The organism is Streptomyces sp. NPDC001717 (genome assembly GCF_042892775.1).
GTDB lineage: Bacteria > Actinomycetota > Actinomycetes > Streptomycetales > Streptomycetaceae > Streptomyces.
The window spans coordinates 1-51,378 of record NZ_JBIAUK010000042.1 but is presented as its reverse complement, the minus strand read 5'-3'; the positions used below and the strand labels follow the sequence as shown (position 1 = coordinate 51,378).

Sequence of the window (51,378 nt, the reverse complement as noted above, 5' to 3'; positions counted from 1 at the left end):
GGATGTGCTGCGCACATCCAGCCCCGCCGGGCGGGATCTCCAGCCCCTCCGGCGTTTGAGGAGCGGGGCCCGGGGCGGAGCCCCGGTTTCGGGAAGGGGCGGGGTGGGGGACAAGCCGCCCGCAGGGCCCGCCCCGCGCCCCCGCCCCGGCCGGGCCGTATGGTGGACCCGCAGCAAGAACCCGCACGTCAGCACCCGCGCACCGCACACACCCCCGCCGCTCCAAAGCCGCAGCGGCAAGACAGAACACCGCCGCATCAGGAGCCGCATCCGCCATGGCCGACACCCCTGCCTACCCCGTAGGACTCCGACTCGCCGGCCGCCGCGTCGTCGTCATCGGCGGCGGCCAGGTCGCCCAGCGCCGCCTCCCCGCGCTCGTCGCGGCCGGCGCCGACGTCCTCCTGATCTCCCCCTCCGCCACCCCCTCCGTGGACGCCATGGCCGAGACCGGCGAGATCCGCTGGGAGCGCCGCCGCTACGAGGACGGCGACCTCGCCGGTGCCTGGTACGCCCTCATCGCGACCCGCGACCGCGCCGCCAACGACGCCGCCTCCGCCGAGGCCGAGCGCGAGCGGGTCTGGTGCGTCCGCGCCGACGACGCCGACGCCGCCACTGCCTGGACCCCGGCCACCGGCCGCGTCGAGGGCGTCACCGTCGCCGTCCTGAGCGGCAACGACCCCCGCCGTTCCGCCGCGGTCCGCGACGCCGTCGTGGAAGGCCTGCGCGACGGCTCCCTGACCGCCGCCCGCCCGCACACCCCCGGCGTCGCGCTCGTCGGCGGCGGCCCCGGCGACCCCGACCTCATCACCGTGCGCGGCCGCCGCCTCCTCGCCGAGGCCGACGTGGTCATCGCCGACCGGCTCGGCCCCCGCGACCTCCTCGACGAGCTCCCCCCGCACGTCGAGGTCATCGACGCGGCGAAGATCCCGTACGGCCGCTACATGGCCCAGGAGGCCATCAACAACGCCCTGATCGAGCATGCCAAGGCCGGCAAGGCCGTGGTGCGCCTCAAGGGCGGTGACCCGTACGTCTTCGGCCGCGGCATGGAGGAGCTCCAGGCCCTCGCCGAGCACGGCATCCCCTGCACGGTCGTGCCGGGCATCTCCAGCTCCATCTCCGTCCCGAGCGCCGTCGGCATCCCGGTCACCCACCGGGGCGTCGCACACGAGTTCACGGTGGTCAGCGGCCACGTCGGTCCCGACGACCCGCGCTCGCTCGTGGACTGGGCCTCCCTCGCCAAGCTCACCGGCACGCTCGTCATCCTCATGGGCGTCGACAAGATCGGCCTGATCGCCGAGGCGCTGGTCCGCCACGGCCGTTCGCCGCAGACCCCGGTCGCGGTCGTCCAGGAGGGCACCACCGCCGCCCAGCGACGGGTGGACGCCACCCTGGCCACCGTCGGCGAGCGGGTCCGCGCGGAGGAGGTCCGTCCGCCGGCCGTCATCGTGATCGGTGACGTCGTCCGGGTCAACGCTCCCGGTGACCCGCTTCCCGCCACCAACGCCTGACAGGCCGTTGGCACCGCACCCAGGACAAGGCAGTATCACCCTGTGGCTGATCTCATCACCGTCGAAGACCCCGACGACCCGCGCCTGCGCGACTACACGGGCCTGACCGACGTCGAACTCCGGCGCCGGCGCGAGCCCGCGGAAGGCCTCTTCATCGCCGAGGGCGAGAAGGTCATCAGACGTGCCAAGGACGCCGGGTACGAGATGCGGTCGATGCTGCTCTCCTCCAAGTGGGTCGACGTCATGCGCGACGTGATCGACGAGCTCCCGGCCCCGGTCTACGCGGTCACCCCGGAGCTCGCCGAACGCGTCACCGGCTACCACGTGCACCGCGGCGCCCTCGCCTCCATGCAGCGCAAGCCGCTGCCGACGGCCGACGAGCTGCTGGCCACGACCCGGCGCGTGGTCATCATGGAAGCGGTCAACGACCACACCAACATCGGTGCCATCTTCCGTAGCGCCGCCGCCCTCGGCATGGACGCGGTGCTGCTGTCGCCGGACTGCGCGGACCCGCTCTACCGGCGCTCGGTGAAGGTCTCCATGGGCGCGGTCTTCTCCGTCCCCTACGCCCGTCTCGACACCTGGCCCAAGGGCCTGGACTCGGTGCGCGAGGCCGGTTTCAAGCTGCTCGCGCTCACCCCGCACCAGAAGGCCTCGCCGATCGACGTGGCCGCTCCGCACTCCCTGGAGCGGGTCGCGCTGATGCTCGGCGCGGAGGGCGACGGCCTGTCCACACAGGCGCTGGTCGCGGCCGACGAGTGGGTACGGATCCCCATGGCGCACGGCGTGGACTCGCTGAACGTCGGCGCCGCTGCCGCCGTCGCCTTCTACGCGGTGGCCGGCGGCCGCTCCTAGGCGGGCGGCTCCGCTACAGCTTCTGGGCGGCGGCGATGCCCAGCGCGACGATCAGCGTCACCACGACGAACACGATCAGCCGCTGCCGCATCAACCGCGGGTCCGGCCGCGAAGGGCGCCGCCCCGTCCCGGTGGTCCGGGGCGCCGGGCGGCCCCCCGTGCGTCCCGAGGTCGGCCGCGAGGACGGGCCGCCGGAGCCCTGCGGGTGGCGGGAGGACGAGGGCCGCGAGTGCGGTCCGCTCGGGACCCCGCCCTTGCCCCGGGGCATGGTGCCGCCCCCCGTGCGGCGTTCCGCGCGCTGGTCGGCGTACGGTTCGGCGGGCTCGGGGAGCAGTCCCGTCGGTCGGTCGGTCCGGTCGGTCCGGGCGCGCTGGGCCGGCGGTCGGGTCTCGGAGAGCCCCTGGGCCTCGCGGGCCGCGATCTCCTTGAGCCGCATCGACAGCTGGAGCGTGCTGGGCCGGTCCTCGGGATCCTTGGCCAGGCAGGCCTGTACGAGCGGCGCGAGCGCGTCCGGGACCCCGTGCAGGTGGGGCTCCTCGTGCACCACCCGGTACAGCATGACCTCGGAACTGCCGTGCCCGAAGGGCGAGTCGGCGGTCGCCGCGTAGGCCAGGGTGGCGCCGAGGGCGAAGACGTCGGTCGCGGGGGTCACGGCGGCTCCGCGCACCTGCTCGGGCGCGAGGAAGCCGGGGGAGCCGACGGCGGTGCCCACATGGGTGAGCGTGCTCGCCCCGGTGGCCCACGCGATCCCGAAGTCGATGATCCGCGGGCCCTTGGGGGAGAGAAGGATGTTCGAGGGCTTGAGGTCGCGGTGGACGACCCCCGCCTCGTGCACGGCGACCAGGCCCTCGGACAGGGCGGCGCCGATCGCCGCGATCTGCGAGGCCGTGAGGGGGCCTTCCTCGGCCACCTTGTCGTGCAGCGAGGGCCCGGGGACGTACTGCGTGGCGAACCAGGGCCGCTCGGCCTCCAGGTCCGCCGCCACCAGCCGTGCCGTGCACCCGCCGCGGATCCGCCGGGCGGCGGACACCTCGCGGGCGAACCGGGAGCGGAACTCCTGGTCCTCGGCCAGATCGGGCCGGATCACCTTGAGCGCGACGCGCTGCCCCCGCCGGTCCGATCCCAGGTAGACCACACCCATGCCGCCGGCGCCGAGCCGTCGGTGCAGCCTGAACGAGCCGACGACACGCGGGTCCTCGCGCCGGAGCCGCATCATCGCCATGTCCACCCCGCTGGCCGGTCGTCCTGTTGACGTGGCACAGCTTACGGACCATCCGGCATGCGTGCTCAGAGGCCGCGCCCTCGCCGGGAGATTCGATCGTCAGTACGGCACAACACACTTGAGGGATCCTCAGGGAGTCCGCCCCGACCCGGCCGCCCGGTCCGGCGCGTTTCCAAACGGCTTGTGGACCAAGGGGATTGGGGGCGCGGACCGGCCGCCCGGGTGCATCCCGCTCCGCCGGGGCGCACCCGCGCGACCCCCGCACCGAGTCGATCTTGCCGAGGGTCGATGGGCGGACATCCGTGTGCAGGGAGTGACGGAAGTGAGCGAAGTCACTACGCTCCGGTCATCCCCTCCGGGAAGTCCCCCACTTACGGGGGACGGTCTCCACCCAGGGGAGTACACCGGGCACGGCCCGTCATCCTCCTGGAGGCCCGCCAAAGGGTACGAGGGCATGAGGCCACGGGACCCCCGCGCGCCTAGTGTTGAGGTCAAGCGGCGGGCAAGTGCTCTCGTCCCCCGAGGTCGAAGCCCGCCGCTGCCGAATCGACAGGGAGAGGATCATGGCGGACATCGCACGGCAGGGACGCAAGGCCTTCGCGTTCAACAGCCACGAGTCCGGTAGGCGCCATCCTCTGGTGGCCGCGGCCATGGTCCTCCCCCTGGCCGCCCTCCTGCTCTTCCTCTTCGGAGGCTTCGACCAGGTGGCGGCACAGGCGTCGTCCGTTGGCGTGATGCTGGGGCGCTGAGCGGCGCCCCGGGTCCGGGAGAGCGGCCCGGACCGGGACATCGGTCTGTCGAACCCCGTGGGGACGGGGGAGCGACGACGGACGGCAGGTGAAGGGTGCTGCCCGTACGACTGGGGAGTCGGACGGGCAGCACCCTTTTTCATGCCCTTCGTCCGGCCCCGATCCGGCCGGCCCGGCGTACGATCCCCAGGAGGCCGCTGTTGCACCAGCCACCCCGGGGTTCCCATGACCGACTCGCTGCCCGAGGCACTCGCCGCCTGTACCGCCCAGCCGCTCCCGTACGCCCTCCTCGCGGACCGGGACGACGGCACCGTGGTGCGCTGCGGGGAGGTCGTGGCCAAGGCCCATGCCGGGGACGCCGACCACGAGGCCCTCGCCGTACGCCTGCGGATCGCCGGTCACCAGGCACTGGGCGGCGTACTGCTGCCCCCGCTGCTCCCCGTGCCCGGCAGGGTGCAGGACCGGCCCGTCTCCCTGTGGCCGTACGGTGCCCCCGTCGACCCGCAGCGCCCCGAGGAGGCCCCCTGGGAGGCGACCGCCGCGCTCCTCGCGGCCCTCCACCGGACACCGCTCGCCGCCCTCCCCGGCCCGCTGCCGCCGATGCGCGGCCCCACCAAGCTCGCCCGCGCCCTGGACCGCCTGCGGAGGGCGGAGAAACTGCCCGCGGGCCCGGACCCGGGCGAGGTGCGCTCCGTGCGGGCCGCCGCGGCGACGCTCCCTGCCTGGGCGCGCGGGGAGGCGCAGGCGCCGCCCGGCGGAACGCTGTGCCACGGCGACCTGCACCTGGGGCAGCTGGTCCGGTACCCCGCCCCTCAGGGCCCCTGGTTCCTCATCGACGTGGACGACCTCGGGCTCGGCACCCCGACCTGGGACCTGGGCCGCCCGGCGGCGTGGTTCGCCGCCGGGCTGCTCGACCCGGGGGCCTGGCAGCGCTTCCTCGACGCCTACCGCGCCGCCGGCGGCCCGGCCGCGGGCCCGCCCGGCACCGATCCCTGGCCGGAACTCGACCTCGCCGCCCGTGCGCTCACCGTCCAGACCGCGGCCCTGGCGCTGGCCAAGGCGGCGGAGGGGCGGCGCCGGCTCGACGAGGGGGAGCGGCTGATGGTGGACGCCTGCGGCCGAATAGCGGCGCTCCCGGCCGACTTGGAACGAGAGCTTCCGTCGTAGGGTGAGCTCCGCGCCACCGGGCACGCATCCGGTCATCCGGTGGCCACGTCCACGCCGAGGAGTTGAACCGCCCATGCAGTGTCCGAAGTGTCACGCGATGATGCACACCTACAACCGCAACGGTGTCCAGATAGAGCAGTGCAGCGGCTGTCGCGGCATCTTCCTCGACTACGGCGAGCTGGAGGCGCTGACCCGCCTGGAATCCCAGTACACCGCCCAGCAGTACGGCCAGGTCCCGCCGCCCGCCGCACCGCCCGCCCCGTACCCGCCCCAGCACGTGGCCGCCGCCCCCGCCTGGGGCGCCCCGCACCACGGAGGCCACGGTCACGGTCACGGCCACCACCACCGCGGCGGATTCGGCCGGATGCTCTTCTCCTCCTGACGCGCAACCGGTGAACGCGGAAGCCCCGGCCGTCGAGACGGCCGGGGCTTCCGGATGGTGCGCGATACTGGGATTGAACCAGTGACCTCTTCCGTGTCAGGGAAGCGCTCTCCCGCTGAGCTAATCGCGCGGGCACCACGGCTGGAAAGCCGCAGGTCAAGCAGGTGTTCCATGGTACTGCGTGCGCGATACTGGGATTGAACCAGTGACCTCTTCCGTGTCAGGGAAGCGCTCTCCCGCTGAGCTAATCGCGCGGGGATCCTTGCGGACCAGTGGACGATACTGGGATTGAACCAGTGACCTCTTCCGTGTCAGGGAAGCGCTCTCCCGCTGAGCTAATCGTCCTTGGAGGTGGAGACGGGATTTGAACCCGTGTAGACGGCTTTGCAGGCCGTTGCCTCGCCTCTCGGCCACTCCACCATGGAGCTGCAGGGGTTCTCGGGAAGAAGACCCCCACTTCGAGCGGACGACGAGACTCGAACTCGCGACATCCACCTTGGCAAGGTGGTGCTCTACCAACTGAGCTACGTCCGCAGGTCACCGTGTTCGCTCCGGGGTTTTTCCCCTTCGCTCCCTGGCGACGTGTTGAACTCTAGCGGATTCCCGGGCCAGCTCAAAAACGCGTTTCCGCAGCGTGCTGCCGCTCGATCACCAGCGGTCACGCGACCGTCACCTCCCCGGCGCCGTCGCGTCACCGGTCATAGACTCGCAGCCGTGCACGACCTGCCTCCCATGGCCCGCTTCGGCGGCCTCCTCGCGACCGACCTCCGAGACGTCACCGGCGACCCCGGTGCCCTCGACTCCACCGGCTTCTGGGCGGTGGCCGCCGACTTCGAAGGGCGGCTCGTCTGCGCGCGCTTCGGGGACATACGCCCTGACCCCGTCCCCTCGCCCGTCCCCGGCGCCTGGCGCGGCCCCTCCGCCGACCAGTGGACCTCCTCCCTGGACCGCGCCGCGTACGTGGCGGGCGTCCGCCGCATTCGCGAGCACATCGCGGCCGGCGAGGTCTACCAGGCCAACCTCTGCCGCGTGATGTCCGCACCGCTGCCCGATCCCGAGGGCGCGGACGTCGACGCCCTCACGGCGCTCCTGGCGCGCGGGAACCCGGCTCCCTACGCAGGAACGATTCGGCTGCCCGCGCACGGCGTGGAGATCGCCACCGCCTCCCCGGAGCTGTTCCTGCGCCGGGCCGGCCGCCACGTCGAGTCCGGCCCCATCAAGGGCACCGGCCGCACCGCGGCCGACCTGCTCCCCAAGGACCACGCAGAGAACGTGATGATCGTGGACCTCGTGCGCAACGACCTCGGCCGGGTCTGCGCCACCGGCTCGGTCACCGTCCCCGAGCTGTGCGCCGTCGAGGAGCACCCGGGCCTGGTCCACCTCGTCTCCACCGTCAGCGGGGAACTCGCCGACGGCGCGGGCTGGCCCGAGCTCCTCGCGGCCACCTTCCCGCCCGGCTCCGTCACCGGCGCCCCCAAGTCCTCCGCCCTGCGCATCATCGAGGCCCTGGAGACCGTCCCCAGGGGCCCGTACTGCGGTGGGATCGGCTGGGTCGACGCCGACCGGGGCACCGCCGAGCTCGCCGTCGGCATCCGCACCTTCTGGATCGACCGAGAAGCCCCCGGCGGGCCGCGCCTGCGCTTCGGCACCGGAGCCGGCATCACCTGGGGCTCCGACCCCGACCGCGAATGGGCGGAGACCGAGCTCAAGGCCGCCCGGCTGCTCCGGGTAGCGTCGGGGGCGCATCAGGCGACAGGCCGAACGGGATCGTGAGAGGGGCCGCACGGTGAGCATCTGGCTCGACGGAGCACTTCGGGACGTGGACAGCGCGAAGGTGTCCGTCTTCGACCACGGGCTGACCGTGGGGGACGGCGTCTTCGAGACGCTGAAAGCGGAGCGGGGCCGCGCCTTCGCGCTCACCCGCCACCTCGAGCGGCTGACCCGCTCGGCCCGCGGCCTCGGCCTGCCCGACCCCGACCACGACGAGGTGCGCCGCGCCTGCGCCGCCGTGCTCGAAGCCAACCCGGTGGAACACGGGCGGCTGCGCGTCACCTACACCGGCGGCGTCTCCCCGCTCGGCTCGGACCGCGGAGACGGCGGCCCGACCCTGATCGTGGCCCTCGCCGAGTCCGTGCGCCGCCCCGACACCACGGCCGTCGTCACGGTGCCCTGGGTCCGCAACGAGCGCTCCGCGGTCGCCGGCCTCAAGAGCACCTCGTACGCGGAGAACGTCGTGGCGCTGGCCGCCGCCCACCGCGCCGGCGCCTCCGAGGCCCTCCTCGCCAACACCGTCGGCCGGCTCTGCGAGGGCACCGGCTCCAACGTCTTCGTCGTCCTCGACGGGCAGCTGCACACCCCGCCCCTGGCCTCCGGCTGCCTGGCCGGCATCACCCGCGCCCTCGTCGTGGAATGGTCCGGTGCCAAGGAGACCGACCTGCCCGTCGAGGTCCTGGAGCAGGCCGAGGAGGTCTTCCTGACCTCCTCGCTGCGCGACGTCCAGGCGGTCGTACGGATCGACGCGCGCGAGCTGGGCACGGCCCCCGGCCCGGTCACGACCGAGGCCATGCGGATCTTCGACGCGAAGGCCGGCGCGGATCTCGATCCGTGAATCCCGGTGACGCGGGCCCGCGGGGCAGGTAGAACACCAAGTGATGACCACTACCCTGCGGCCCGCGCAGCCGCTCCAGCGCAACAGTGACGGAACCCGTTCCCGGGTCTACGAAGTGCGGGTGAACAGCCGGCGCGTGGGCAGCGTCGAACTGGCCACCCGTTCGGCCGCTCAGCCCCGCACCGGTGTGATCAGGGCGCTGTGGATCGACGAGCCGGACCGGCGGCGCGGGCGCGCCACCGTCGCGGCCCTCGCCGCCGAGGAAGTGCTGCGTTCCTGGGGTTGCACGGGCATCGCCGTATCGGTGCCCGCCGACGCGGGGCCGGCGCTGCGGATGGCCGAGACCCTCGGCTATCGGGTGACCGGCCGCGTCCAGGTCAAGGAACTGCCGCAACTGCCGCCCGCGCTCCCGCCGGACGTCGCCGGCCGCCCGATGACCGGGCCCGAGTACGAGGCCTGGCAGGAGCGGGCCGTCGTCGAGTACAGCCGCCACCTCGCCGGCCCGGGTGTGACGGCCGAGCAGGCCCTGGACGCCTCCCGCGGGGAGCACGCCGAACTGCTGCCGGCCGGGCGGGACACCCCCGGCGCGGCCTTCCTCGTCCTCCAGGCGCCGGACGGGACCGTCCTCGGCACCCTGTGGGTGGGGGAGCGCGACCTGCCGGCCGTGGGGCCCGTTCCGTACGTCTGGGACGTGGAGGTGGCCACCGAACACCGAGGGCGCGGGCACGGCCGGACCCTCATGCTGCTGGCCGAGCACGCCGCCCTGGCCTCGGGCGCCCGTCTCCTGGCGCTGCACGTCCACGAGGACAACACCCCGGCCCGGCACCTCTACACGTCACTCGGCTACCGGGACAGCACGGTGAACGCGCGGAAAGAGCTGATCTAGGCCGGTTGGGCCTGTCAGGCCGACTCGGCCAGCAGGCGGTCGGCGATCTCCTCGATGCGGGCGCGCAGGCCCTCCTGGCTCTTGCCGCCGTCGAGGCGCTCGCCGTCGATCACGTACGTCGGGGTGCCGGTCACGCCGATCGCCTTGCCCTCGGCCTGGTCGGCGTCGACGATCAGGATGTGCCGGCCGTCGATCAGCGCGGTGTCGAACTCCTCGGCGTCCAGGCCCAGTTCACGCGCCACATCCAGCAGCACCGACTCGCCGCGCTCGGTCAGCTCCGCGGTCCTGGCCAGTACGGCCTCCGCGTACGCCCAGCCTTTCCCCTGCTCCAGGGCCTCCTCGGCGGCCTGCGCCGCGGCGAAGGCGTGCTTGTGCTTCTCCAGCGGGAAGTGGCGCAGCCGGATGTCCAGCCGGTCGCCGTAGCGGGCCCGCAGGGCGCGCACGTCGTCCAGCGCGCTGTGGCAGTCCGGGCACTGGAGTTCGCACCAGACGTCGAGGATCACGGAATCGGTCATGTCCCCCAGTCTCCCAGCCCCCGGGGGCGCCCGTTCCCCCGCACCCACTCCCCAGGGATGAGGAGCGACCCCGAGATGTCCCGGAGATCCGCCCGGCGGCCGCCCCGGGCCTGGCCGCGGGGGTGACGGCCGGTGCAGGATGGATGGGGACAGATCGCCCAGCCGTCGAACAGCCGGAGGACCGCATGCTCGCCGAGACCATTTGTTCCGCGGTGTCCGCGGCGGGGCTGGGCATCGCCGCGGTGACCGCCTACCGCAAGCGGTTCCTGGCCGCCACGAGGATCGCCGCGTACTCGCTGGTGCCGGTCGCCCTCGTGATGACGGGCCTGGTGGAGTGGGTGTCCGGGATCGCCTTCAACCCGACCGTCTGGATCGGTTTCGGGCTGCTCGGGCTGGCCTGGCTGCTCCTGTTCACCACCCGCGCCGTCGAGCGCCGGGGGGTGGGCAAGAAGGCCGGACGCGCCCCCGAGGCCATCGCCCCGGACGCCTCGGCGCCCTCGCTCGGTTCCGGTCGGAGCGCCGGTGCCCAGAAGCCGCAGGCCCCGGCCGCCGCCGGGGACGACTTCTCGGACATCGAGGCGATCCTCAAGAAGCACGGCATCTGAGCCGAGGTCCCGGGATCCCGATCCGATCCACGAGATCGGGCGAACTCCCGCACGAAAATTGGCGTGTTGGACCGGCCTCGACGGTGGGCTGCGCCATCATCGCCCCGACATGCTCGAGACATCGCAGGGTGAGCCGACGGTTCCCGCTCCGGCCCCCGCCTCCGTTGCCGAGGAGCCGAGAGGCTGCCTCTTCGCCCTGTCCCAGCCGCCCCTGATGATCTTCCTAGCCGTGATCGGCGTCCTGCTGCTGCTGGCCGCCGTACACGATCTCTTCCTGCTCTGACGGACCCGCGTCGGCCCCCTTGCGACGAGCCCGGTACGCCGCGACGTGCAGTCGGTTCCCGCAGGTCCGGCTGTCGCAGTAGCGTCGGGAGCGGTTCCGGGAGAGGTCCACGAAGGCGCGCCGGCAGTCCGGGGCCTCGCAGCGGCGCAGGCGCTCCTGCTCGCCGGAGACCACGATGAAGGCCAGGGCCATGCCGCCGTCCGCCGCCAGGTGGTCACCCACCGAGGCGCCCGGTGCGAAGTAGTGCACGTGCCAGTCGTAGCCGTCGTGGTCGGTCAGCTGCGGGGTGGTGCCCGCCGTCGCCACCAGCTCGTTGATCAGCGCGGACGCGGCGCGGGGCTCCGTCGCGGCGAAGACCTGCGCGAACTTGCCGCGCACCGTGCGCACGCCCGCGAGGTCGCCGGAGCCGAGTTCGCCGACGTCGCTGATCGAGTACTCCTGGACGAAGGCGCGCAGCGCGCCGAGGTCCGAGAGCGCGTCGGGCTGGTTCGCCTCGGCCGATGTGTTCACCAGCGCGACGACGACGTCGAGTGCGCGACGGGTGTCGTGGGGGATCTGCACGGTGGTCTCCCTCAAGGGCCGGGCCTGCGGCGGCGACCTGTGCCGCCGCTGGGGGCCGACTCTAGCGGGTTCCTCCAAAAGGGGGCGCCCGGCGGACCGGGCCGGGCTCATGGCCCCGGACGCGCAGCGGCGCCGCCCACGCGGGTGGCTCCCGCGGGGACAGCGCCGGTACGTCGTATGTGGTTGTCCGGCACACACCGTCGCCCCGAGTCGGACGGTGTCGCGCGGTCAGGTGCTCGTCGGAGCTGGCTCAGCTTTCGGCCAGGATGTGGGAGAGCTCCTTGTCGAGGTCGAAGTGCCGGTGTTCGGTCCCGGGCGGGACCGCGGCATCCGTCCGCTTGAGGAATGACTCCAGTGCTCGGGCGGGTGCTTCGAGCAGTGCTTCTCCCTCCGGTGAGCTCAGGGCGATGCAGACGACCCCCTGACCGTGGCTGCGGGACGGCCAGACGCGGACGTCTCCGGTTCCGGTGGGCCGGTGAAGGCCCTCTGCGAGGAGGTCGCGGGCGAACACCCATTCGACCGTCTCCTCGGCGCCGGTGTGGAAGGTGGCGTGCACGGCGTAGGGGTCGGCCGTGTCATACCGCAGGCCCGCGGGTACAGGCAGTGAGGACTCGCTCGACACAACGAGGCGCAGGTGCAGCTCGCAGCTGACCGTGGTGTTCATAAGCGCCAGGGCCTTTCGCTCAGTGTGCGCTCGGGGATTCGCACGTCGGCGAAATCGACATGCCACCTACGGTGCCGTTGTAAACCCCTCTGACCGTTTTGCGGACCTCTGGGTCCCTCGGACGGCGGATCCAAAGCACCGTTCATGTGTGCTCGACACTCGGGTAGATTCAACGCATGAATACGGGGAGTGACCGCGGGACGAGCGAGCCCGCCGAGGCGACCGGAGCCGGCGCAGCCGCCGAAGGCGCAGCCGACGAAGAGACGCCGCACGTGTCGAAGGCGCCCGCCTTCATCAAGGCCAACCGCAGCCTGCACCTGAGCTGGCAGGTCGGCGTCTTCGTCGTCGGCCTGGCCGTCATCGGCGCGGGCATCGCGATGCTCGTGCTGCCCGGCCCCGGCTGGGTGGCGATCTTCGCGGGCCTGGCGATCTGGGCCACCGAGTTCGCCTGGGCCCACCTCGTGCTGCGCTGGACCAAGCGCAAGGTGACCGAGGCCGCACAGAAGGCGCTCGACCCGAAGGTCCGCCGCCGCAACATCATCCTGACCAGCGTCGGCCTCGTCATCGCGGGCGCGCTGATCGGCTTCTACCTGTGGAAGTACGGGCTCGTCCTGCCGTGGAACATCAAGGACCAGTGATGGTCAAGGAGCACCGCTGACATGCGGTAATGTTTGCGGTGCGTCCGGGCGATTAGCTCAGTGGGAGAGCACTTCGTTCACACCGAAGGGGTCACTGGTTCGAACCCAGTATCGCCCACCCGGACCCGAGGCCCGGAGACTTCACAGTCTCCGGGCCTCGGGCGTTTCCCGCCCGCCCGCCGGGGGTCGGGCCCGCCCGGTCAGGCGAGCCGGCCGATCGCGTCCCGCAGCCGGCGCGCGTCGCGCAGCCGCCTCTCGTACGTCGCGCCCACCGCCAGCAGCAGCACTCCCGCCATCGCCGGCGGCACCCAGCGCGGCAGCGCCCCCGCCACCTGCACCACGTACGGGGCCAGCTCGTGCAGCGCCACCACCGCAAGCACCGCGCCGCCCAGCAGCAGCGGCGCCTGGAGCCGCCGCCGGGCCCCCGTGAGGGTCACCGCCAGGGCCGCCGACCCCAGCAGCAGCGGGCGCAGCCACTCCGGGTCCGCCCAGGCCGCCACCAGGCTCGGCAGCAGCGTCGCCGACAGCCCGGGGCCGTACGCCGTCCAGGACGAGCTCGCGGGATCCCTGCGGCGCCGCAGCACGCCCACCGCCAGGGCCGGGATCGTCACCGGCAGGCCGTAGGCCTCGGGCGCCGTGACCCCGACCTCCGCCAGCCGGACCCAGGTCGCCGCCACGAACAGCGCCCCCGCCGCCCAGCCCGGTACGCGCCGCTCCGGCCGCACCGCCGCCCCCGCGCAGACCACCCCGAGCAGTGCCAGGACCAGAGCCAGGTTCCCGGCCCGCCCGGCCGACAGGGCCACCGCCACGGCGCCCGCCACACCCGCCGCGATCTCCACGGGCAGCCGTACGCCGCCCAGCCGGGGGCCGAGCGCGGCCACCGTCGCAGGGACCGCGAGCACCGGCAGCGCCCACCACACCACCGCCAGGTCCGTCAGCGCGGCCGAGGCCACCAGCAGCCCCGTGGCATGGCCGACGACGCAGACCGCCGCCCCGGCGCGGGCCGGGCGGGGGGCGGGCCCGTACGCCGCCCCAGCCGCGCCGAGCACGCCCAGCAGCCCCCACACCGCGAAGGTCGACGTACGGCCGTCCAGCGCGCCCAGGGACACGTTCAGGGCCCCGAGCAGGGCGCAGGCGCCCGCCGCGATCCCGGTCGCCCGGACCGGGGCCCGCAGCGCGATCGTCCCGGCCGCGCCCGTCACCGCCAGCTGGACGGCGAACACCGCCGCCGGCGGCAGGCCGAGCAGGACGGGGACCGTGAACAGACCCGCCCACGCGAGGACCGCCGCCACGGCCGCCGGCTCGGGCCGGGACAGCGCCCGCGACAGCCACCAGGCGGCCCCCGCCGTCAGCAGCAGCGCCACCGCGGGCGCCACGCCCGCCCCGGACGGACCGGCGTCCGGGGTCGTCCCGGCCCACACCTCCGCCAGGACCCGGACCCGGGAGCCCAGGGTCGCGGCGACCGGCGCCGCGGACAGCAGCGCCGCCAGTGCGGCCACACCCGCCCCGGCCCGGGCGAGTCCGTGGCGGACCGCCGCCGGGAGCGCGTGGACCCGTACGGTCGCCGACAGGGCCAGTGCCGCCGGCAGGTACGCCACCACCGCCCAGGCGGGGGAAAGCTCCGGCCGGGCCACACCCCCCAGCGCCGCCACCGCGGCCAGACCGCCGACCAGGGCCGCCGCCCGGGCGCGCGGCTCCCGCCAGGCCGCCGCCACCCCGAGGGCCGCGCCCGCCAGCAGCAGCGCGGCCGGGGCCAGGGCGTCGGACGCCGAAGCCGCCGACCAGGACTCGGAGACCCCCGTCAGCAGCGCACCGGCACCCGGTACGGCCGCCGGCAGCGCCGCCCACCGCAGCCGCAGCGCGAGCGCCGCGTCCAGCGCGGCCGTCACCAGCAGTGCCCAGGCGAGCGCCTGCGGGCCCGCCTGCAGGGCCAGGGCCGCCAGCGGCAGCGGGAGCTGCGCGGCCAGTACCGAGGCGGGCACCGGGATCCGCAGCCCGCGCAGGGCCGCCCCGTACCCGGCCCACGCCGCCGCCAGCACCGCGGCGGCCCCGGCCGCGTAGGCCCGGGGGTCGACGTCCGGCGCGGCGACGACGTACAGCGCGTACGCGTCCAGCACCGTCAGCAGCAGCCCCACCGCGGCGACGGACTCCGCCGTCGACCGCAGCCCGCGGCGCAGCAGCGGCACGGGCGCCGCCAGCGCCACGGCGGTCACCACGCCCAGCACCGCGGAGCGGCCGGCGATCCCGAGCGAGCCCCAGCTCACGAGCGTGAACGCCAGCGCGGCCACGGCCAGCAGGACGGCGCCCAGGGTCAGCAGCACGTTCTGCGCACTCGGCGCCGAGGCGTCCTTCGCGGGGCCGGCCGGCGGAGCGAACCCCGGAGCGAAACCGGGAGCGGCGGCCGGCGAGGGCGTCGGCCCGGCCGCGTGCAGAAGGCGCAACAGCCAGTCCCGGCGGGCCAGCAAGTACTGGCGGTGGGAGTCGAGTCGGGCCAACTCGCGGTCGATGAGCGCCAGCTCCTCGGCCGGCGGCATGGGCGTGTGCATATCCGGAGTGTGGCGCCGGTCACGCGGTCAGGACATGGGCGTACGTACTCAGATGTGCCCTGAGTACGCGAACCGGCCCCGTGCGGAACCGCCGAGCGCCACACTGGATCCATGGACCGCAGCCACTGGGACCGCTGGAACCGCTACCGCTTCCGCAGCGTGTGGGACCTCGACGCCCCGCCCGCGCGGGTCTTCGCCGTACTGGAACTGCCCGGCGAGTACCCGGACTGGTGGCCCCAGATCCGCCGGGTCGAGGAGCTCGACGAGCGCAGCGGCACCGCGACCATCCGGTCGATGCTGCCCTACTCCCTCCACGTCACCGCGACCCGGCTGCGGCGCGACCCCGGGCGGGGAGTCCTGGAGGTGGCCCTGCGCGGCGATCTCGAAGGCTGGGCGCGGTGGACCGTGCGGGCGCGCGGCGCCGCGGCGGGAGGCCCGCGCACCCGGGCGCTGTACGAGCAGGAGGTCGAGGTGCGGCAGCCGCTGATGCGTCGGCTCGCGCTGCCCGGACGGCCGGTGTTCCGGCTCAACCACGCCCTGATGATGCGGGCCGGACGGCGGGGCCTGGCGTCCCTGCTGGCCCGGCGCCCGGAGGCGGTTTGAACCGTCCCCAAGTCTTCTGTATTGTTCAGTGCGTTCCCGGGCGATTAGCTCAGCGGGAGAGCACTTCGTTCACACCGAAGGGGTCACTGGTTCGATCCCAGTATCGCCCACCGGGACAGGCCGGTCCGTGTTACTCACGGACCGGCCTCCCTCATTTTCCGGGCTAGGCCGCCGTCGACAGGTCCGGCCGCAGCGGCCAGTGCGGGTCCACCGGCTCCGGCGTCCCCTGGCGCGCGAACCACGCCTGCAGACCGCGCGCCTGTGCCGCGTGCCACACCGCCTGCAGCGTGTGCAGTTCCGCCGGGGTCAGCCGCTCCAGGCGGGCCGCGAACCGGCGGCCCACCGCCCGCACGAGCTCCAGCGAGGCCTGCGCGTCGGCCGCCGCGTCGTGGGCGCCCTCCAGCTCGATCCCGTAGTGCTCGCACAGGTCCGTCAGGGTGCGGCGGCCCTTGCGGTACCGGTCCAGGTGCTTGTCCAGGACGCGCGGATCCAGCACGGTCAGCGGACGGTTGTCCAGATACCGGGCCAGCGAGGAGGCCCGGTGCCGGCGCAACTCCCGGTCGAGCAGCGTCAGGTCGAACGGCGCGTTCATCACCACCACCGGGCGGCCCGCCACCTGCTGCTCGCCGAGCGCGCGGGCTATCTCCTCCACCACCGGCGCCGGCCAGCGGCCGTTGCGCTGGAGGTGCTCGTCGGTGAGCCCGTGCACTTCCGTGGCGCCCGGGGGCACCGGGATCCCGGGATTGACCAGCCAGCGCGTGGTGCGGACCCGGCCGCCCGCACACTCCTGGACGATGAGCGCGGCGGACACGATCCGGTCCTGCTCGACGTCCACTCCGGTGGTCTCGGTGTCGAATGCGGCCAGCGGCCCCTCGTACCAGCGTGTCATGGCGAACTCCTCGTCCCCGATCGGCAGATGAGGTGCACTCGGCAACGCTGCCTTGAAAACGTGCCACCTTCTCCCGCATCGGTGATACCCGTGCTCTTTGTCGCGTACGCCGTTTGCGGTGGCCCGGCTGCGGAGACAACACCCCTGGGGGACCGCACACATGACCGGTCGTCACCCCGACCACCACAGACGGCAGAGCCCGGAAGGCATGGGGAGCCGGCCATGGCGCTCGCGCAGCCCGAACAGGGCGGGGTGCTGCAGGGACGGACCGGTCCGTCGACCGGACCGCTGCGCGGCACACTCGCCACCACCGCCTGCATGGAGACCCTCCAGGTGGGATACCTGCACGCCGTCGCGGCCGCGGCCGGCTGCTCGCTCTCACAGCCCTTTCCCGACAACGGCATCGACTGGCACGTCAGCCACGGCGCCCCGGAGCACGTCGTCGACGACGAGGTCACCATCAAGGTGCAGCTCAAGGCGACGTACCAGATACCGCCCCGGCCGCCCGGGCCCACCTTCGCCTTCACCCTCGACAACGAGCACCTCGTGAAGCTGGCCCGCACCCCGGTCGCCGTCCACAAGATCCTCGTCGTGATGCTCGTCCCCCGGGAGCGCGACCAGTGGCTCGCCGCCGGGCACGACCGGCTCGACCTGCGGCACTGCTGCTACTGGACCAACCTGGCGGGACACCCCGTGACCGGCCGGCGCCGGACCACCGTACGGATCCCGACCACGCGGATCTTCGACGACCGCGCGCTGTGCGAGATCATGACCCGGGTCGGGTCGGGAGGGACACCCTGATGCACTGGAACCCGCCGCACCTCGAACCACTGCCGCAGCCGGGCTTCGCCGACCCGGCCGTGCCCGATCCCGGGCAGGTCGACCCCGCGGTGCTGGGCGCCCTCCTGCACCGGCACGGCTGGCTGCGCCGGGGCGGGGCCGCCGGACGGTACGGACGCTGGACCCCGCCCGCCGGCTCCGGTACGAGCCTGCTCGTACCGGAGAGCAGCGCCTTCCCCGACTGCGCGGACCTGCTGGAAGAGGCGCTCACCGCCCTGTCCCGCAGCGGGCTGCCGTCGGCGCGGGAGGTGCTGTACGGGCTGAGCGTGCCCAGCGACGAGGTCCGCTGGGAGCGGGAGGGCGCGCGGGGACTCCAGGGCGAGGCCGACTGGACGGCGCAGGAGCGACTGCGAGCGGCGGCGCGGCGGTTGTTGCTGGCCGGGGCGCTGGCGGACCGGGCGCGGGCCGGCTACTACGGGGCCCGCCACCGCGGCCAGGCCGAACGGGCGCTGGACGGGGTGCTGGTGGGCCCTTCGCCGGGCGGCCGCAGGCTCACGGCGTACGTCCCCGTGGACGGGGGGCGGGGCACGGTGAAGCGGCTGCACCACGCCCTGCACGCGGCGCGTGAGGCCGTGGACTACCAGCGGGCCACCGGCGGTATGGAGGCCTTCGACGCGGCGGTGGAGGCGGGGGTCAGCCGGGAGCTGGCGGACGGGCTCATCGCGCTGGTCAGGGGCTCGGAGGGGGCGCGGATCACACTCGGGTGGGCCCCGGCCGCCGGGGTCCCGGCGGGCTGCGCGGCCCGGCCGGAACCGGTGGAGTTCTCGCCGGGCGACCTTCCGGTGCTGCGGGAGGCGGCCGCCCGCTACACCCGCGACGAGCCGGCCGTGACGGTCCGGATCGCGGGGGCGGTGGTGCGGATGCGACGGGCGGCGGCGGGCGGTGGCGGCACGGTCCGGGTCCGGGTCCTGGCCGGGGCTGAGGTCCCGTACGTCCGGGCCGCCCTCGACGAGGAGTCGTACCGGGTGGCGGTCCACGCACACCTGGCCGGGCTGCCGATCCGGGTCAGCGGGCGCCTGCAGCGGCGCGGCGGCTTCCGCCGGCTGACCGACGCCGCGGACGTGACACCGGTCCCGCTGGACGAGGTCGAGCGGGACCGGCTGATGAAGTCACTGGACGAGGCCTTCGACCCGGCGGACGTGCTGCCGTCGGACGACTGAACCCATTGCCGGATCGCGACCCATTGCCCGATCGCGGCCTATTGCCCGATCGCGGCCCGCGCGAGCGCCATGGTTTTCTGCTTGGCGAGCAGGTGTCCGGCCAGAACGTCCGCATTTGATGCGATCAAGGCCTGCTGATAGGTGCTTTCGGTTTTCGACCACACGCCGATCAGATTCACCTTCTGCTTGCAGAGCACGTCGGCGAGCGCGACTTCCTTTTCGTGATCGCCGGGTGTCGCGGCACTGAACTCGCGGTCGTTGATCGCGGACATGGGATCGGGGTATTCATGCCCGGATTCGGCCATGCATTGCGACCATTTTCGGCCGACTTCCGTCACCGCGGGATCCTGCTGCGATTTCCGGTAGCTCTCCATGTTGAGGCGTTGGGGGATGTCCATGGCCTGCTGCAGCTCGGCCTCGTGCAACTCCCTCCGGGCTTCTCCGGCGCACCCGCCTTCGGGGACGGGAGCGCCGTTGAACGTGGTCGCCTCGCCGCTGACGAGCGGCACGATGGACGCCGGATATTCCGGGGCCGGCTTTTGCGCGCCGGGCAGGTGGTAGCCGTACCCCTTGGCGAGTTCCGCATCGGCCAGACCGTAACGCCGCTCGTTGTCCTCGGTCGCGATGCCCCCCGGCGCCTTGGGCGCATACTGCGCACCCATCCTGGCGAGGCACCGCCGCACGAGGGATTCCCGCCCCCGGACGAGCACGTCCAGATCCGTGGTCGTCAGCAGGTACGCGTCCAGGGGCAGCTTCAGGGCCCTGTTGTCATCGACCTGCCGCACCGCGGGCGGGCCCGGGGCTTCGCCGGACGAGCACGCGGGCAGCAGGGAGAGCAGGGGGAGCAGGAGCATCGCCGTGCCCGCACGCGCCGCAGGGGAAGGGACGGCCCATTTCACCGGCTCGCTCGCTCAGCAGATGATGCTTCGGACGGAAGCGTTGTCGTTGTACGTGTTCACCAGGTTCCGGGACGTGTAGCCCTGGACGGTGTCGTACGGGCCGGAGTAGTTGGAGTTGTAGTAGACCCGGTAGCAATAGCCCGCGTTGTTCCAAACGGATGCGGCGTTGTTCTTCACGGGCTGACCCTCCCCGGCGGCCCACGTACTGAAGACCTCGCCCGTGAGGTTGGGACGATCGTCGGCCGTCATCCAGTGCGAGCCGCCCAGGTTGGAGTTGTAGTAGAAGCAGAAGAACCCCTTCTGGCAGTCATACGCGCTTGCCGGGGCGGCCATTCCGAGTGTGATGCCGGCTGTGGCTGCCAGGAGTGCCAGGGTGCGCTTCATGTTCATGATTCATCCCCCTATGTCGCGGTCTTCTCGCCGACACCAAATCTGCTGTCGAAAAGGGGAGTCGAGCCCCTTGGTCGGCCGTGGTCGCGGCAAACTATAGGGTGACGGTGCGGAGTTGCTCAACTACTTGTTCGAGCGAATGAAGCCGAACTCGGGCCCGGAGTGGGGAAGGAATTCGCCACGGCCGAAATCGAGTCCCCGGGAGGGACCCATCGCCGGGACCGCCCCCACGGCGTACGCGGCCCGGGCGATCCGGTCGGGACGAGGCCGCCCCACGCACCGCCGCCGCGCCCCACGGCAGAGGTTCGCCCCCGATCCCGGGCCAGGGCCTCACGGTGCGGGCTCCGCCGCCCGCGCCGCCCCTCGGATCCCGGGTCGGACCGGCCGCCGCCGGAAGAGGAGGGGGCGCGGCCCGGCAGCGGCGCGGAGCCGGACGGGCCGGTGCGCCCCACCCGCGGTAACCGTTTAGCGGCGCGGCCACTCCGCTCGGTACGATTCAGGCGCGCAGTGTTCGCTAGCGCACCCCCTGAGTCAGGAGAGACCGGTGTCAGACGTCCGTGTGATCATCCAACGCGATTCCGAGCGGGACGAGCGCGTGGTGGCCACGGGCACTACGGCGGCGGAGCTCTTCGCCGGCGAGCGCACCATCGTCGCCGCGCGCGTCGCGGGCGAGCTGAAGGACCTCTCGTACGAGGTGAAGGACGGCGAGACCGTCGAGCCGGTGGAGATCTCCTCCGAGGACGGCCTGAACATCCTGCGCCACTCGACCGCGCACGTCATGGCGCAGGCCGTGCAGGAGCTCTTCCCCGAGGCCAAGCTGGGCATCGGCCCGCCGGTCCGCGACGGCTTCTACTACGACTTCGACGTGGCCCGGCCCTTCACCCCGGAGGACCTGAAGGCCGTCGAGAAGAAGATGCAGGAGATCCAGAAGCGCGGCCAGCGCTTCGCCCGCCGCGTCGTCACCGACGAGGCGGCCCGCGAGGAGCTCGCCGACGAGCCGTACAAGCTGGAGCTCATCGGCATCAAGGGTTCCGCGTCGACCGACGACGGCGCGAACGTCGAGGTGGGCGGCGGCGAGCTGACCATCTACGACAACCTGGACGCGAAGACCGGCGAGCTGTGCTGGAAGGACCTCTGCCGCGGTCCCCACCTGCCCACCACCCGCAACATCCCGGCCTTCAAGCTGATGCGCAACGCGGCCGCCTACTGGCGCGGCAGCGAGAAGAACCCGATGCTCCAGCGCATCTACGGCACCGCGTGGCCGTCGAAGGAGGAGCTGAAGGCGCACCTCGACTTCCTCGCCGAGGCCGAGAAGCGCGACCACCGCAAGCTCGGCAACGAGCTCGACCTCTTCTCCGTCCCGGACGAGATCGGTTCCGGCCTCGCCGTCTTCCACCCGCGCGGCGGCATCATCCGCCGGACCATGGAGGACTACTCGCGCCGCCGGCACGAGGAGGAGGGCTACGAGTTCGTCTACTCCCCGCACGCCACCAAGGGCGCCCTCTTCGAGAAGAGCGGCCACCTGGACTGGTACGCGGAGGGCATGTACCCCCCCATGCAGCTCGACGGTGGTACCGACTACTACCTCAAGCCCATGAACTGCCCGATGCACAACCTGATCTTCGACGCGCGCGGGCGCTCCTACCGTGAGCTGCCGCTGCGCCTGTTCGAGTTCGGCACCGTGTACCGGTACGAGAAGTCCGGCGTGGTCCACGGCCTGACCCGGGCCCGCGGCTTCACCCAGGACGACGCGCACATCTACTGCACCCGCGAGCAGATGGCGGAGGAGCTCGACCGCACGCTCACCTTCGTGCTGAACCTGCTGCGCGACTACGGTCTGACCGACTTCTACCTGGAGCTGTCCACCAAGGACCCGGAGAAGTTCGTCGGCTCGGACGAGGTGTGGGAGGAGGCGACCGCAGTCCTCCAGCAGGTCGCCGAGAAGCAGGGCCTCCCGCTGACCCCCGACCCGGGCGGCGCGGCCTTCTACGGTCCGAAGATCTCCGTGCAGGCCCGCGACGCCATCGGCCGCACCTGGCAGATGTCGACCGTGCAGCTCGACTTCAACCTGCCGGAGCGCTTCAACCTGGAGTACACCGCGCCCGACGGCTCGCGCCAGCGGCCGGTCATGATCCACCGCGCGCTGTTCGGCTCCATCGAGCGGTTCTTCGCCGTGCTGCTGGAGCACTACGCGGGCGCCATGCCGCCGTGGCTGGCCCCGGTCCAGGCGGTCGGCATCCCGATCGGCGACGGGCACGTGGAGTACCTCCAGGAGTTCGCCGCCGAGGCGAAGAAGCAGGGCCTGCGGGTCGAGGTGGACGCCTCCTCCGACCGCATGCAGAAGAAGATCCGCAACCACCAGAAGCTCAAGGTCCCGTTCATGATCATCGTCGGTGACGAGGACATGGCCGCGGGCACCGTCTCCTTCCGCTACCGCGACGGTTCGCAGGAGAACGGCATCCCGAAGGACGAGGCGCTGGCCAAGCTGGCCAAGGTCGTCGCGGACCGCGTCCAGGTCTGACGGACCCGCACGACCCGAGAAGGCCCCCGGAAAGTGATCACTTTCCGGGGGCCTTCTCCGTCCGTACCGGCAAGGTCATATGCTTGCCGCCATGACGAGTGAGCCGGAGCAGCAGAACGGCGTTGGCACGCATGACGGGTTTCAGCGCCTGTGGACCCCGCATCGGATGGCCTACATCCAGGGCGAGAACAAGCCCACCGGCCCCGAGGCCGGAGACGGGTGTCCCTTCTGCGGGATTCCGGAGATGTCGGACACGGACGGGCTGATCGTCGCCCGCGGCAAGCACGTCTACGCGGTGCTCAACCTGTACCCGTACAACGGCGGGCACCTCATGGTCGTCCCCTACCGGCACGTCGCCGACTACACCGATCTGGACGCGCTGGAGACCGCCGAGCTCGCGGACCTCACCAAGCGGGCCATGGTCGCGCTGCGCAAGGCCTCCGGGGCGCACGGCTTCAACATCGGCATGAACCAGGGCAGCGCCGCCGGCGCCGGCATCGCCGCGCACCTGCACCAGCACATCGTGCCCCGCTGGGGCGGGGACACGAACTTCATGCCGATCGTCGGTCACACCCGCGTCCTGCCGCAGCTCCTCGCGGACACCCGGCAGATGCTCGCGGACGCCTGGCCCACGGACTGAGTCGCGGACGGCGGCGGGGGAGCGCTCAGCCGGCGCGCGCCGCGCGCCACTCCTCCAGCACGGCCTCGACGTCGTACTCGGTCAGGTTCAACGCAGGGCCCTGCGGCGGCATGCGCAGGGCCGCGGCGATCTTCTCGTTGATCTCGGTGAGGATCGCCCGCACCTGCCGCTCGGAGCGGGCCGCGCGGGCCGCCTCCAGGGCGTCCTCGGCCTCCTTGCGCAGTGCCAGCGAGGGCGGCAGGGCCGAGAAGCCCTCGCGGTGCATCTTCCCCTTGATCCACCACATCTCGTCGTAGGGCGCGTCGAGCGAGGCCAGCGGCTTGCCGAAGCCCGGCAGCTCCGCGAACTCGCCGCGGTCCGCGGCCTCCCTGATCTGCCGGTCCACCCAGGATTCGATGTCCACGCCAGGCGGTTTGCGCTCCGTCATGCTGCCTCCTCGGGGGATCACCTCAGCTTAGGCCGCCCCGCCTACGCGTCGTAGACGTCCGCCTTGCGCGGGGCCGGCTCCTGGATGAGGCCGCTCATGATCGAGGAGCGGTTGGTGAAGCGGTCGATGTCGACGCCGTTCTCCTCCAGGACCTTGAACGTCGCGGCGTGGACCGCGCGCAGCACCGGGGCCACCGTGCGCAGGGCGTCGTCGGCCATGAAGCGGTGGCGCCACATCGAGCCGGCCCACACGTGCCGGATGCCGAAGGGCTCGGGCAGGACCAGCTTCCCGCCGAGGAAGTCCAGGACCGGGGGGAACCAGGTCAGCGGTGCCCGGACGGCGAGGCGCACCACCTCGCTGGTGTCCACCAGCGGCTGCGGGCGCTCGACGGTCTCCCAGAAGCGGATGCTCTTGGGGACCTCCACCACCGGGGCCTTCGACTTCGTCGTGAACAGGCCGTGTACGGGTCCCAGCGCGTGCGCGGTGACGTCCACGCGCAGCGTCTTGTAGAGCACGGTGACGGTGACCAGCATGTTGATGACCAGCTGGCCGTCCCAGAGCGGGTACTGGATGCCCAGGTAGTGCCGGTTGCCGGAGCTGAACTGCTGCTCGTTGCAGATCCGGGTGATCTCGTGCGACTTGATCAGGAAGTTGTCGATGTTCTCGCCGGCGGGGCGGGCCACCTCTCCGGCGCCCTCGCCGATCGGCGTGACGATCCAGTGCTGGATGGCGGCCGTCGGGAAGCCCCCGGTGTGCAGGGGGCCGCGCTCCAGCTTGCGGAGCTGGGTGTCGATCGCCCTGATGACGTCCCAGCTGCGGAAGGGGTGGATCTCGGAGCCCTCGGTGGTGGGCGCGAGTTCCTCGGCCATCTGCCAGCTGCCCCAGCGGGTGCCCATGCCGAGGATGCCCTTGGGGCCCGCGTAGAAGACCTGGTTGCTCCGGTCCTCGGCGGTCAGCTTGGCGAGCTGGTGGCGCAGGTCCTCGCGGGCCTTCTCGTCGGGGTTGCCGGGCACGGCCTCGGGGATCTTCGCGCCGATCCCGTCACCCGCCAGCAGGCCGTCCCAGCGGGAGCGCAGGTCGGCGGCGGTGGACTCGCACAGCCGGCGGGCGAGCAGCCAGCCCAAGGCCGGGGCGATCACCATGCCGCGCAGGTAGAGGCCGAGGAAGCCGGTGAGCGGCAGCCGGAACATCAGGACCGCCACCACCAGGGCGATGCCGACCAGTACCGCGGTGCCCATCCACGACGCGCGCTTGCCCTCGTTCTTGGCGAGCGTCTTGCGGAGCTGGAAGAGCCCCAGCCACAGCAGCAGACCCGGCAGGAACAGCACCCCGCAGACGAGCATGATCAGCCGGAGCTTGCCGTCGCGCTCCTTGCGGATGCGGGTGGCGGCCAGGCAGTGCTCGACGACCGTCTGCGGGTCGGCTCCGAAGGACTGGATGAGCGGCTTGCGGGCGGAGCCGAGCGTGCGGGCCTCCACGGCCCGGCAGAAGGCCTCGCCGAGGTTGGGTTCGAAGAGCGATATCTTGCCCGCCTTGATCGTGGCGGGGTGGTTCTCGCTGTTGGCGGTGAGGATCGTTTCGAGTTTCGTGTCGCCGCCGCCGTCGCGGTACGCGGCCGAGGCCAGCGCGTTGGTCGCCGCCGTCTGCCCGCCACCGCCCTGGAGAGGAATCTGCGCTCCGGGCCTGAAGTCGAATCCGTCGTCCGCCACCGCTGCCCCCACCCCATCGCTGTGCGTTCGTGCTCTTCGGTGCGCCGACGAGCCTATCGGCGCATCCCGCCCCATGGTCATGGGACAGGGAAATGCCGCCCACCGCAAGCGGGTTGGTGGGCGGCCCTTCCCGACGCTATGTCAGTTTGCTTCCCTTCTCCGTCTGTTCGCGAACCTTGTCCGCGATCTGCGGCGGCATCGGCTCGTGCCGGGCGTAGGCCCGGGCGAAGCGGCCCGTGCCGTGCGACACGGAGCGCAGCTCGACCGCGTACCGGCCGATCTCGATCTCGGGGATCTCGGCGCGGACCCGGGTGCGCCCGGGACCTGCCTGGTCGGTGCCGACGACCCGGCCCCGGCGGCCCGCGAGGTCGCTCATGACCGGGCCGACGTACTCGTCGGGGACGAGGATCGCGAGCTCGGCGACCGGTTCGAGCAGCTCGATGCGGGCCTCGGCGGCGGCCTCGCGCAGGGCCAGCGCGCCGGCCGTCTGGAAGGCGGCGTCGGAGGAGTCCACCGAGTGCGCCTTGCCGTCGAGGAGGGTGACGCGCACGTCGACCAGCGGATAGCCGGCGGCCACCCCGCGCGCGGCCTGCGTCCGTACGCCCTTCTCCACGGACGGGATGAACTGGCGCGGCACCGCGCCGCCGACCACCTTGTCCACGAACTCGATGCCGCTGCCCGGCGGGAGCGGCTCGACCTCGATCTCGCAGATCGCGAACTGGCCGTGGCCGCCGGACTGCTTGACGTGCCGGCCGCGCCCGGCGGCCTTGCCGCCGAAGGTCTCGCGCAGGCTCACCTTGTGCGGTACGGCGTCGACCTGGACGCCGTACCGGGTGCGCAGCCGCTCCAGGGCGAGGTCCTGGTGGGCCTCGCCCAGGCACCACAGGACGACCTGGTGGGTGTGCGGGTTCTGCTCCAGCCGCATCGTCGGGTCCTCGGCCACGAGCCGGGCCAGGCCCTGCGAGAGCTTGTCCTCGTCGGCCTTGCTGTGCGCCTCGATGGCGAGGGGGAGCAGCGGGTCGGGCATCGTCCAGGGCTCCATCAGGAGCGGGTCGTCCTTGGCGGAGAGGGTGTCGCCGGTCTCCGCGCGCGTGAGTTTGGCCACGCAGGCCAGGTCGCCGGCGATGCAGTGGTTCAGGACGCGCTGCTGTTTGCCGAAGGGCGAGCTGAGGGCGCCGATCTTCTCGTCGACGTCGTGGTCCTCGTGCCCGCGGTCCTCCAGCCCGTGGCCGCTGACGTGCACGGTCGCCTCGGGGCGCAGGGTGCCGGAGAAGACGCGGACGAGGGAGACGCGGCCGACGTACGGGTCGGAGGAGGTCTTGACGACCTCGGCGACGAGCGGCCCGTCCGGATCGCAGGTGACGGCGGGGCGGGGGGAGCCGTCGGGGGCGGTGACGTTCACGGCGGGGCGTTCCGGGGGAGTGGGGAAGCCGCCGGTGACCAGTTCGAGGAGTTCCACGGTTCCCAGGCCCTGCTTGCCCCCGTCGGCGGCGGGGGCCGCCATCAGGACGGGGTGGAAGGTGCCGCGGGCCACGGCCCGCTCCAGGTCGTCCACGAGGGTCTTGAGGTCGATGTCCTCGCCGCCGAGATAACGGTCCATGAGGCTCTCGTCCTCGCTCTCCGCGATGATCCCCTCGATCAGGCGGGAGCGGGCGCCGTCGATGAGGGCGCGCTCCTGCGGATCCGGGTCGCGTTCCACGCGGGAGCCGGAGGAGTACTCGTAGACGCGCTGGGAGAGCAGGCCGAGCAGGCCGGTGACGGGGGCGTGGCCGTCGGCCCCGGCGGGGCCGTGCAGGGGCAGGTAGAGGGGGATGACGGCATCGGGGTCGTCGGCGCCGAAGATCTCGCCGCAGACGGTCGTCATCTGCGTGTAGTCCGAGCGGGCCGCCTCCAGGTGGGTGACGACGATGGCGCGCGGCATGCCCACGGCCTCGCACTCGTCCCAGACCATGCGGGTGGCCCCGTCGACGCCGTCCGAGGCCGAGACGACGAAAAGGGCCGCGTCCGCGGCGCGCAGACCGGCCCTGAGCTCACCGACGAAGTCGGCGTATCCGGGGGTGTCCAGGATGTTGATCTTGATCCCGCCCCATTCGACGGGGACGAGGGAGAGCTGGACGGAGCGTTGTCGGCGGTGCTCGATCTCGTCGTAGTCGGAGACGGTCCCGCCGTCCTCGACGCGGCCCGCCCGGTTGACCGCTCCGGCGGTCAGGGCGAGGGCTTCGACCAGCGTGGTCTTTCCGGATCCACTGTGGCCGACCAGCACGACGTTCCGTATGGAGCTCGGCCGGTCGGCCGTCAGTGCCCTGCCGGCGGCTCCGGCTTGGTGTGATGTGGCTCCCATGATTCTCGTGCCTCCCGGTGGTGACGGTGAGGAGGTGGGTGTCCTTCGAGCTTTGCACCGCTGTCACACCGCGTCCATACGTCGTACCCGGGAGGGCCCCGCGGGGGCCCGGGGGACGGCGCGCGGTGCAACCGGAGGTAACCGGTGGGTGCGCGGCGTCCCCGGGGCGGCGTGCCGGCTACGATGGGCCAGCCGGTGGCCGTTGTGGCCGCGCGGCCCAGCGACCCTCCGGGAAGGCCATGCTGAACAAGTACGCGCGTGCATTCTTCACGCGTGTTCTCACGCCATTCGCCGCTTTTCTGCTCCGGCGGGGGGTGAGCCCGGACGCGGTGACCTTGATCGGCACGGCCGGAGTGGTGGCCGGAGCGCTGGTCTTCTTCCCCCGGGGAGAGTTCTTCTGGGGAACCATCACCATCACCGTCTTCGTCTTCTCCGACCTGGTGGACGGGAACATGGCCCGCCAGGCCGGGATCTCCAGCCGCTGGGGCGCCTTCCTCGACTCCACCCTCGACCGGGTCGCGGACGCGGCGATCTTCGGTGGCCTCGCGCTCTGGTACGCGGGCACCGGGAACGACAACGCGCTGTGCGCGGTCGCGATCTTCTGCCTGGCCAGCGGGCAGGTGGTCTCGTACACGAAGGCCCGCGGCGAGTCGATCGGGCTGCCGGTCGCCGTCAACGGGCTGATCGAACGGGCCGAGCGTCTGGTGATCTCGCTGGTCGCGGCCGGTCTGTCCGGCCTGCAGACCTTCGGCGTGCCCTCCTGGATCGGGGTGCTGCTGCCGATCGCACTGTGGATCGTGGCGGTGGGCTCGCTCATCACGCTGATCCAGCGGGTCGTCACCGTACGCCGCGAGTCGGCGGAGGCGGACGCGGCCGCGGCCTCTCCCGCCGAGGGCGGTGCCGCCTGATGGGCAAGGCACAGGACAAGCTGGTCGACGCCGTGTACGGGCTCGGCTGGGCCGGCGTGAAGAAGCTGCCCGAACCGGCCGCCGTGGCCCTCGGCCGCCGCATCGCCGACTACGCGTGGAAGCGGCGCGGCAAGAGCGTGCTGCGCCTGGAGTCGAACCTGGCCCGGGTGGTGCCCGACGCCACGCCCGAGCGGCTGCGCGAACTGTCGCAGGCGGGCATGCGCTCGTACATGCGGTACTGGATGGAGTCCTTCCGGCTGCCGACGATGGACCCGAAACGGTTCGGCGAGGACGTCCAGTTCAAGGACGACCACATCCTGCGCGAGGCCATCGCCTCCGGGCGAGGGGTCATCGCGGCCCTCCCGCACCTCGCGAACTGGGACCTCGCCGGGGCGTGGGTCACGGGCCACCTCGGGGTCCCCTTCACCACGGTCGCCGAACGCCTCAAGCCCGAGAGCCTCTACGACCGCTTCGTGGCCTACCGCGAGAGCCTCGGCATGGAGGTGCTGCCGCACAGCGGCGGCGCCGCCTTCGGCACCCTCGCCCGCCGGCTCCGCTCCGGCGGCCTGATCTGCCTGGTCGCGGACCGGGACCTGTCGGCCTCCGGGGTCGAGGTGGACTTCTTCGGCGGGGCGGCGCGCATGCCGGCCGGGCCGGCGCTGCTGGCGCAGCAGACGGGTGCGGTGCTGCTCCCGGTGACCCTGTACTACGGGGACTCGCCGAAGATGTACGGCCGGTTCCACCCCGCGGTGGAGGTGCCGAAGACCGGAACCCGGGCCGAGAAGACCGACGCCATGACGCAGGCGCTCGCGGACGCCTTCGCCGAGGGCATCGCCGAGCACCCGGAGGACTGGCACATGCTGCAGCGGCTGTGGCTCGACGACCTGGAGGAGCGGCCGTAGTGAAGATCGGCATCGTGTGCCCGTACTCGTGGGACGTGCCGGGCGGCGTCCAGTTCCACATCCGCGATCTCGCGGAGCACCTGATCCGCCTCGGCCACGAGGTGTCGGTGCTGGCCCCGGCCGACGACGAGACCCCGCTGCCGCCCTACGTGGTCTCGGCCGGTCGGGCCGTCCCCGTCCCGTACAACGGCTCCGTCGCCCGTCTCAACTTCGGGTTCCTCTCCGCCGCCCGGGTGCGCCGCTGGCTGCACGACGGCACCTTCGACGTGATCCACATCCACGAGCCCGCCTCCCCCTCCCTGGGGCTGCTGTCCTGCTGGGCGGCGCAGGGGCCGATCGTGGCCACCTTCCACACCTCGAACCCGCGCTCGCGGGCGATGATCGCGGCGTACCCGATCCTCCAGCCGGCGCTGGAGAAGATCAGCGCGCGGATCGCGGTGAGCGAGTACGCGCGGCGCACCCTGGTCGAGCACCTGGGCGGGGACGCCGTGGTCATCCCCAACGGCGTCGACGTGGACTTCTTCGCCAAGGCCGACCCGAACCCGGAGTGGTCCGGCCGGACCCTGGGCTTCATCGGCCGCATCGACGAACCCCGCAAGGGCCTGCCCGTGCTGATGGCGGCGTTCCCGAAGATCGTGGAGGCCTGCCCGGACGTACGCCTCCTCGTGGCGGGCCGCGGCGACGAGGAGGAGGCGGTGGCCTCCCTGCCCGCGGACCTCCGTGCCCGCGTCGAATTCCTCGGCATGGTCTCGGACGAGGACAAGGCCCGGCTGCTGCGCAGCGTGGACGTGTACGTCGCCCCGAACACCGGCGGCGAGAGCTTCGGCATCATCCTGGTCGAGGCCCTCTCGGCGGGCGCGGCGGTCCTCGCCTCCGACCTGGACGCCTTCGCGCAGGTCCTGGACCAGGGCGGCGCGGGCGACCTCTTCGCCAACGAGAACGCGGACGCCCTCGCGGAGGGCGCCATCGCCCTGTTGCGCGACCCGGAGCGCCGCGCGGAACTCAGCGCCCGGGGCTCGGCCCACGTCCGCCGCTTCGACTGGTCCACGGTCGGGGCGGACATCCTGGCGGTCTACGAGACGGTCACGGACGGCGCGGCGGCGGTGGCCACGGACGAACGCGTCCCGCTCCGCACCAGGCTGGGCTTCTCCCGGGACGCCTCTTCCTGACGGGCCGGGCGGCTCACCAGCCCGCGGAGGCGATCCGGTCGGGCCGGCCGCCGGGGGTGACGGTCACCTCGAAGACCTCGCCCCCCGTGGTGGTCATGCGGATCCGGTCGGGCGCCGTCCACACGGCCTCGCGGAGCTCGTTGTCCGTGGCGTCGCCGTTGAAGTGGCCGACGGCCCAGCGGTGCTCCAGGGGCCAGGTCCCCTGGTCGACGTACACGTACCAGAGGGGGTCGATCATGGCCGCGCCCTGCTCCACGACGAGCCGCCGGTCGCTCCGGCCGGGAGCCGCCTCGCTCTTCGTCTCCCAGGTCGGGCCGGCCAGCATCGAGACGATGCCCGCGAGGAGCAGGGACGGGATGCCGAGGACGAGCAGCGTCGTGCACAGCACGAGGCGCGCCGTGGACTTGGCCATCCCCAGCAGGAGGGCCCCGGTCAGCGAGATCAGGGCGACCCACCCCAGTACGACGGGGTAATCGCCGACCCCGGCGAGCAGGGTGAGGCCGCCGGAGCCGCGATCCTGCCGGAAGGCGATCACGACTGCCGCCGCGAGGACGACGGCCAGTGCCAGTAGGCCCCAGGCCGACGGTCTGCGGTAACGCGTGTAATCCATGATCCCCCCGAGCGGTGTGATGATCAGGCAGCCTAGGGTGTGGTCGGTGCCGTAGCCAGGGCTGATGGGGGGCTGGGCGCCGCGGAGCGGTAGTGTCGCCGCCCGTGATCGAAACCCTTGTCTGGATTGCCCTCGCTCTCGGAGTGGTCGGGGTCTACCTCAGTTGGACCGCAGGGCGGCTCGACCGGCTGCACTCCCGGATGGACGCCTCACGGGCCGCGCTCGACGCGCAGCTCGTACGGAGGGCCTCCGTGGTGGTGGAGGTGGCCACCTCCGGGGCGCTGGATCCCGCGTCCTCCCTGGTGCTGTACGAGGCCGCGCACGCCGCCCGACAGGCCGACGAGGAGAACCGGGAGGTCGCCGAGAGCGAGCTCAGCCAGGCCCTGCGGGCGGTGTTCTCCGATGCCGACCAGGTCGAGGTGCTGAAGGCGGCCCCGGGAGGCGTGGGAGCCGCGGAGGAGCTGGCCGAGGCCGTGCGGCGGGTACCGATGGCACGCCGGTTCCACAACGACGCCGTGCGGGCGGCACGCGCCCTGCGCAGGCACCGCAAGGTGCGCTGGTTCCGGCTGGCCGGACATGCCCCGTTCCCCCTCGCCTTCGAGATGGACGACGAGCCCCCGGCCGACCTCGCCGACCGGCCCGCGTAGCAGATCCGTACGGCGCCCCGACAGGCCGCAATGGACCGCAATGGACCAGTAGAGGAGCCACCTGCTCCATATTGGCCCTTGCAGTGGACTGGTCCCCCGGGGTTTCCTCTGCCAGTAGAAACCGCCCCCTTCCGAATTTCCTTCGAGTGAGGTCAATCCGTGAGCACGCTTCCCACCACCCCCCAGTCCGCCGAGTCGGCCATCGGCACCTCGCGCGTCAAGCGAGGCATGGCCGAGCAGCTCAAGGGCGGCGTGATCATGGACGTGGTCAACGCCGAGCAGGCGAAGATCGCCGAGGACGCCGGCGCCGTGGCCGTCATGGCCCTGGAGCGGGTTCCCGCCGACATCCGCAAGGACGGCGGCGTGGCGCGCATGTCCGACCCCAACATGATCGAAGAGATCATCGAGGCCGTGTCCATCCCCGTGATGGCCAAGTCCCGCATCGGCCACTTCGTCGAGGCCCAGGTCCTGCAGTCCCTCGGCGTCGACTACATCGACGAGTCCGAGGTCCTGACCCCGGCCGACGAGGTCAACCACTCCGACAAGTGGGCGTTCACCACCCCCTTCGTCTGCGGTGCCACCAACCTGGGCGAGGCCCTGCGCCGCATCGCCGAGGGCGCGGCCATGATCCGCTCGAAGGGCGAGGCCGGCACCGGCAACGTCGTCGAGGCCGTCCGTCACCTGCGCCAGATCAAGAACGAGATCGCCAAGCTGCGCGGCTTCGACAACAACGAGCTGTACGCCGCCGCCAAGGAGCTGCGCGCCCCGTACGAGCTCGTCAAGGAAGTCGCCGAGCTCGGCAAGCTCCCGGTCGTGCTGTTCTCCGCCGGTGGCGTCGCCACCCCGGCCGACGCCGCGCTGATGCGCCAGCTCGGTGCCGAGGGCGTCTTCGTCGGCTCCGGCATCTTCAAGTCGGGCGACCCGGCCAAGCGCGCCGCCGCCATCGTGAAGGCCACCACCTTCTACGACGACCCGAAGATCATCGCGGACGCCTCCCGCAACCTGGGCGAGGCCATGGTCGGCATCAACTGCGACACGCTGCCCGAGGCCGAGCGCTACGCCAACCGCGGCTGGTAGTCCCGAGATGACGAACACCCCCGTGATCGGTGTCCTGGCACTCCAGGGCGACGTACGGGAGCACCTGATCGCCCTGGCCGCGGCGGACGCCGTGGCCAGGCCGGTCCGGCGCCCCGAGGAGCTCGCCGAGGTCGACGCCCTGGTGATCCCCGGTGGCGAGTCCACGACCATGTCGAAGCTCGCCGTGCTGTTCGGCATGCTGGAGCCGCTGCGCGAGCGCGTGGCCGCCGGCATGCCCGTGTACGGCACCTGCGCCGGCATGATCATGCTCGCGGACAAGCTCCTGGACGGCCGCGAGGACCAGGAGACCCTGGGCGGCATCGACATGATCGTCCGTCGCAACGCCTTCGGGCGGCAGAACGAGTCCTTCGAGGCGAAGATCGACTTCGCGGGCATAGAGGGCGGCCCCGTCGAGGGCGTCTTCATCCGTGCCCCCTGGGTCGAGTCCGTCGCCGCCTCGGTCGAGGTGCTCGCCACGTACGACGGCCACACGGTCGCCGTGCGCCAGGGCAACGTGCTCGCGACCTCGTTCCACCCCGAGCTGACCGGCGATGATCGCGTTCACGCGTACTTCGTCGACATGGTGCGCGCGGGGCTGTGACCCGGTCCCGGTAGGATCGGACACGAACACTGTTGGTTACGCGAAGGAGACAGGCGGATGTCCGGCCACTCTAAATGGGCTACGACGAAGCACAAGAAGGCCGTGATCGATGCCAAGCGCGGCAAGCTCTTCGCGAAGCTGATCAAGAACATCGAGGTCGCGGCCCGTATGGGCGGTGCCGACATCGACGGCAACCCGACGCTCTTCGACGCCGTTCAGAAGGCCAAGAAGCAGTCGGTCCCGAACAAGAACATCGACTCCGCGGTCAAGCGCGGCGGCGGCCTCGAGGCCGGCGGCGCCGACTACGAGACGATCATGTACGAAGGCTACGGCCCGAACGGTGTCGCGGTGCTCATCGAGTGCCTCACCGACAACCGCAACCGCGCCGCCTCCGACGTCCGCGTCGCCATGACCCGCAACGGCGGCTCCATGGCCGACCCGGGTTCGGTCTCGTACCTGTTCAACCGCAAGGGCGTCATCCTCCTGCCCAAGGCCGAGCTCACCGAGGACGACGTCCTGGGCGCGGTCCTGGAGGCCGGTGCCGAAGAGGTCAACGACAACGGCGAGACCTGGGAGATCATCTCCGAGGCCACCGACCTGGTCGCGGTCCGCACCGCGCTCCAGGAAGCCGGCATCGACTACGACTCCGCGGACTCCAGCTTCGTCCCGACCATGCAGGTCGAGCTCGACGAAGAGGGCGCCCGCAAGATCTTCAAGCTGATCGACGCGCTCGAGGACAGCGACGACGTGCAGAACGTCTTCGCCAACTTCGACGTCTCGGACGAGGTCATGGAGAAGGTCGACGCCTGAGTCGACGGACTCGCCCTGCCGACGGCGGGCCGACAGGACACACCCTGTCGGCCCGCCGTCGCATTGTCAGTGGGGGCCGATAGCCTGCACGGACGGATGAGGTGACCCGAATCGGGGGGTGTGGTGCGCGTACTGGGTGTCGACCCGGGGCTGACACGGTGCGGTGTCGGTGTGGTCGAGGGGATCGCCGGCCGTCCCCTGACCATGCTCGGTGTGGGGGTCGTACGGACGCCCGCGGATGCGGAGTTGGGGCACCGGCTCGTCGCCATCGAGCAGGGCATCGAGGAATGGCTCGATACGCACCGCCCCGAAATCGTCGCCGTGGAGCGGGTGTTCAGCCAGCACAACGTCTCCACCGTGATGGGCACCGCCCAGGCCAGCGCCGTCGCCATGCTGTGTGCGGCGAGGCGCGGGATACCGGTCGCCCTGCACACCCCCAGCGAGGTGAAGGCCGCCGTCACCGGCAGCGGTCGGGCCGACAAGGCGCAGGTCGGGGCGATGGTCACCAGGCTCCTGCGGTTGGCCGAGCCGCCCAAGCCCGCCGACGCCGCCGACGCCCTCGCCCTCGCCATCTGCCACATCTGGCGGGCCCCCGCCCAGAACCGCCTCCAGCAGGCGGTCGCCCAGCACGCCTCGAAAGGCCGTAAGTAGATGATCGCCTTCGTCAGCGGCCCCGTCGCCGCGCTCACCCCCACCCTGGCCGTGATCGAGGTCGGGGGAGTGGGCATGGCCGTGCAATGCACGCCGAACACCATCGCGGGCCTGCGGACGGGGGAGCAGGCCCGGCTGGCCACGTCCCTGGTGGTCCGGGAGGACTCCCTGACCCTGTACGGCTTCGCCGACGACGACGAGCGGCAGGTCTTCGAGCTGCTCCAGACGGCGAGCGGGGTCGGGCCGCGGGTGGCCCAGGCGATGCTCGGGGTGCACACCCCGGACGCGCTGCGGGCGGCCTTCGCCTCGGGGGACGCGAAGGCCCTGACGGCGGTGCCGGGCATCGGGCCGAAGGGCGCGCAGAAGCTGCTGCTGGAGCTGAAGGGGAAGCTGGGCGCGCCCGCGGCCGCGGTCGGGCCCCAGCGCGTGTCCGCGTCGGCGCCCGCGCCCTGGACCGAGCAGCTCACGGCCGCGCTGATCGGGCTCGGCTACGCCTCCCGCGAAGCGGAGGAAGCCGTCTCCGCGGTGACCCCGCAGGCAGAGGCCGCCATCGCCGCCGGTGGCTCGGCCCCCGTGCCGCAGCTCCTGCGGGCGGCCCTCCAGTCCCTGAACCGGGCCCGCTGACTGGTACCGCTGCGCGGAGCGTGTCCCCTACCCGCCCTTCCTCCGTTCCCTGGGGCTCCGCCCCAGACCCCGGTCCTCAAACGCCGGACGGGCTGAAGATCCAGCCTCGCCGGCGTTTGAGGCGCGGGGTCCGGGGCGGAGCCCCCGGGAAACGGCGAACGGGCGGGGCGGGGAGCAGCTCCGCGCAGCGGGCCGCCCCCGCACCCCGGACAGACCACCGGAACGAACCAGAAGGCAGACTGACACCGTGAACTGGGATGACGAGAGCGACCGCATTGTCGCGCCCGCGGCGGACGGCGAGGACACCGCCGTCGAGGCGGCGCTGCGGCCCAAGGACCTCGGGGAGTTCGTCGGGCAGGAGAAGGTCCGCCAGCAGCTGGACCTCGTCCTCAAGGCCGCCAGGCAGCGCGGAGCCACCGCCGACCACGTCCTGCTCTCCGGCGCGCCCGGCCTCGGCAAGACCACCCTGTCGATGATCATCGCGGCCGAGATGGGCGCGCCCATCCGGATCACCTCCGGCCCCGCCATCCAGCACGCCGGCGACCTCGCCGCCATCCTCTCCTCCCTCCAGGAGGGCGAGGTCCTCTTCCTCGACGAGATCCACCGCATGTCCCGGCCCGCCGAGGAGATGCTGTACATGGCCATGGAGGACTTCCGGGTCGACGTGATCGTCGGCAAGGGGCCAGGGGCCACCGCCATTCCCCTGGAGCTGCCGCCGTTCACCCTCGTCGGGGCGACCACGCGGGCCGGCCTGCTGCCGCCGCCGCTGCGCGACCGCTTCGGGTTCACCGGGCACATGGAGTTCTACGCCCCCGAGGAGCTGGAACGCGTCATCCACCGCTCCGCCGGCCTCCTCGACGTCGAGATCGACACCGCCGGTGCCGCAGAGATCGCCGGCCGCTCCCGCGGCACGCCCCGCATCGCCAACCGCCTGCTGCGCCGCGTCCGCGACTACGCCCAGGTGCGGGCCGACGGGGTGATCACCCGCGAGGTCGCCGGTACCGCCCTCCAGGTGTACGAAGTGGACGGACGCGGGCTCGACCGGCTCGACCGGGCCGTGCTGGAGGCGCTCCTCAAGCTGTTCGGCGGCGGGCCCGTCGGGCTGTCCACCCTCGCCGTGGCCGTCGGCGAGGAGAGGGAAACCGTGGAGGAGGTCGCCGAGCCCTTCCTGGTACGGGAGGGGCTGCTCGCGCGCACCCCGCGCGGGCGGGTCGCGACCCCCGCCGCATGGGCCCACCTGGGACTTGTCCCGCCGCAGCACGGCGGGAGCGGATCAAGCGGACAACAAGGCTTGTTCGGGGCCTGACGGCGCGGAGGTTCGCCCCCTCAGGAACTGCGGTGCCATGCTGGGCGTTGTTCCATCGGTGCGGACTCGCCTAGACTCCGCCGATGCCGACCCTTCGGGTCGGTGTGCCCACCCCCGTAGAAAAGGCCGCCGTCCGCGTGCGGTCGTGCGAAGGAACTCCGTCCCGTGAGTCTCATTTCACTCCTCCCGTTCATCGTGATCATCGGTGCGATGTTCCTGATGACCCGCAACGCCAAGAAGAAGCAGGCTCAGGCCGCGCAGATGCGCGACCAGATGACGCCCGGTACCGGGATCCGCACCATCGGCGGCATGTACGCCACGGTGAAGGAGGTCGGCGACGACACCGTCACCCTCGAGGTGGCTCCCGGCGTCCACGCGATCTACGCGAAGAACGCCATCGGCGCCGTCCTGGAGGACGCGGAGTACAACCGCATCGTCCACGGCATCGGCGACGGCCTGTCGGACTCGCCGGTCGTCCCGGACGACGCTTCCTCCCTCACCGAGGCCCCGGCCGAGGACGAGGCGCCCAAGCTCGACCTGGGCAAGAAGGACGAGCCCAAGAAGGACGAGCCGAAGGACGGCAAGACCGACGGCGAGGCCGACGCGAAGTAGCGCGCGGCCGGGGACCGCGAAGGCGCCTGATCGGCGGCCGTCGCGGTCCTGGTCAGTGACCCACTTCTGCGGGGGGCAGGGGTCCCCACCACACATTTTCGTGGCCGTCCGCGCGCTGACCCGGCGCAGGACGGTTGGACAGGGAGAAACGACAAGGTGGCAGCACCGAAGAAGGGCCGGCGGCCCACGGGGGCGCAGGGGAGGCCGGGGCGCGCCCTGGCGATCATCCTGATCGCGATGGTGGCGCTCACCGCGGGGATGTTCGTCTCCAAGCAGACGACTCCCCGACTCGGCATCGACCTCGCCGGCGGCACGAGCATCACGCTCAAGGCCAAGAGCGAGCCCGGCAAGCCGGACGCGATCAACGAGACCAACATGAACACGGCGGTCGGCATCATCGAGCGCCGAGTCAACGGTCTCGGCGTCTCGGAGGCCGAGGTCCAGACGCAGGGCCGCGACCACATCATCGTGAACATCCCCAAGGGGATGAACGAGAAGCAGGCCCGCGAGCAGGTCGGCACCACCGCCCAGCTGTACTTCCGCCCGGTCCTCGCCTTCGCGGACGGCACTCCCGCCGCCCCCGAGGGCACGCAGAGCCCGAGCCCGTCCGCGAGCGGTTCCGGCGCTCCCAAGGCCGAGGGCAGCAAGTCCCCGTCGGCCACCCCGTCGTCCAGCGCCACTTCCCAGGGCCGCGCGGTCAGTGAGGCCCTCAAGGCCCCGTCCGCGACCCCCTCGCCCTCGGCGAGCGAGTCGAAGAAGGCAGACGACAACAAGGCCACCCCGTCCGCGACGCCGCCGGCGTCTCCGTCGGCAACCCCTTCGGGTGACGCGGCGGCCGCCGCCGACCTCCAGGCCAAGTTCGCGGCGCTCGACTGCACCGACGAGAAGCAGCGCGCCGCCATCAAGGGCGCCAAGCCGAGCGAGCCCACGCTCGCCTGCGGCAAGCGCGGCAACGCCTGGGGCAAGTGGGTGCTCGGTCCGGCTGCCGTCGAGGGCAAGGACGTCAAGAGCGCCAAGGGAGTCATCGACCAGCAGGCCGGCGCCTGGATCGTCACGATGAACTTCAACGACAAGGGCGCCGACGCCTTCGCCAAGGTGACCGGCGAGCTGGCGGCCAAGCAGTCCCCGCAGAACCAGTTCGCGATCGTGCTCGACGGCGACGTCGTCTCCGACCCGTCCGTCAGCGGCGCGATCCTGGGCGGCAACGCCCAGATCTCCGGTGGCTTCAACCAGCAGTCCGCGCAGGACCTGGGCAACATGCTCTCCTACGGCGCCCTGCCGCTCTCCTTCAGCGAGGACAGCGTCACCACCGTCACCGCCGCCCTCGGCGGCGAGCAGCTGAAGGCCGGTCTGATCGCCGGTGCCATCGGTCTGCTCCTCGTGGTGATCTACCTGGTGATCTACTACCGGGGCCTGGCGCTCGTCGCGATCGTCAGCCTCATGGTCTCCGCGATCCTCACCTACACGATCATGGCGCTGCTCGGAAAGGGCATCGGGTTCGCGCTGAACCTGCCCGCCGTCTGCGGTGCCATCGTGGCCATCGGCATCACGGCGGACTCGTTCATCGTCTACTTCGAACGCATCCGCGACGAGATCCGCGAGGGCCGCACCCTGCGTCCGGCCGTCGAGCGTGCCTGGCCGCGTGCCCGGCGCACCATCCTGGTCTCCGACTTCGTGTCGTTCCTGGCGGCCGCGGTGCTGTTCATCGTCACCGTCGGCAAGGTGCAGGGCTTCGCCTTCACCCTGGGTCTGACCACCCTGCTCGACGTGGTCGTGGTGTTCCTCTTCACCAAGCCGATCATGACGCTGCTGGCCCGTACGAACTTCTTCGCGAGCGGCCACCCGTGGTCCGGCCTCGACCCGAAGCGGCTCGGCGCCAAGCCCCCGCTGCGCCGGTCCCGCCGTGCCGGCTCCGCCCCCGTCCCCGTCGACGCAAAGGAGGCGTGAGAGATGTCGAAGCTGGGAGATCTCGGCGCCAAGCTGTACCGCGGTGAGGTCGGCTACGACTTCGTCGGCAAGCGCTTTCTCTGGTACGGCGTTTCCATCCTGATCACCATCACGGCGATCGTGGCCCTGGCCGTTCAGGGCCTCAACATGGGCATCGAGTTCAAGGGCGGTGCCGTCTTCACCACCCCGAAGACGGCCGTCTCCGTCGCCAAGGCGACCGAGGAGGCGGAGAAGGCCTCGGGCCACGACGCGATCGTCCAGGAACTCGGCACCGGCGGCCTGCGCATCCAGATCTCCGGTCTGGACACCAACGCCGCGGCCGACGTGAAGAAGGCCCTCGCCACCGACCTCAAGGTCAACGAGGCCGACATCAACGCGGACCTGGTCGGCCCCAGCTGGGGCGAGCAGATCGCGAACAAGGCCTGGACGGGCCTCGCGATCTTCATGGTCCTCGTGGTGATCTACCTGGCCATCGCCTTCGAGTGGCGGATGGCGGTGGCGGCGCTGATCGCGCTGATCCACGACCTCACCATCACCGTCGGCGTGTACGCGCTCGTCGGCTTCGAGGTCACGCCGGGCACGGTCATCGGTCTGCTCACGATCCTCGGTTACTCCCTCTACGACACCGTCGTCGTCTTCGACGGTCTCAAGGAGGGCTCGAAGGACATCACCAAGCAGACCCGCTACACGTACAGCGAGATCGCCAACCGCAGCATCAACGGCACCCTGGTCCGTTCGATCAACACCACGGTGGTCGCGCTGCTCCCCGTCGGCGCGCTGCTGTTCATCGGCGGCGGCTTCCTGGGCGCCGGCATGCTGAACGACATCTCGCTGTCGCTGTTCGTCGGCCTCGCGGCCGGCGCCTACTCGTCGATCTTCATCGCGACCCCGCTGGTCGTGGACCTGAAGGAACGCGAGCCTGCGATGAAGGCCCTGAAGAAGCGGGTGCTCGCGAAGCGCGCCTCCGCGGCGGCCAAGGGCGAGTCCGCGGAGGAGGGCACCGACTCCGGCGACGAGCCGCAGGTCGTGGCCCAGGGCCGATCGGGGCGGCGCCGGTGACGGCGCCACTGTCCGAGTCGGTACGGGAACTGCTCCTCAGCCGCATCAAGGACGTGGCGGACTACCCGAAGCCGGGCGTGATGTTCAAGGACATCACCCCGCTGCTGGCGGACCCGAAGGCGTTCGCCGCGCTGACGGACGTCCTGGTGGAGCTGGCCGCGCGGTGCGGGGCGACGAAGATCGTCGGTCTTGAGGCGCGCGGGTTCATCCTCGCCGCTCCGGTCGCCGTCCAGGCCGGGATCGGCTTCGTGCCGGTCCGCAAGGCCGGCAAGCTGCCGGGGGCGACGCTGGCCCAGGCGTACGAGCTGGAGTACGGGACCGCGGAGATCGAGGTCCACGCGGAGGACCTGTCGGTGGGCGACCGGGTCATGGTCATCGACGACGTCCTGGCCACCGGTGGCACCGCCGAGGCCTCGCTGTCCCTGATCCGGCGGGCCGGGGCCGAGGTCGCCGGCGTGGCGGTCCTGATGGAACTGTCGTTCCTCCCTGGACGGGCCAAGCTGGCCGATTCCCTGGCGGGGGCTCCGCTGGACGCGCTGATCGTGGTCTGACCTCCGCTTGTCGAGCGGCGGGTATCCGGGACGTCCCGGGTGCCCGCCGTTTCGCGTGTGCGGGTCCGCTGCCGGGGACTCAAACGCCGGCGAGGCCGGATGTGCCGCACATGGCGGACGCCAGGGGCAAATCCAGCCCCTCCGGCGTTTGAGGAGCGGGCTCTGGGGCGGAGCCCCAGCAGCGGACCCGCCGTGCAGTGTTCGAGGCATGGTCTCGGGGAACGAGGGAGCGGAAGGCTCGCTACGATGGGTTATCCGGACCGTACACGGGCACCGGATCCCGCTGAGGAGCGCTCTTGCCAGACGAGGTCCAGCCACTTTCCGCCGCGCAGCCCGACCCGCAGGCCGAGCAGGCCACGGCGGCATCCGCCACGCCCCCGCCGGCCCCGCCGGTCAAGCCCGCGCCGGCGAAGTCGGCCGGGTCCTCCAACCGGGTGCGTGCCCGCCTCGCCCGTCTCGGCGTCCAGCGCTCGAACGCGTACAACCCGGTGCTGGAGCCGCTGCTCCGCATAGTCCGCAGCAACGACCCGAAGATCGAGACGTCGACGCTGCGCCAGCTCGAACAGGCCTACCAGGTCGCCGAGCGCTGGCACCGCGGTCAGAAGCGCAAGAGCGGCGACCCGTACATCACCCACCCGCTCGCGGTGACCACCATCCTCGCCGAGCTCGGCATGGACCCCGCCACCCTGATGGCCGGTCTGCTGCACGACACGGTCGAGGACACCGAGTACGGCCTGGAAGACCTGCGCCGCGACTTCGGCGACGCCGTGGCCCTGCTCGTCGACGGCGTCACCAAGCTCGACCGGGTGAAGTTCGGCGAGGCCGCGCAGGCCGAGACCGTCCGCAAGATGGTCGTGGCCATGGCCAAGGACCCGCGCGTCCTGGTCATCAAGCTCGCCGACCGGCTGCACAACATGCGCACGATGCGCTACCTCAAGCGGGAGAAGCAGGAGAAGAAGGCCCGCGAGACCCTCGAGATCTATGCCCCGCTGGCGCACCGCCTGGGCATGAACACGATCAAGTGGGAGCTCGAGGACCTCGCCTTCGCGATCCTCTACCCGAAGATGTACGACGAGATCGTCCGGCTCGTCGCCGAGCGCGCGCCCAAGCGGGACGAGTACCTCGCCGTCGTCACCGACGAGGTGATGGTCGACCTCCGGGCCGCCCGGATCAAGGCCACCGTCACCGGCAGGCCCAAGCACTACTACAGCGTCTACCAGAAGATGATCGTCCGCGGCCGTGACTTCGCGGAGATCTACGACCTCGTGGGCATCCGCGTGCTGGTGGACACCGTACGGGACTGCTACGCCGCCCTCGGCACCGTGCACGCGCGATGGAACCCGGTCCCCGGCCGGTTCAAGGACTACATCGCGATGCCCAAGTTCAACATGTACCAGTCGCTCCACACGACGGTCATCGGACCCAGCGGCAAGCCCGTCGAGCTGCAGATCCGCACTTTCGACATGCACCGCCGCGCCGAGTACGGCATCGCCGCGCACTGGAAGTACAAGCAGCAGACCGTCGCCGGCACCTCGAAGGTGCGCACCGACGTGCCCCAGGCCGCCAAGGGCAGCGCCGGCCAGGACACCGTCAACGACATGGCCTGGCTGCGGCAGCTCCTCGACTGGCAGAAGGAGACCGAGGACCCGGGCGAGTTCCTCGACTCGCTGCGCTTCGACCTCTCCCGCAACGAGGTCTTCGTCTTCACCCCCAAGGGCGACGTCATAGCGCTCCCCGCCGGCGCCACGCCCGTGGACTTCGCGTACGCCGTCCACACCGAGGTCGGTCACCGGACCATAGGGGCCCGGGTCAACGGCCGCCTGGTCCCGTTGGAGTCCACCCTCGACAACGGCGACCTCGTCGAGGTCTTCACCTCCAAGGCCGAGGGCGCCGGACCGTCCCGCGACTGGCTGGGCTTCGTCAAGTCCCCGCGGGCCCGCAACAAGATCCGCGCCTGGTTCTCCAAGGAACGCCGCGACGAGGCCATCGAACACGGCAAGGACGCCATCGCGCGGGCCATGCGCAAGCAGAACCTGCCGATCCAGCGCATCCTCACCGGCGACTCGCTCGTCACCCTGGCGCACGAGATGCGCTACCCCGACATCTCCTCCCTGTACGCGGCCATCGGCGAGGGCCACGTGGCCGCGCAGGGCGTCGTCCAGAAGCTGGTGGCGGCCCTCGGCGGCGAGGAGGCCGCCAACGAGGACATCGAGGAGTCGATCCCGCCGGCGCGCGCCCGCAGCAAGCGGCGCAGCAACGCCGACCCGGGTGTCGTGGTCAAGGGCGTCGACGACGTGTGGGTCAAGCTGGCCCGCTGCTGCACGCCGGTGCCCGGCGACCCGATCATCGGGTTCGTCACCCGCGGCAGCGGCGTATCGGTTCACCGCGCGGACTGCGTCAACGTGGACTCCCTCTCCCAGCAGCCCGAGCGGATACTGGAAGTCGAGTGGGCGCCCACCCAGTCCTCGGTCTTCCTCGTCGCCATCCAGGTGGAGGCGCTGGACCGTTCCCGGCTGCTGTCGGACGTCACCCGCGTCCTGTCCGACCAGCACGTCAACATCCTGTCGGCCGCCGTCCAGACCTCCCGCGACCGGGTCGCCACCTCGCGCTTCACCTTCGAGATGGGCGACCCCAAGCACCTGGGCCACGTCCTGAAGGCCGTTCGGGGTGTGGAGGGCGTGTACGACGTCTACCGTGTGACATCTGCAAGGAGGCCGTGACCGAGGCCGCCTGACCGCCGCTCTCTGACGCCACCCCGGGGGGACACGTGGCCGCCGTATTCCCGCGCGGGCTCGCCCGGCGCTTCGCGCCGGTACGGCTGCTCGGCCAGGGTGGCATGGGCACCGTCTTCGAGGCGGAGGACATGGACCTGCGACGCCGTGTCGCCGTCAAGGTCCTGTCGACGTACGGAACGGTGAGCGAGCGCGCGGCCGAGCGTTTCCGGGCCGAGGCGCGTGCCCTGGCCCGGATCAGCCACCCCAACGTGGTGGGCGTGTACGAACGGGGGATCGACGAGGGCACGCCCTACCTCGTGATGGAGTACCTCGACGGGTCGGACGTCTCCGATCTGGTCCGCGACGCCAACCGCGCCCTGCCCGTGGGGGAGGCCTGCCGGATCGCGGCCGACACCCTGGCCGGGCTGGGCGCCGCGCACCGCGAGGGCGTGCTCCACCGCGACGTGAAACCGGCCAACATCCGGGTCACCGCCGACGGCCGGGTCGTCCTGTACGACTTCGGGCTGGCCCGGCTGACCGACGAGGAAGCCATCACCGCCACCGGCGAGGACCTGATGGGCACCCCCCGGTACATGGCCCCGGAACGCATCACGGGCTGGCCGCCCCAACCCGCCTCCGACGTGTACGGGGTCGGCGCCTGCCTGTACTTCATGCTGACCGGCACCGACCCGTTCGGTGACGCGGAGGACGTGGGGGTGCTGCTGTTCCGCGCCGTCCACGAGGGAATGCCCTCGCTGCGGGACGCCGGACCGGAGTTCCCGCCCGGACTCGCGGACGCGGTGCACGCCCTCAGCGCGCTGGACCCCGCCACCCGTACCTCCCGTGCCGACGAGGCCGAGGCCCTGATCCGACCCTGGGCGGACGCCGAGGACGTCACACCGGACCACCACCCTTCGAGCCCGGCCGTCCGGCCCTGGGACAACCACGCTTCCGACCGGGAGGACCGGCCCGAGGAAGACACCGCGGTCCGGGAGATCCCCGTCCCCGACGGGCAGACGTCCGGCTCGTTCCCCTCGAAACCGAAGACGGCCCCCGTGCCGTGGCCCGACGACGGCGAGACCACGGCGGTTCCCCGTGAGGGGGCGCCCGAGTACGACTGGCAGCGGGTCGACGTCCGGCCCGCCCACCGACCCGCGCCCGAGAGCGGCGGCGTCGCCCTCAGCGAGGTCACCCGCGGCCTGGTACGCAGCCGGATGACCGAGCAGACCGCGCTGTCCCGCCAGCGCGAGGCGGTCGGCCTGATCCAGCGCGGGCGCTTGAACGAGGCGATGGACCGGCTCGGCGGACTCGGCGCGTTCTGCGCCGAGACCCTGGGACAGGGCCATCCGACCACCCTCGCCTGCCACTACTGGCAGGCCGTGTGCCTGGCCAGACAGGGCAAGGCGGCACAGGCACTGGAGCTTTTCGCGCGGGTCACCGCGCATCACGGACACGGGAGGGGCACAGAGGATGAGTGAGTACGCGTTACAGGTCGATCACCGCCGACCGGGGCAGGGTCCGGAGACCGAACTGCGGTCGCTGCTGACCTGGCTCGGCGAGGACGAGTCGCTCCGCCGCACCGTACGCGGCCGGATCCGCAGCGGCGCGCCGGCGACGGCGGCCGGCGGCACGCCCATGGGGTCACCCGGCTTCGACCTCCTCCAACTGACCGTCGGCAGCGGTCTGTCCGTCGCGTCGCTGGTCTTCTCCGTGCTCCAGTGGCAGGCCTCGCGCCGCCGCCCGCCCGCCCTCACCGTGCGCCACGGCCCGTACGAGGTCACGCTCACCGGGGACGGGGCCGACGACCCCGAAGCCCTGCGCCGCATCGTCGCGGTGCTGGAGAACGGCGGCGGGCACGCGGACGGGGACCATGACGGGACTGCCTGACCCGGCGGCCTCGCGGGCGGTCCTCATCGGCAGCGCCGGATACCGGCACCTGGCAGCGCTCCCGGCCGTCGAGTCCAACGTGAAGGACCTGGCCGCCGAGCTCTGCGACACGACCATCTGGGGGCTGCCCGAGCAGCACTGCGTGCTCGTGCTCGACCCCCAGCACCCCGCGGAGCTGCTGGACCCGGTGACCCGCGCGGGTGAGGAGGCCACCGACACGCTGTTCGTCTACTACGCCGGACACGGCATGCGCGACGCGGCGACGGCCGACCTCTACCTCGCCCTCCAGGGCTCCCGCGAACACGTCGGCTACACCGCCGTCGCCTACCAGCACCTGCGGTCCGCCCTGCGCGAGTCCCAGGCCCGGCGCAAGGTGGTGATCCTCGACTGCTGCTTCAGCGGCCGCGCCGCCAGCACCCTCGCAGGCAGCGGGGACGCCCTCGCCACCCAGGCCGCCGTGGAAGGCGCGTACGTACTGACCGCCTCCCCGCGCGACCGGGTGGCACTCGCACCCGACGGCGAACGGCACACCGCGTTCACCGGCGAACTGCTGACCATCCTGCGCGAAGGGATCCGCGAGGGACCCGAACTGATCGACCTCGACACCCTCTGCCGCACGATGGAGCACCGGCTGCGCGGCAAGAACCGCCCGCTGCCCCAGCACGCCCAGGAGATGGGCATGGGGCGCCTGCGCCTCGTCCGCAACCGGGCCCGCGCCGTGGGCGGCACCCCGGCCGGCCCCGTCCTGCAGGCCGATGTCCGCTCCGCCATGGTCGTCGCCGGACTCGGCCTCGCCCGCACCCTGCGCTCCGCCGGCCGCACCCGGGACGCACTGCCCGTGCTGCGGCTCGCCCTCCAGGAACGGGCACCCGACGGCGAGGGGGACCTGCTCGCCGTCCAGCTCGAACTCTCCGACATGCTGGAGGAGACCGGGCAGACCCGGGAGGCCATGGAAGTGCTGGAGCAGGCCTTCCAGCAGGCGCACCGGTTCTACGGTCCCGAGGCCGTCCAGGTGTGCCGCCGCCTCGCCGCGCTCCTCCAGGAGTCCGGCAACCACATCCAGGCCTGCGAGGTCCTCGAACACGCGCTGGACCTGCTCCAGGACGGCAGCCGGGCCCTTCCCTGACCCGGGCCCCCGGTAAAGCGAAACGGCCCCGGCACGGGAATCCGTGCCGGGGCCGTTTCGAGAGGTGCGGTGGCCGTGTCAGCCGCCGAACTCCTCCAGGCCCTTCATCGCCTGGTCCAGCAGGGCCTGGCGGCCCTCCAGCTCACGCGCCAGCTTGTCGGCCTTCGCGTTGTTGCCCGCGGCGCGGGCGGCGTCGATCTGCGTGCGCAGCTTGTCGACCGCGGCCTGGAGCTGACCCGTCAGACCGGCCGCACGGGCCCGGGCCTCCGGGTTCGTACGGCGCCACTCGCCTTCCTCGGCCTCCTGGATCGCCCGCTCCACCGCGTGCATCCGGCCCTCGACCTTCGGTCGGGCGTCCCGCGGCACGTGGCCGATGGCCTCCCAGCGCTCGTTGAGGGAACGGAACGCGGCACGGGCCGCCTTCAGGTCCGTGATCGGAACGAGCTTCTCGGCCTCCTCGGCCAGCTCTTCCTTCAGCTTCAGGTTCTCGGTCTGCTCGGCGTCGCGCTCCGCGAACACCTCGCCGCGGGCCGCGAAGAACACGTCCTGCGCACCGCGGAAACGGTTCCACAGGTCGTCCTCGGCCTCGCGCTGCGCCCGGCCCGCCGCCTTCCAGTCCGCCATCAGCTCGCGGTAGCGGGCGGCCGTCGGACCCCAGTCGGTCGACTTCGACAGCGACTCGGCCTCCGCGACCAGCCTCTCCTTCACCTTGCGCGCGTCCTCACGCTGCGCGTCCAGCGAGGCGAAGTGGGCCTTGCGGCGCTTGGAGAAGGCCGAGCGGGCGTGCGAGAAGCGGTGCCACAGCTCGTCGTCCGACTTGCGGTCCAGCCGCGGCAGGCCCTTCCAGATGTCCACCAGCGCGCGCAGCCGCTCGCCGGCGCTGCGCCACTGGTCGCTCTGCGCCAGCTGCTCGGCCTCGACGACCAAGGCCTCCTTGGCCGTACGGGCCTCGTCCGCCTGCTTGGCCTTCTGGACCTTGCGCTCCTCGCGCCGCGACTCCACGGTCGCGACCAGCTTGTCCAGCCGTACGCGCAGGGCGTCGAGGTCGCCCACGGCGTGGTGCTCGTCGACCTGCGTCCGCAGGTGGTCGATGGCCGTCTGAGCGTCCTTGGCGGACAGATCAGTGGTCCGCACCCGCTTTTCGAGGAGGCCGATCTCGACCACCAGGCCCTCGTACTTGCGCTCGAAATAGGCCAGGGCCTCCTCAGGGGTGCCCGCCTGCCACGAGCCGACGACCTGCTCGCCGTCGGAAGTACGCACGTACACGGTGCCCGTCTCGTCGACTCGGCCCCACGGGTCGCTGCTCACAGCGCCTCCTCCACCTGATGCCCTTGAGGGGTCACCCCCGGGCATCGTCCACAGTTTCCTGGGGCGGGCAGCGCCCGCCCTGCACAACGCCAACATAGGCGACCGCCGGGCCGGCTGTCCGCATCCCGCACGACGGAATATCGGCGTACGGGGGAAGCCGGCCGGGCCGATGCCGCGTTCCGTCAGTTCTGGGTGACGGTGCCCTTCTCGATCTTCACCTCGTTCTTCGGCGCCCCGTCCTGGCCGCCGTCGACCGTACCGGCCTTCGCGATCTCGTCGAGGACCTTCATGCCCGCCGCGTCGATCTTGCCGAAGGGCGTGTACGAAGGCGCCAGCGGGCTGTCCTTGTAGACCAGGAAGAACTGGCTGCCGCCCGAGCCGGGCTGTCCGGTGTTGGCCATGGCCACCGTGCCCGCCGGGTAGACGACCTGGCCCTGGTCGTTCGGCTTGCCCAGCGAGTCCAGGTTCTCGTCCGGGATGTTGTAGCCGGGTCCGCCCATGCCGGTGCCCTGCGGGTCACCACACTGGAGCACGAAGATCCCGCCGGAGGTCAGGCGGTGGCACTTGGTGTTGTCGAAGAAGCCCTTGTCGGCGAGGTACTTGAAGGAGTTCACCGTCTGCGGGGTCTTCGCCGCGTCCATGGTGAAGCCGATGTCGCCCGCGCTGGTCTTGAGGGCGAAGGTGTACTTCGCCTTCTGGTCGATGGCCATCCCGGGCGACGGGGACTGCTTGGGCGAGGGCGCCGCGGACGGGCTCGCCGACGGCTCCGCCGCCGTGTCCTTCTTGTCACTGTCGAAGACGCCGCCCACGATGAGGCCGACCAGCGTCGCGACGACCACGGCCACCGCCGCGCCGATCACCGCCATCCGCCGGCGGGCCTTCTGCCGGGCCTCGGCCCGACGCTTCTGCTGGCGCTCGTACTTCTCCCTGGCGAGCTGTCGCCGCCGCTGATCGCTCGTGACCACCGGGTTCGTCTCCTTGTGCGTCTCTGGTACCGCTGTCCGGGCTGGGATAGCCCGTACCGTATATGGGTTGGCTGTGTGATGAAGGGCGCCGGTAGGCTCTGATCAGCAGCATTCCGATCTGCAAGCTCCCGCCGGACGACGATTGAGGACGAACGTGCTGATTGCCGGGTTCCCCGCCGGGGCCTGGGGGACCAACTGTTACGTGGTCGCCCCCGCCGCCGGTGAGGAGTGCGTCATCATCGACCCGGGCCACCAGGCCACCCAGGGTGTCGAGGAGACGCTGAAGAAGCATCGGCTCAAGCCCGTCGCGGTCGTGCTGACCCATGGCCACATCGATCATGTGGCCTCGGTCGTCCCGGTGTGCGGAGCACACGACGTACCGGCCTGGATCCACCCCGAGGACCGCTACATGATGAGCGACCCGGAGAAGGCCCTGGGCCGCTCCATCGGGATGCCGCTCATGGGCGAGCTGACCGTGGGGGAGCCGGACGACGTCCGCGAGCTGACCGACGGCGCCGGCCTGAAGCTGGCCGGGATGGACTTCTCCGTGGCGCACGCGCCGGGGCATACCAAGGGGTCGGTGACCTTCCGGATGCCCGAGCTGGCCGACGTCCCGCCGGTCTTCTTCTCGGGCGACCTGCTCTTCGCCGGCTCCATCGGACGCACCGACCTGCCCGGCGGCTCCCACGCCGAGATGCTCGAGTCGCTGGCCCGCGTGTGCCTGCCGCTCGACGACTCGACCGTGGTGCTGTCCGGCCACGGTCCCCAGACCACCATCGGCCGCGAGCGCGCGACCAACCCGTACCTGCGGGAGGTCGCCGCCGGCCTGGCAGCGGACCCGACAGCCGCTCCACGACGAGGAATGTGACGAGAGTTTCGTGAGTACCTTCAAGGCCCCCAAGGGCACGTACGACCTGATCCCGCCGTACTCGGCCAAGTACCTGGCGGTCCGCGAGGCCATCTCCGCCCCGCTGCGGAAGGCCGGCTACGGCTACGTCGAGACGCCCGGATTCGAGGACGTGGACCTCTTCGCCCGCGGTGTCGGTGAGTCCACCGACATCGTGACGAAGGAGATGTACACGCTCACCACCAAGGGCGGCGCGAACCTCGCACTGCGCCCGGAGGGCACCGCCTCCGTGCTGCGCGCGGCGCTGGAGGCCAACCTGCACAAGGCCGGTGGCCTGCCGGTCAAGCTCTGGTACTCAGGCTCGTACTACCGCTACGAGCGCCCGCAGAAGGGTCGCTACCGCCACTTCTCGCAGGTCGGCGCCGAGGCGATCGGCGCCGAGGACCCGGCGCTCGACGCCGAGATGATCATCCTGGCCGACCAGGCGTACCGCTCGCTGGGCCTGCGCAACTTCCGCATCCTGCTGAACTCGCTGGGCGACACCGAGTGCCGTCCGGTCTACCGGGAGGCGCTCCAGGGATTCCTCCGCGGCCTGGACCTGGACGAGGAGACGCTGCGCCGGGCTGAGATCAACCCCCTGCGCGTGCTGGACGACAAGCGTGAGGCCGTCCAGAAGCAGCTGGTCGGCGCGCCGATGCTGCGTGACTACCTGTGCGACGCCTGCAAGGCCTACCACTCGGAGGTCCGCGAGCTGGTCACCGCCGCGGGCGTGGTCTTCGAGGACGACGAGAAGCTGGTGCGCGGGCTCGACTACTACACCCGCACCACCTTCGAGTTCGTCCACGACGGACTGGGTTCGCAGTCCGCGGTGGGGGGCGGCGGCCGTTACGACGGTCTGTCCGAGATGATCGGCGGACCGGCGCTCCCGTCGGTGGGCTGGGCCCTGGGCGTGGACCGCACAGTGCTCGCGCTCGAGGCCGAGGGTGTCGAGCTGGACATCCCCGCGGCGACCAGCGTCTTCGCGGTCGCCCTGAGCGACGAGGCCCGGAAGGTGCTCTTCGGTGTCGTCACCGAGCTGCGCAAGGCGGGTGTCGCGGCCGACTTCTCGTACGGCTCAAAGGGCCTCAAGAGCCACATGAAGAACGCGAACCGGTCCGGGGCGCCGCTGACCCTGGTCGCCGGTGAGCGCGACCTCGCCGAAGGCGTCGTCCAGCTCAAGGACATGGAGTCCGGCGAGCAGGCGGCCGTGCCCGTCGCCGAGCTGGTCGCCACCGTCCGGGCCCGCCTGGCCTGACGTACCACCGCCGGAAGGGGGGGGGGGGGGGGGGTGCCCCCCCCCCCCCCCCCCCCCCGGGGCCCCCCCCCGCCCCCCCCCGGGGCGGCGGGTAGTCCACCCGCAGGTGACCAGGCCCCCCACCCGGACCCCCACCACCCCCCGCCCCCCGCCCC

49 protein-coding genes, 7 tRNA genes and 1 pseudogene are annotated in these 51,378 nt (G+C 71.9%); 38 read left to right on the top strand and 19 right to left on the bottom strand.

Annotated features, from left to right (window positions below; all coding sequences use genetic code 11):
* Positions 1–275 precede the first annotated feature (275 nt).
* The gene (cobA, locus tag ACFYZL_RS37230) at positions 276–1,508 is read left to right on the top strand and encodes a uroporphyrinogen-III C-methyltransferase (protein ID WP_384596373.1); all 1,233 of its coding nucleotides are present in this window, start codon (positions 276–278) and stop codon (positions 1,506–1,508) included.
* A 42-nt stretch (positions 1,509–1,550) separates the two neighbouring features.
* Positions 1,551–2,363: a TrmH family RNA methyltransferase gene (locus ACFYZL_RS37225; RefSeq protein ID WP_384756297.1), complete on the top strand. Its 813-nt coding sequence runs from the start codon at positions 1,551–1,553 to the stop codon at positions 2,361–2,363.
* Here ACFYZL_RS37225 and ACFYZL_RS37220 read toward each other — a convergent pair.
* Positions 2,313–3,585 (bottom strand): annotated as a pseudogene (locus ACFYZL_RS37220) (serine/threonine-protein kinase); the annotation flags it as partial. The gene ACFYZL_RS37225 and the pseudogene ACFYZL_RS37220 sit on opposite strands and share 51 nt — an antisense overlap.
* Positions 3,586–4,148: 563 nt before the next feature.
* Here ACFYZL_RS37220 and ACFYZL_RS37215 point away from each other — a divergent pair.
* From ACFYZL_RS37215 to ACFYZL_RS37205, 3 genes are all read left to right on the top strand, one after another.
* The gene (locus ACFYZL_RS37215; RefSeq protein WP_384596364.1) at positions 4,149–4,334 is read left to right on the top strand and encodes a hypothetical protein; all 186 of its coding nucleotides are present in this window, start codon (positions 4,149–4,151) and stop codon (positions 4,332–4,334) included.
* Positions 4,335–4,559: 225 nt separating this feature from the next.
* Positions 4,560–5,501, top strand: coding sequence for a phosphotransferase family protein (locus ACFYZL_RS37210; protein WP_388685295.1), 942 nt, complete (start codon positions 4,560–4,562; stop codon positions 5,499–5,501).
* 73 nt (positions 5,502–5,574) lie between these two features.
* Positions 5,575–5,883, top strand: a complete 309-nt coding sequence (locus ACFYZL_RS37205; protein WP_384588586.1) for a zf-TFIIB domain-containing protein — start codon at positions 5,575–5,577, stop codon at positions 5,881–5,883.
* 55 nt (positions 5,884–5,938) lie between these two features.
* On the opposite strand, the gene ACFYZL_RS37200 is transcribed toward ACFYZL_RS37205, so the two are convergent.
* The 5 genes from ACFYZL_RS37200 to ACFYZL_RS37180 all read right to left on the bottom strand — a co-directional run bounded on the left by ACFYZL_RS37200 (position 5,939) and on the right by ACFYZL_RS37180 (position 6,417).
* A tRNA-Val gene (locus ACFYZL_RS37200) sits at positions 5,939–6,013 on the bottom strand.
* Positions 6,014–6,065: 52 nt separating this feature from the next.
* A tRNA-Val gene (locus ACFYZL_RS37195) sits at positions 6,066–6,137 on the bottom strand.
* A gap of 19 nt (positions 6,138–6,156) precedes the next feature.
* A tRNA-Val gene (locus ACFYZL_RS37190) sits at positions 6,157–6,228 on the bottom strand.
* Position 6,229: 1 nt separating this feature from the next.
* A tRNA-Cys gene (locus tag ACFYZL_RS37185) sits at positions 6,230–6,303 on the bottom strand.
* Positions 6,304–6,344: 41 nt separating this feature from the next.
* A tRNA-Gly gene (locus ACFYZL_RS37180) sits at positions 6,345–6,417 on the bottom strand.
* Positions 6,418–6,597: 180 nt separating this feature from the next.
* On the opposite strand from ACFYZL_RS37180, the gene ACFYZL_RS37175 reads away from it, so the two are divergent.
* Genes ACFYZL_RS37175 through ACFYZL_RS37165 form a run of 3 tightly spaced genes read left to right on the top strand, consistent with a single transcriptional unit; the run spans position 6,598 to position 9,377 of the window.
* On the top strand, positions 6,598–7,656 hold the full coding sequence (locus ACFYZL_RS37175) for a chorismate-binding protein (protein ID WP_384756304.1): 1,059 nt from the start codon (positions 6,598–6,600) through the stop codon (positions 7,654–7,656).
* Positions 7,657–7,669: 13 nt separating this feature from the next.
* Positions 7,670–8,491: an aminotransferase class IV gene (locus ACFYZL_RS37170; protein WP_384756306.1), complete on the top strand. Its 822-nt coding sequence runs from the start codon at positions 7,670–7,672 to the stop codon at positions 8,489–8,491.
* 43 nt (positions 8,492–8,534) lie between these two features.
* Positions 8,535–9,377 carry a GNAT family N-acetyltransferase gene (locus ACFYZL_RS37165; protein WP_388685290.1) on the top strand — a complete coding sequence of 281 codons (843 nt, stop codon included), beginning with the start codon at positions 8,535–8,537 and terminating at the stop codon, positions 9,375–9,377.
* Between the two features lie 14 nt (positions 9,378–9,391).
* Here ACFYZL_RS37165 and ACFYZL_RS37160 read toward each other — a convergent pair whose 3' ends face one another.
* Positions 9,392–9,892: a DsbA family protein gene (locus ACFYZL_RS37160; RefSeq protein WP_384756312.1), complete on the bottom strand. Its 501-nt coding sequence runs from the start codon at positions 9,890–9,892 to the stop codon at positions 9,392–9,394.
* Positions 9,893–10,077: 185 nt separating this feature from the next.
* Here ACFYZL_RS37160 and ACFYZL_RS37155 point away from each other — a divergent pair, with 185 nt between their 5' ends.
* A complete protein-coding gene (locus ACFYZL_RS37155; protein WP_384756323.1) occupies positions 10,078–10,497 on the top strand; it encodes a hypothetical protein in 420 nt (139 codons plus the stop codon).
* A gap of 109 nt (positions 10,498–10,606) precedes the next feature.
* The gene (locus tag ACFYZL_RS37150; RefSeq protein ID WP_384756314.1) at positions 10,607–10,780 is read left to right on the top strand and encodes a hypothetical protein; all 174 of its coding nucleotides are present in this window, start codon (positions 10,607–10,609) and stop codon (positions 10,778–10,780) included.
* On the opposite strand, the gene ACFYZL_RS37145 is transcribed toward ACFYZL_RS37150, so the two are convergent.
* Both ACFYZL_RS37145 and ACFYZL_RS37140 read right to left on the bottom strand, forming a co-directional pair.
* A complete protein-coding gene (locus ACFYZL_RS37145) occupies positions 10,721–11,341 on the bottom strand; it encodes a CGNR zinc finger domain-containing protein (protein ID WP_384756317.1) in 621 nt (206 codons plus the stop codon). The genes ACFYZL_RS37150 and ACFYZL_RS37145 overlap by 60 nt on opposite strands.
* 250 nt (positions 11,342–11,591) lie before the next feature.
* Positions 11,592–12,005: an SsgA family sporulation/cell division regulator gene (locus tag ACFYZL_RS37140; protein ID WP_030011909.1), complete on the bottom strand. Its 414-nt coding sequence runs from the start codon at positions 12,003–12,005 to the stop codon at positions 11,592–11,594.
* A 176-nt stretch (positions 12,006–12,181) separates the two neighbouring features.
* Between ACFYZL_RS37140 and ACFYZL_RS37135 the strand changes: the two genes are divergently transcribed.
* Positions 12,182–12,643, top strand: a complete 462-nt coding sequence (locus tag ACFYZL_RS37135) for a TIGR02611 family protein (RefSeq protein ID WP_384756320.1) — start codon at positions 12,182–12,184, stop codon at positions 12,641–12,643.
* A 46-nt stretch (positions 12,644–12,689) separates the two neighbouring features.
* Positions 12,690–12,761: transfer RNA gene (locus ACFYZL_RS37130), tRNA-Val, on the top strand.
* 82 nt (positions 12,762–12,843) lie between these two features.
* Here the strand turns inward: ACFYZL_RS37130 and ACFYZL_RS37125 are convergent.
* Complete coding sequence (locus tag ACFYZL_RS37125) at positions 12,844–15,189, bottom strand: SCO7613 C-terminal domain-containing membrane protein (protein ID WP_388685285.1); 2,346 nt, start codon at positions 15,187–15,189, stop codon at positions 12,844–12,846.
* Positions 15,190–15,300: 111 nt separating this feature from the next.
* Between ACFYZL_RS37125 and ACFYZL_RS37120 the strand changes: the two genes are divergently transcribed.
* The gene (locus ACFYZL_RS37120) at positions 15,301–15,792 is read left to right on the top strand and encodes an SRPBCC family protein (RefSeq protein ID WP_384752363.1); all 492 of its coding nucleotides are present in this window, start codon (positions 15,301–15,303) and stop codon (positions 15,790–15,792) included.
* A 38-nt stretch (positions 15,793–15,830) separates the two neighbouring features.
* A tRNA-Val gene (locus tag ACFYZL_RS37115) sits at positions 15,831–15,902 on the top strand.
* Positions 15,903–15,955: 53 nt separating this feature from the next.
* Here the strand turns inward: ACFYZL_RS37115 and ACFYZL_RS37110 are convergent.
* Positions 15,956–16,681 (bottom strand): 3'-5' exonuclease, encoded by a 726-nt coding sequence (locus ACFYZL_RS37110; RefSeq protein WP_384588614.1) that lies wholly within the window; start codon positions 16,679–16,681, stop codon positions 15,956–15,958.
* Between the two features lie 222 nt (positions 16,682–16,903).
* Between ACFYZL_RS37110 and ACFYZL_RS37105 the strand changes: the two genes are divergently transcribed.
* Complete coding sequence (locus ACFYZL_RS37105) at positions 16,904–17,482, top strand: DUF4365 domain-containing protein (protein WP_384752360.1); 579 nt, start codon at positions 16,904–16,906, stop codon at positions 17,480–17,482.
* A complete protein-coding gene (locus tag ACFYZL_RS37100; RefSeq protein WP_384752357.1) occupies positions 17,482–18,681 on the top strand; it encodes a hypothetical protein in 1,200 nt (399 codons plus the stop codon). Before ACFYZL_RS37105 ends, ACFYZL_RS37100 begins: the two co-directional genes overlap by 1 nt.
* Before the next feature lie 38 nt (positions 18,682–18,719).
* Here ACFYZL_RS37100 and ACFYZL_RS37095 read toward each other — a convergent pair whose 3' ends face one another.
* Positions 18,720–19,535: a hypothetical protein gene (locus ACFYZL_RS37095; RefSeq protein ID WP_388685280.1), complete on the bottom strand. Its 816-nt coding sequence runs from the start codon at positions 19,533–19,535 to the stop codon at positions 18,720–18,722.
* Positions 19,536–19,592: 57 nt separating this feature from the next.
* On the bottom strand, positions 19,593–19,970 hold the full coding sequence (locus tag ACFYZL_RS37090) for a peptidase inhibitor family I36 protein (protein ID WP_384752352.1): 378 nt from the start codon (positions 19,968–19,970) through the stop codon (positions 19,593–19,595).
* Positions 19,971–20,514: 544 nt separating this feature from the next.
* Here ACFYZL_RS37090 and thrS point away from each other — a divergent pair.
* Both thrS and ACFYZL_RS37080 read left to right on the top strand, forming a co-directional pair.
* Positions 20,515–22,491 carry a threonine--tRNA ligase gene (gene thrS / locus ACFYZL_RS37085; protein WP_388685277.1) on the top strand — a complete coding sequence of 659 codons (1,977 nt, stop codon included), beginning with the start codon at positions 20,515–20,517 and terminating at the stop codon, positions 22,489–22,491.
* Between the two features lie 79 nt (positions 22,492–22,570).
* The gene (locus tag ACFYZL_RS37080; protein ID WP_384752346.1) at positions 22,571–23,131 is read left to right on the top strand and encodes an HIT family protein; all 561 of its coding nucleotides are present in this window, start codon (positions 22,571–22,573) and stop codon (positions 23,129–23,131) included.
* 25 nt (positions 23,132–23,156) lie between these two features.
* On the opposite strand, the gene ACFYZL_RS37075 is transcribed toward ACFYZL_RS37080, so the two are convergent.
* From ACFYZL_RS37075 to ACFYZL_RS37065, 3 genes are all read right to left on the bottom strand, one after another.
* Positions 23,157–23,558, bottom strand: a complete 402-nt coding sequence (locus ACFYZL_RS37075; RefSeq protein WP_384752343.1) for a DUF1992 domain-containing protein — start codon at positions 23,556–23,558, stop codon at positions 23,157–23,159.
* A gap of 41 nt (positions 23,559–23,599) precedes the next feature.
* The gene (locus tag ACFYZL_RS37070; protein WP_384752341.1) at positions 23,600–25,267 is read right to left on the bottom strand and encodes a hypothetical protein; all 1,668 of its coding nucleotides are present in this window, start codon (positions 25,265–25,267) and stop codon (positions 23,600–23,602) included.
* A 136-nt stretch (positions 25,268–25,403) separates the two neighbouring features.
* Positions 25,404–27,608 carry an elongation factor G-like protein EF-G2 gene (locus ACFYZL_RS37065; protein WP_388685273.1) on the bottom strand — a complete coding sequence of 735 codons (2,205 nt, stop codon included), beginning with the start codon at positions 27,606–27,608 and terminating at the stop codon, positions 25,404–25,406.
* A 239-nt stretch (positions 27,609–27,847) separates the two neighbouring features.
* On the opposite strand from ACFYZL_RS37065, the gene pgsA reads away from it, so the two are divergent.
* Genes pgsA through ACFYZL_RS37050 form a run of 3 tightly spaced genes read left to right on the top strand, consistent with a single transcriptional unit; the run spans position 27,848 to position 30,587 of the window.
* Positions 27,848–28,516, top strand: coding sequence for a phosphatidylinositol phosphate synthase (gene pgsA, locus ACFYZL_RS37060; protein ID WP_384752335.1), 669 nt, complete (start codon positions 27,848–27,850; stop codon positions 28,514–28,516).
* Entirely contained in the window at positions 28,516–29,418 is a 903-nt protein-coding gene (locus ACFYZL_RS37055) for a phosphatidylinositol mannoside acyltransferase (protein ID WP_384752332.1), read from the top strand. The genes pgsA and ACFYZL_RS37055 overlap by 1 nt, the downstream gene beginning before the upstream one ends.
* Positions 29,418–30,587, top strand: a complete 1,170-nt coding sequence (locus ACFYZL_RS37050) for a glycosyltransferase family 4 protein (RefSeq protein WP_384752329.1) — start codon at positions 29,418–29,420, stop codon at positions 30,585–30,587. Before ACFYZL_RS37055 ends, ACFYZL_RS37050 begins: the two co-directional genes overlap by 1 nt.
* A gap of 13 nt (positions 30,588–30,600) precedes the next feature.
* Here the strand turns inward: ACFYZL_RS37050 and ACFYZL_RS37045 are convergent, their stop codons facing one another.
* Positions 30,601–31,197, bottom strand: coding sequence for a hypothetical protein (locus ACFYZL_RS37045; protein ID WP_388685268.1), 597 nt, complete (start codon positions 31,195–31,197; stop codon positions 30,601–30,603).
* 104 nt (positions 31,198–31,301) lie between these two features.
* Between ACFYZL_RS37045 and ACFYZL_RS37040 the strand changes: the two genes are divergently transcribed.
* The 15 genes from ACFYZL_RS37040 to ACFYZL_RS36970 all read left to right on the top strand — a co-directional run bounded on the left by ACFYZL_RS37040 (position 31,302) and on the right by ACFYZL_RS36970 (position 46,809).
* Positions 31,302–31,844 carry a hypothetical protein gene (locus ACFYZL_RS37040; RefSeq protein ID WP_384752325.1) on the top strand — a complete coding sequence of 181 codons (543 nt, stop codon included), beginning with the start codon at positions 31,302–31,304 and terminating at the stop codon, positions 31,842–31,844.
* A gap of 159 nt (positions 31,845–32,003) precedes the next feature.
* Complete coding sequence (gene pdxS, locus ACFYZL_RS37035; RefSeq protein WP_365033999.1) at positions 32,004–32,921, top strand: pyridoxal 5'-phosphate synthase lyase subunit PdxS; 918 nt, start codon at positions 32,004–32,006, stop codon at positions 32,919–32,921.
* A 7-nt stretch (positions 32,922–32,928) separates the two neighbouring features.
* A complete protein-coding gene (gene pdxT, locus ACFYZL_RS37030; protein WP_384752321.1) occupies positions 32,929–33,522 on the top strand; it encodes a pyridoxal 5'-phosphate synthase glutaminase subunit PdxT in 594 nt (197 codons plus the stop codon).
* Positions 33,523–33,579: 57 nt separating this feature from the next.
* The gene (locus ACFYZL_RS37025) at positions 33,580–34,332 is read left to right on the top strand and encodes a YebC/PmpR family DNA-binding transcriptional regulator (RefSeq protein ID WP_384588661.1); all 753 of its coding nucleotides are present in this window, start codon (positions 33,580–33,582) and stop codon (positions 34,330–34,332) included.
* 123 nt (positions 34,333–34,455) lie between these two features.
* Positions 34,456–34,983: a crossover junction endodeoxyribonuclease RuvC gene (gene ruvC, locus ACFYZL_RS37020; RefSeq protein WP_384752318.1), complete on the top strand. Its 528-nt coding sequence runs from the start codon at positions 34,456–34,458 to the stop codon at positions 34,981–34,983.
* Positions 34,984–35,607 carry a Holliday junction branch migration protein RuvA gene (ruvA, locus tag ACFYZL_RS37015; RefSeq protein WP_384752315.1) on the top strand — a complete coding sequence of 208 codons (624 nt, stop codon included), beginning with the start codon at positions 34,984–34,986 and terminating at the stop codon, positions 35,605–35,607.
* 247 nt (positions 35,608–35,854) lie between these two features.
* Positions 35,855–36,913 carry a Holliday junction branch migration DNA helicase RuvB gene (ruvB, locus tag ACFYZL_RS37010; RefSeq protein WP_384736966.1) on the top strand — a complete coding sequence of 353 codons (1,059 nt, stop codon included), beginning with the start codon at positions 35,855–35,857 and terminating at the stop codon, positions 36,911–36,913.
* 165 nt (positions 36,914–37,078) lie between these two features.
* Positions 37,079–37,525, top strand: a complete 447-nt coding sequence (gene yajC, locus ACFYZL_RS37005) for a preprotein translocase subunit YajC (protein ID WP_384748778.1) — start codon at positions 37,079–37,081, stop codon at positions 37,523–37,525.
* 156 nt (positions 37,526–37,681) lie between these two features.
* The gene (secD, locus tag ACFYZL_RS37000) at positions 37,682–39,472 is read left to right on the top strand and encodes a protein translocase subunit SecD (protein ID WP_384748781.1); all 1,791 of its coding nucleotides are present in this window, start codon (positions 37,682–37,684) and stop codon (positions 39,470–39,472) included.
* Between the two features lie 3 nt (positions 39,473–39,475).
* On the top strand, positions 39,476–40,531 hold the full coding sequence (secF, locus tag ACFYZL_RS36995; RefSeq protein WP_384748784.1) for a protein translocase subunit SecF: 1,056 nt from the start codon (positions 39,476–39,478) through the stop codon (positions 40,529–40,531).
* Positions 40,528–41,082 (top strand): adenine phosphoribosyltransferase, encoded by a 555-nt coding sequence (locus ACFYZL_RS36990; RefSeq protein ID WP_384748787.1) that lies wholly within the window; start codon positions 40,528–40,530, stop codon positions 41,080–41,082. Before secF ends, ACFYZL_RS36990 begins: the two co-directional genes overlap by 4 nt.
* Before the next feature lie 296 nt (positions 41,083–41,378).
* A complete protein-coding gene (locus ACFYZL_RS36985) occupies positions 41,379–43,802 on the top strand; it encodes a RelA/SpoT family protein (protein ID WP_388685260.1) in 2,424 nt (807 codons plus the stop codon).
* A gap of 47 nt (positions 43,803–43,849) precedes the next feature.
* Positions 43,850–45,274: a serine/threonine-protein kinase gene (locus tag ACFYZL_RS36980; protein ID WP_384748793.1), complete on the top strand. Its 1,425-nt coding sequence runs from the start codon at positions 43,850–43,852 to the stop codon at positions 45,272–45,274.
* On the top strand, positions 45,267–45,683 hold the full coding sequence (locus tag ACFYZL_RS36975) for a hypothetical protein (protein WP_384748796.1): 417 nt from the start codon (positions 45,267–45,269) through the stop codon (positions 45,681–45,683). The genes ACFYZL_RS36980 and ACFYZL_RS36975 overlap by 8 nt, the downstream gene beginning before the upstream one ends.
* Entirely contained in the window at positions 45,667–46,809 is a 1,143-nt protein-coding gene (locus ACFYZL_RS36970) for a caspase family protein (RefSeq protein ID WP_384748799.1), read from the top strand. Before ACFYZL_RS36975 ends, ACFYZL_RS36970 begins: the two co-directional genes overlap by 17 nt.
* A gap of 78 nt (positions 46,810–46,887) precedes the next feature.
* Here the strand turns inward: ACFYZL_RS36970 and ACFYZL_RS36965 are convergent, their stop codons facing one another.
* Both ACFYZL_RS36965 and ACFYZL_RS36960 read right to left on the bottom strand, forming a co-directional pair.
* Positions 46,888–48,117, bottom strand: coding sequence for a DUF349 domain-containing protein (locus tag ACFYZL_RS36965; RefSeq protein WP_388685255.1), 1,230 nt, complete (start codon positions 48,115–48,117; stop codon positions 46,888–46,890).
* Positions 48,118–48,299: 182 nt separating this feature from the next.
* Complete coding sequence (locus ACFYZL_RS36960) at positions 48,300–49,082, bottom strand: peptidylprolyl isomerase (protein ID WP_384748805.1); 783 nt, start codon at positions 49,080–49,082, stop codon at positions 48,300–48,302.
* Positions 49,083–49,236: 154 nt separating this feature from the next.
* Between ACFYZL_RS36960 and ACFYZL_RS36955 the strand changes: the two genes are divergently transcribed.
* The gene (locus tag ACFYZL_RS36955) at positions 49,237–49,950 is read left to right on the top strand and encodes an MBL fold metallo-hydrolase (protein ID WP_384748808.1); all 714 of its coding nucleotides are present in this window, start codon (positions 49,237–49,239) and stop codon (positions 49,948–49,950) included.
* 10 nt (positions 49,951–49,960) lie between these two features.
* A complete protein-coding gene (hisS, locus tag ACFYZL_RS36950; protein ID WP_388685252.1) occupies positions 49,961–51,223 on the top strand; it encodes a histidine--tRNA ligase in 1,263 nt (420 codons plus the stop codon).
* The last annotated feature ends 155 nt before the right edge of the window (positions 51,224–51,378 follow it).

Coding starts and splice junctions, on each gene's coding strand:
- ACFYZL_RS37215 (WP_384596364.1), top strand. CDS start 4,149: ATGGCGGACATCGCACGGCAGGGACGCAAGGCCTTCGCGTTCAACAGC.
- ACFYZL_RS37065 (WP_388685273.1), bottom strand. CDS start 27,608: ATGGGAGCCACATCACACCAAGCCGGAGCCGCCGGCAGGGCACTGACG.
- ACFYZL_RS37160 (WP_384756312.1), bottom strand. CDS start 9,892: ATGACCGATTCCGTGATCCTCGACGTCTGGTGCGAACTCCAGTGCCCG.
- ACFYZL_RS37095 (WP_388685280.1), bottom strand. CDS start 19,535: ATGCTCCTGCTCCCCCTGCTCTCCCTGCTGCCCGCGTGCTCGTCCGGC.
- ACFYZL_RS37075 (WP_384752343.1), bottom strand. CDS start 23,558: ATGACGGAGCGCAAACCGCCTGGCGTGGACATCGAATCCTGGGTGGAC.
- ACFYZL_RS37025 (WP_384588661.1), top strand. CDS start 33,580: ATGTCCGGCCACTCTAAATGGGCTACGACGAAGCACAAGAAGGCCGTG.
- pgsA (WP_384752335.1), top strand. CDS start 27,848: ATGCTGAACAAGTACGCGCGTGCATTCTTCACGCGTGTTCTCACGCCA.
- ruvA (WP_384752315.1), top strand. CDS start 34,984: ATGATCGCCTTCGTCAGCGGCCCCGTCGCCGCGCTCACCCCCACCCTG.
- ACFYZL_RS37125 (WP_388685285.1), bottom strand. CDS start 15,189: ATGCACACGCCCATGCCGCCGGCCGAGGAGCTGGCGCTCATCGACCGC.
- ACFYZL_RS37045 (WP_388685268.1), bottom strand. CDS start 31,197: ATGGATTACACGCGTTACCGCAGACCGTCGGCCTGGGGCCTACTGGCA.
- ACFYZL_RS37210 (WP_388685295.1), top strand. CDS start 4,560: ATGACCGACTCGCTGCCCGAGGCACTCGCCGCCTGTACCGCCCAGCCG.
- secF (WP_384748784.1), top strand. CDS start 39,476: ATGTCGAAGCTGGGAGATCTCGGCGCCAAGCTGTACCGCGGTGAGGTC.
- ACFYZL_RS37100 (WP_384752357.1), top strand. CDS start 17,482: ATGCACTGGAACCCGCCGCACCTCGAACCACTGCCGCAGCCGGGCTTC.
- ACFYZL_RS37155 (WP_384756323.1), top strand. CDS start 10,078: ATGCTCGCCGAGACCATTTGTTCCGCGGTGTCCGCGGCGGGGCTGGGC.
- ACFYZL_RS37165 (WP_388685290.1), top strand. CDS start 8,535: ATGACCACTACCCTGCGGCCCGCGCAGCCGCTCCAGCGCAACAGTGAC.
- pdxT (WP_384752321.1), top strand. CDS start 32,929: ATGACGAACACCCCCGTGATCGGTGTCCTGGCACTCCAGGGCGACGTA.
- ACFYZL_RS36975 (WP_384748796.1), top strand. CDS start 45,267: ATGAGTGAGTACGCGTTACAGGTCGATCACCGCCGACCGGGGCAGGGT.
- ACFYZL_RS36970 (WP_384748799.1), top strand. CDS start 45,667: ATGACGGGACTGCCTGACCCGGCGGCCTCGCGGGCGGTCCTCATCGGC.
- ACFYZL_RS37090 (WP_384752352.1), bottom strand. CDS start 19,970: ATGAACATGAAGCGCACCCTGGCACTCCTGGCAGCCACAGCCGGCATC.
- ACFYZL_RS37110 (WP_384588614.1), bottom strand. CDS start 16,681: ATGACACGCTGGTACGAGGGGCCGCTGGCCGCATTCGACACCGAGACC.
- ACFYZL_RS37150 (WP_384756314.1), top strand. CDS start 10,607: ATGCTCGAGACATCGCAGGGTGAGCCGACGGTTCCCGCTCCGGCCCCC.
- ACFYZL_RS37120 (WP_384752363.1), top strand. CDS start 15,301: ATGGACCGCAGCCACTGGGACCGCTGGAACCGCTACCGCTTCCGCAGC.
- ACFYZL_RS37080 (WP_384752346.1), top strand. CDS start 22,571: ATGCTTGCCGCCATGACGAGTGAGCCGGAGCAGCAGAACGGCGTTGGC.
- ACFYZL_RS37055 (WP_384752332.1), top strand. CDS start 28,516: ATGGGCAAGGCACAGGACAAGCTGGTCGACGCCGTGTACGGGCTCGGC.
- ACFYZL_RS37105 (WP_384752360.1), top strand. CDS start 16,904: ATGGCGCTCGCGCAGCCCGAACAGGGCGGGGTGCTGCAGGGACGGACC.
- ACFYZL_RS37140 (WP_030011909.1), bottom strand. CDS start 12,005: ATGAACACCACGGTCAGCTGCGAGCTGCACCTGCGCCTCGTTGTGTCG.
- ACFYZL_RS37135 (WP_384756320.1), top strand. CDS start 12,182: ATGAATACGGGGAGTGACCGCGGGACGAGCGAGCCCGCCGAGGCGACC.
- ACFYZL_RS37205 (WP_384588586.1), top strand. CDS start 5,575: ATGCAGTGTCCGAAGTGTCACGCGATGATGCACACCTACAACCGCAAC.
- cobA (WP_384596373.1), top strand. CDS start 276: ATGGCCGACACCCCTGCCTACCCCGTAGGACTCCGACTCGCCGGCCGC.